Below are 54,680 nucleotides of genomic sequence, written 5' to 3'. Positions count from 1 at the left end.
CGGGCCGGCTGCCCGCGCTGCCCGGCGGCGCCCGGACGTTCGTGCCCGTGGTGACGGTGGACGAGTTCGCCCGGTTCATGGCCGCCGTGCCCGAGCACGACCCCGAACCCGGCGGACTGCACTGGGTGCTCGATCCCGCAACGCCCGAACTGCCCGACCTGATCCGGTTGCTCGCGGACCATCTCGGCGTCCGCGCGCCGCGGGTGCGCGTGCCGGTGGCCCTGATCCGCCGCCTGCCGTCCGCGCTGACCGGCGCCGACCCGGAGACGCTGGGCTTCCTGACCGAGGACCGGTACGACACGGGCTCGGCCGACCGAGTCGCCGCGTCCGCGGGCCTGCGGCGGCCTCCGGTGGCGGACGCGCTGCGCCGCTGGGCCGACCGGCTGGTCGCGGACCGGTTCGGCGCCGCCCCGGCCGTGCGTCCCGGCGGTTTCCACGACGTCGCCGGGTCACGCACCTACCTCGCGGGCGACCGCACGTCGCCGCGCCTGGTCCTGCTGCACGGACTGCCCCTGGACGGCGACTCCTGGCACAACCTGCTCGACGAACTGGACGCCGACTCCCGGCACCGCGTGCTCGACGAACCGGACGGCGACCCCCGGCACGACGTGCTCGACGAACCGGACGGCACCCCCGCCTCACGGCGCTTCGGGGCGCTCGTCGCGGATCTGCCCGGGTTGGGGCGTTCGTCTCCCGCGGCGGCCACGTCGCCGGAATGGCTGGCCGAGTTGCTGGGGCCGGTGCGCACCCGTCCCGTGATCGTCGCGCACTCGGCCGCCGCCGCGCCGGCGCTCCGGTACGCCGCCGCCCAGCCGGACCGGGTCGCGGCCCTGGTCCTGGTGTCCCCCTTCTTCCTCCAGCGCCGGCCGTCCGCGCTCACCCGGCTCCTCGCCGGCCCCCTGCTCGGGAGGGCGGGCGCCGACCGGCTCGCGGCCACCCTCCTGGGCGCTGCGCCGCCGCCGGAGAGCGCGCGGCGGGCGGTCGCGAGCGCCGCGGCCGGGCTCCGCCGTCCCGGGGCGGCCCGGCGCACCGCCAGCGCGCTGCGGGCCGCGCACTCCCCCGCCGAACGCGCCGCCCTCCGTACGCTGCTCGGCGGCCCCGTCCCCGTGCACCTCGTGGTCGGCGAGCTGGACCCGCTGACCGGCGACCCCGGCCCCGTTCCCGTCACCGTCGTCGCGGGGGCCGGGCACCACCCGCACCTCACCCACCCGGCCGCCGTCGCGGAGATCGTCCGGCGGGTCCTCCTCGGCCATGAGATCATGACCGGCCCACTCCCCAGCCCTTGAGGAAGCCATGAGCTCCGTCACCTACGTCGAGCCCGACGACGCCCAGCCCGAGATCCCGCTCGCCGGCGGCGACGTCACCGAAGGCGTCGTACGCGTCGGCGACACCGTACGCCGCCCGGTCGGCCCCAACGCCCCGCTGGTCCACGCGCTGCTGGAACACCTGGAGGAGGCGAAGTTCGCGGGCGCCCCGCGCTTCCTCGGCGTCGACGCCGCCGGGCGCGAGGTGCTGACCTTCGTGCCCGGAGAGGTCGCCGGACGCCCGAGGCCCGAATGGCTGGCCGACGAGGAACGGCTGGCCTCCGTGGGCCGGCTGATCCGCGCCTACCACGAGGCGGTGGTGGGGTTCGTGCCGCCCGAAGGCGTACGGGCCGACTTCGGGTTCACCGAGCCGCCGGGCATGCCGCCCGCGCCACCGTACCCGCCGGAGCTGGTCGGGCATCTGGACTACACGCCGGACAACATCGTGTTCCGCGACGGCGTCGCGGCCGGGCTGATCGACTTCGACATCGCCAGGCCGGCCACCCGGGTGGAGGAGCTGATGAGCGCGATGATGTACTGGGCGCCGCTGGGCGACCCGGCCGACGCCGACCCGCCCCTGCGCGACCTGGACGTGCCGCGCCGCTGCCGTCTGCTCGCCGACGCGTACGGGATGTCCGGCGTGGACCGGTCGCGCCTGGTCGAGGTGGCCGTGATGCGTACCCGGCGGTCGTGGTTCTCGATGCGGCAGATCGCCGAGGAGCAGGGCGGCGGCTGGGCCCGGATGTGGGAGGAGGGCGTCGGCGACCTGATCAAGCGGCGTGAGGCGTGGCTGGAGCTGCACGGCCCGGCGATCGAGGCCGCGCTGACCGCGCCCTGACCGGCGTGCCGGCCCTCCCCTGAGGGCGGGCCGCGCTACTTCCCCGGAGGCGGCAGGCGCAGGGCGAGCAGCGCGATGTCGTCGGTGCGCGGCGACGGCGCGAGCGCGAGCACCTCCTCGCAGAAGTCCTGGAGCGGGCGTCCGGCCAGCGTCGCGGCGTGGCGGCGCAGCCGGGCCAGGCTGGTGTCCAGGTTGACGCCGGGCACCTCGACCAGCCCGTCGGTGTAGAGCAGCAGCGTGCTGCCCGGCGGCAGCGGCACCAGGGCGTCGTGGCGGGTCACGTCGTCGAGATGCACGCCCAGCAACAACGACTGGCCCTCCTCCAGGTAGCGGGCCTGCCCGTGCGCGGTGACCAGCAGCGGCGGCAGGTGGCCGGCGCTGGTCCAGCGCAACATCCGCGCGCCCGGCTCGCCCTCCGGCTGCGGAGGCTCGATCCGGGCCAGGATCGCCGAGGCCGTGGGGGCGTCGCTGGCCACGGCCATGACCTTGTTGAGCCGGTCGAGGATGAGGCTGGGCGACTCCTTGTGGTCGCAGGCCAGGGCGCGCAGCATGTTGCGCAGCTGGGCCATCTGCCCGGCGGCCTCCAGGTCGTGGCCGGCGACGTCGCCGATGGCGATCGCGGTGACGCCGTCGGGGAGCACGAAGGCGTCGTACCAGTCGCCGCCCACCTGGGAGCCGGCCGGGGCCGCCAGGTAGCGGGCGGCGAGCTGCAGGTGATCGACCTGCGGCAGCGCGGTCAGCAGGTGGCGCTGCATGGTGTCGACGATGTCGCGTTGCTGGCCGAACAGGCAGGCGTTGTCGGCCGCCAGGGCCGCGGTGCGGGCGATGTCGGCCACCAGCTCCACGTCTGACTCCGTGTACGGCCGCGCCGGGTCCGTCCGCGCCACCGTCAGGGCCCCCAGCACGCGGCGCGGCGTACGCAGCGGCGCCACGATCGCCGACGAGCCGCCCAGCACGTTGAACAGGGCGTCGTGCGCGGCGGCCAGCGGCCCGTCCGGCGGGGCGGCGATCTGCTCGGGGCCGAGCAGCAGGGCCTGCTCCCCGCGCAGCACCCGGACCAGCGCCGACCGTGACGGGCCCTTCGGCAGGTACGGCAGCTCGGCGAACCAGGAGGGGTCGACCGGCGCCGCCCCGGCGGAGGCCATGGCCAGGCGGCGCAGCTCGCGCGGCCCGAGGAACAGGTCCACCGCCGCCCAGTCGGCCAGGCGCGGCACCAGCAGCCGGCCGAGCCGGGTCATCGCCTCGCGCACGTCCAGCGTCTGGGTGAGGACGGTGCTGATCTCGGTCAGCAGGCGGAACTGCTCGGTCAGCTTCTGGGCGCGGACGAGCTCTTCGGCCTGCCGGCCGGCCGCGTCGAGGCGTTCGACGACGTCGATGAAGACCACGACGGCCCCGGCGGGCTCGCCGTCGCGGTGGAGCGGCGAGGCCACCCAGGCCACCGGAAGCAGCCGGCCGCCGGCGGTGGCGAAGGTGGCGAACTCGCTGCGTACGGACCGGTCGTGCCGGCACACCGTCACCAGCTCGCAGCCGGAGCGGGGCGGGAGGCCGCCGTCGAGGCGGCGGTGCAGCTTCTGGTGCGCGTCGGCGCCGCGCAGCTCGTCGGCGGGGAAGCCCAGCAGGGCCACCGTCGCGGGGTTGACCCAGGTGATGCGGCCGTCGATGTCGGTGAGGTAGATGCCCATGCCCGTGCCGTCGAACGCCGCGCGCAGCAGCCACTCCTCCGGCTGCGCGCCGGAACCGGAGCCTTCCGGCCGGTGCCCGACGTCACCCCGATCAGCCATCATCACACTACGTTATCGGATGATTACTGACATGCCGACTTCGCGTACCCGGGATCGCGCAGGGCTCAGGACCAGGGCAAGGCGCCGCCGGCCATGGCGTCGCTGAGGCGGCGGTCGGCAGCACGCGGGGTTTCCGGAGGCACCAGCACGCGCAGCCGCAGCCGCGAGCCGGGGCCGGTCCGCTCCAGCGCGACCGAGTCGCACAACTGCCGGATCACCCACAGCCCGAAGCCGTGGGACGCGGTCGGGTCGACGCCGGCGGCGTCGAGGTGGTCGGGGGTCAGGCGGCCCGCGGTGTCCAGGATCTCCACGCAGACCCCGATCGGGTCACGGACGGCGGTGACCAGGCCGGCCGAGCCGCCATGGTCGAGGACGTTGGTGACGGCCTCGTTCACCGCGAGCACCAGGTCCTCCAGCCGCTCGCCGGACAACCCGCTGTGGTGGCCGTGGAGGCGCACCAGGTCGCGGATGAACGCCAGATCGGCGCTGATGGGACAGCGCAGCTCGAACTCCACACACATGATCGTCTCGTCTGTCGGACGTCGGGAAGGGATACGCCGGCTTCCGTGCAGCTTTCCCGTCGATCGATCGTCAAACGTGCCGGCCGCTCACAGGATGACGGCCTGGGCGAGGGCGATGCCGCACCAGGCCGCTCCGAGGCCGGCGGCGATGCTCGCCACGGCGTTGAGCGCGGCGTAGGTGCGGGCGCCGGTCTGCAGCAGCCGCAGCGTCTCGTAACCGAAGGTGGAGTACGTGGTCAGCGCCCCGCACAGGCCCGTGCCCAGGAGAGCCTGCGCGCCGCCGTCGGCGGGCAGCGCCAGCAGGAAGCCGAGCAGCGCCGACCCGGCCACGTTCACGGCGAAGGTGCCCCACGGGAACAGGCTGTCGTGCCGGGCCTGGACCGCGCGGTCGATCAGGTAGCGGGCGGGCGCGCCCACGGCGGCGCCGAGCACCACCAGCAACATCGTGGTCACTGACGCCTCCCGCCGTGCGGAGCGCGCGTGCCCTCGTCGCCGGGGGTGGCGAAGCGGCCGAACAGGCCGCGGCCGAGGGTCTGTCCCAGAAAGACCGCGACCAGCGCCGTGACGAGCGTGACCGCCAGGTAGGCGAGCGCCGTGCGCGGCGCGCCCGCGGCCAGGGCCCCTTGGGCGTCGGCGATGGAGGTGGAGAACGTGGTGAAACCGCCCAGCACCCCCACCCCCAGGAACGGCCGGGTCAGCGGGTGGACCTGCCAGATCTCGGTGATGGCCACCATCAGCAGCCCGATCAGCAGGCACCCGGAGACGTTGACGGCCAGCGTCGGCCAGGCGAAGCCGCCGGGCGGCACCGGGAAGGCGGTCAGGACGGCGTACCGGGCGAGCGCGCCGAGCACGCCGCCGGCCGCGATGACGGCCAGCGTGGCGATGGGGGCGCGGGCGAGCTCGCCGCGCTGGGCGGGCACATGCAGATCGACGTCGGGATCGACCGCGGCTCGCGGATCGACCCACGTGCCTTCGACGGCGGACGCGTCGCCGGCCTCCGCGCCCTCGGCGGCGTGCGCGCCGCCCGGGCCGGGCCTGGGGGGACGGGCTTGGGTCATGAGGCATCTCCTACCAGCACATGAGCGTGGCACATCTCTGGCAGGGACCGTTGGCGGCCGACACCGCGGTTACCCCCGTACGGGCGGGAGGCGGCGGGCCCCACCGCCGCGGCTCCCGGCGTGGGAAGCCGTGCCCATCATACTGACGCCCCCTCCCTGGAGCGGCCCACCATCCGGTGAGGGGCGTCCGCCCGTCAGCCGCCGAGCGACAGCCAGACGCGGTCGGGCAGGACGCGGGCCGCCTCGTCCAGGTCGATGTCCGGCGCGCCCGCCAGCCACCGCCGGCTCACCTCGGCCACCGGCCCGATCAGCAACATCTCCACCTGCGCCGCCGGCAGCCGCGCGACCGCCCCCTCCTCCATGCGCGCGCCGATCCAGGCGTTCAGCCTGGCCAGCCGGGACGCCTTGGCCTCGGCGATGCGCTCGGCGTACGGGCCGAGGTCCAGCGCGTACGGCGCCGCGTGGATGAAGCGGGCCCTGTCCGGGTGCCGCGCGGTGAACCCCAGGTAGGCCCGCACCACGCGGCGCACGCCGTCACGGGCGTCGGCGGCCTCCTTGGTGGCGGCGACCAGCGTGCCGAGCAGCTCGTCCATGCACCGGCTGTACAGCGCGGCGGCCAGCCCTTCGAGGCTGCCGAAGTGGTGGTAGACGCTGCCCATGCTGACGCCGCTGCGCGTGGTCACGGCCCGGAGGGTGAAGTCGGCGGGGTAGACCTCCAGGGCGGTGTCCAGGAGCCTGCGCACGGTCTCCTCGCTGCGCCGGTGCCGGGTCATCGCGCCGCGGCCAGCGCCTCGGCCTCGTCCCAGACGCGCCGGGCCAGGCCGGCGTCCAGCGCCGGGCCCTGCAAGGGAACCTGACGGTCCTGGTCGAAGTACCGGCCGGTGCCGGGCGCCCCGGCCAGGGAGACGACGTGCCGCGCGCCCTCCTCGGGCGCGGCCCAGGTGCGCTTGGCGGCCTTGAGCAGCAGGCCGAGCGGGCCGCGCCGATCCCCGAGCCCGGTGCGGACGACTCCTGGGGGCACGGCGTCGACGGTGATCCCGGCCGCCCGCCAGCGCTCGGCGACGCCGGCGTTGTGCACGAGCACGTCGATGCGCGGGCAGCGGTCCCGCAGCTCGCCGGCCAGCCGTTCGCAGACCGCGTAACCGATGCCCCGGCTGCCACCGGTCACCACCATGACGGACATGTCAGCGCATTTTTCTAGAGAAATGCTCTAAATTCAAGGAGCTCGCCGGTCCGGCTTGACCTGGAGTTCGCTCCAGGCCCCAGACTCCCGTTCCGGGGCCTCCACGCACAACGTGACGAATTGGGGAGACAGCATGAAGTACCGGACGATCGGCACGAACCCGGACACCCGCCGTGAGGTGAGCGTGCTCGCCCTCGGGGCGATGTTGTTCGGCTCGGTGACGGACGAGAAGACGTCGTTCGCCATCCTCGACCGCTATGCCGAGGCCGGGGGGACGTTCATCGACACGTCCGACAACTACGCCTTCTGGGTGGACGGCGGCCAGGGCGGGCAGAGCGAGGAGCTGCTCGGCCGCTGGCGGCGCGCCAACGGCGTCGGCGACGAGATCCTCATCGCCACCAAGCTGGGCGCGCGACCGCTCGCCCCCGGCACGAGCTACGTCGACAACGCCGAGGGACTGTCCGCCAGGACGATCAGGGAGTCGGCCGAGCGCAGCCGCGAACGCCTCGGCGTGGACCGCATCGACCTGCTGTACGCCCACATCGAGGACCGTTCGGTGGCGCTGTCCGAGACCGTCGAGGGCTTCGGCGCGCTGGTGGCCGAGGGCACGGTCGGTCTGCTCGGGGTGAGCAACCACCCGATCTGGCGGGTGGAACGGGCCCGCGCCCTGGCCGCCGCGGCGGGGGTCGCCGGGTACGAGGTCCTGCAGTACCAGCACAGCCTGCTGCGCCCGCGCTTCGACATGCCCGAGTCGATCTTCGAGGACGGCAGCCTCGGGCACGCCGGAGCCGAACTGCTGAGCTACCTGCGCGCCGAGCCCGGCCTGACCCTGGTGGCTTACTCGCCGCTGCTCGGCGGCGCCTACACCCGGCAGGACAAGCAGGTGCCGCCGGACTACGACCACCCCGGCACCCCGGCCCGCCTGTCCGTGCTGCGCGAGGTCGCGAAGGAGTGCGGGGCGAGCATGAACCAGGTGGTGCTGGCCTGGCAGATCGGCTCGGCGTTCCCGGTGATCCCGCTGGCCGGGGCGTCGTCGGTGGCCCAGTTGGAGGAGAACCTGGCCGCCGTGGACCTGGAGCTGACCGACGACCAGCGCGCCCGCCTCGACGCCGCCCACTGAGCCGCTGAGACACCCCCGCTGAGGACCCCGGCTGACGCCTCCGCCGAGAAGCGCCGAGACACCCGCGCCTGAGCTCGGACCGCCCGGGAAGGATGGGCCGCATGTTCATCAAAGCGTGTCTCAACGGAAGCCGGTCGGCGGGCGAGCATCCCCGGCTGCCCCTCACGCCCGCCGAGCTGGCCGCAGACGCCGTGGCCGTGCGGCTGGCGGGGGCGGGAGCGGTGCACGTCCATCCGCGTGACGCGACGGGACGGGAGTCGCTGGACGCCGCCGACGTCGGAGCGGCGACCACGGCCATCCGGGCGGCGGCCCCGGGGCTGCCCGTGGGCGTGTCCACCGGCCTGTGGATCGCGGGCGGGGACGCCTCCGCCCGCCTGGAGGCGGTGACGGCGTGGGCGGCGCTGCCCGCCGGAGCCCGTCCGGACTTCGCCTCGGTGAACCTGTCGGAGCCGGGGTTCGGCGAGCTGGCGCGGGTGCTGCTGGAGGCGGGGATCGGGGTCGAGGCCGGGGTGTGGACGCCGGCCGACGCCGCCACGCTGACCGCGTCGGGCCTGGCCGGGCGGATGACCCGCATCCTGGTCGAGGTGATCGACGCGCCGCATGAGGAGGCGGTCCCCCGGGCGACGGCCGTCCTCGACCGCCTGGGCGGGTCTCCCGCCCCCCGCCTCCTGCACGGCGAGGGGCCGGCGACCTGGCCGCTCGTGGCGGAGGCCGTACGGCTGGGCCTCGCCACCCGGATCGGCCTGGAGGACACCCTGCTGGACCCGGACGGCGGCCCGGCGGCGGACAACGCCGACCTCGTCCGCCGCGCCCTCTCCGCGCCCTCTCCATGAGCCTGCCGGTCCGGTAGCCGGTAGGGGCAGCCCCCGTATGAGGGTGGGTGGTGCCGTGACTGTGACAAAGCCTTCAATTCGCGAGAGTCGGGACATATCTTGATCCACCGCTAAAGGAGTCCCGATGCCTTCCTCCGCCTCCCGGCGCGCACTCGCCCTGCTCGTGATCGTCCCGATGGCGCTCGCGCCGGTGGCTCCGGCGTTCGCGGCCGACCGTGCGCCGTCGTTGCAGTCGCGACTGGACGCCCTCACCTCCTCCCCGGACGTGCCCGGCGCCGTGGCCTACGTCCGCCACCCGGACGGCAGGACCACGACGGTCGTCTCCGGCACCGCGCGGCGTGGCGCCGAGGAGCCCATGCCCGGCGCCGACGGCCGGTTCAGGATCGCCAGCGTGAGCAAGTCGATCATCGCCGCCACCGTGCTGAAGCTGGCCGACCAGGGCAAGGTGAACCTGGACGAACCGGTCGAGACGTACCTGCCCGGGGTGATCCGCGGCAAGGGCGTCGACGGGCGGGAGATCACCGTGAAGATGCTCCTCCAGCAGACCAGCGGCCTGGCGGACTTCACCCCCGCCGCCGACTGGTCGAAGGTCGGCAAGCAGGACCTGCTCAAGCTGGCGCTCACCCTCGAACCGACGCCCCGCGGCCGGTTCGCCTACTCCAACACCAACTACACGGTCCTCGGCCTGGTCGCCGAGGCGGTGACCGGGCGCGACTTCCGCCTGGTCAGCCGCGACCTGGTGCTGAAGCCGCTGGGCATGCGGGACACGTACTGGCCGGCCAAGGGCGAGACCGGCGTCCGCGGCCCGCACGCGCACACCTACGGCGTGAACCCGGTGCGCCCCAAGGACGGGATCGTCGACATCACCCGGCTGCCCGGCTACTACTTCGGCGCCAGCGGCGGGCTGGTCTCGACGCCGCGCGACCTCGACACGTTCTGGCGGGCGCAGTCCGTCAAGTCCGGTTCGTACGTCGCCGTCGGCCGGCCCGGCTGGCCCAAGGGCGCCCGCTACGGCTACGGCGTCGCGGAGATCCCGCTGAGCTGCGGCGGCAAGCTGTGGGGGCACGGCGGCGACCTCCCGGGCGTGTCCTCCTTCAGCGGCCGCGACCGCGCCGGCCGCACGGTCACCGTGTACGTCACCGGCTCCGCCGACGGCGGCAAGTCCCGCGACCTCCTGCTCGCCGCCTTCGACACCGCCCTCTGCACCCGCTGACCGGGCAGGCACCGCCCCCGCCCCTGTCGTGAGAGGCGGGGTCAGCGGTTCATGTCGCGGCGCAGCGCCGGGAGCCGAGGCTCCGCGTCGGTCCAGGCGGCCGTTCTGATCGCCTCGTACGAGCGGTCCTGGCCGATCGTCGACTCCAGCGCCAGCGGCCGGCCGGTGGCGGTGTCCACGACGAACCGGTACCGCTCACCCGGCCCGCCCGGCCGGCTGACCGCCTGTCCCATACGGCCGAGCGGGTCGGTGGCCTCGCTCTCCGCGCTCGCCCCCGGGAGCGCGGCCAACATCCGGTACGTCGCCGCCCGGACCTCCGGCGAGGTGGGGAAGTTCATGACGAGCCGCACGCCGGTCTCGAAGAGCTGGGCGTTCATGTCCACCCGCTCCTTGCCGTACCCCTTGGAGACGATGCGTTCCAGGGTGTGGCGCAGCCCGTCCGGGGTGGTCGGCAGGGCGTTCAGGGTGGCGGGGGTCATGGGCGTGCCCAGCAGGGTCAGCGTCTTGCCGCTGTCGTCACGTACGGCGTCGCGCTCGCCGGGGTCGGCCTGGAGCTTCACGGCGGGCGTCCCGCCGCTCAGGGTCCAGGTCCGGGGCGAGCCGGCGGCGCGCCAGGCCGTCTCGTCCTCGGGCGTGGCCGGGTGGGCACCGAGGTCCTGGCGGATCACCCAGGTGGGGCGGCCGGCCGCTTTGGGGAGCCAGAGCTCGACCGAGCGGCTGGTTTTGAGGGTGTAGTGGCCGCCGGGCGCGCGTTCGTACCGGCCGACGACGCCGTCGCGCATCCAGTACGCGCCGTCGCCCGTGGCGGGGGTGACCGAGTGGGCGGCGGCCAGCAGGATCTCACCGGCCGAGAGCCGGGCGGGCACCGCGGACGCCGAGGGCGCCGGCGGCGTCGAGGGTGCGGTGAGGAAGGTCGCGGCCACGGTGACGGCGGCCGCCCCGGCCAGGGTCGCCCCCACGAGCGGCCAGCGCCGCCGGCGCCCCCGGCTCCTCCCGCCGTCCGGCAGCGCCCGCGGTGCCGGACGCCGCATCCCCCCGCGGGTGCCGGCGGACGCCGGTGTCGCCTGGGCGTAGGCGTCGGCGAGGCGGGCGCGGCCGTCGGCCAGCACCTCAGGGGTGGGGGGCGGCGCCGTGTAAAGGTCGCGGATCAGGATCAGGTCATCCATGGGACTCTCCAAGCAAGGGGTTCGCGCCGCCCAGGGCGGCTCGCAGCTTCCGTCTGATGCGGTTCAGCCGGGAACCGACTGTTCCTGAGGGGATGTCGAGGGCCTGACCGATCTCCTGGTAGCTCAGGTCGGCCAGGGCGAGGAGCAGCAGGACGTCGCGGTCGGCGTCCGGCATCGCGCGCAGCGCCGCCACCAGGTCGTCCTTGACGCCCGCCGCCGCCAGCCGTCCGGCGACCAGGTCCTCGTGCCCGTCCTCGGCCTGTTCGCCGGTGAGTATCCCTTCCGGCGCCTGCTGCATGACCTGCAACCGGCGCAGTTCGCTCCTGCGGTGCTGGGCGACGACGTTGGTCGCGATCCCGTACAGCCAGCCGCGGACCACGCCGCGGCCGGAGTCGAAGCCGGCCCGGCCGTGGAAGGCGGCCAGGAAGATCTCCGCGGTGAGGTCGTCGGCGGCCTGGGTGCCGAGGCGACCGGCGACGTACCGGTGGATCTCGGGGAAGTAGCGGTCGTAGAGCACCCCGAACCTCTCGGGGAGGCGCAGGGACTCGCCGATCACCTGCTCGTCCTCGACGGTCATGGTTTGTGTCACACCCCTACTTGGCGGGAGCGTCCGTCCTTCTTCACGCCCTCTCAGCCCGTGAAGAAGGGGCGGGCATTCCGCCAAGAAGACATGTGATCCTCAGAACGACAGCGGTCTCGCTGACCATCGCGCTCCTCGGAGCCGTCCCTTCCGGCCTGCCGGCCCCGCCGGGCGGCCCCGCCCGTACCGTGACGCTGATCACGGGAGACCGGGTGAGTCTCATCGCCGACGGTGTGCGCGTCGCGCCGGGCAAGGGCCGTAAGGGCGTCGTCTTCAGCACGGAGAAGATCGGCGACCGGCTCCGCGTCGTCCCCGGCGACGCCGTCCCCCTGCTGGCCGCCGGCCGCCTCGACCCCCGCCTGTTCGACGTGACGACCCTGCTGGAGTACGCCCCCGGCGCCCTGCCCCTCATCGTCGCGGGCCCGGACGCCGCCCGCCGGCCGGGCCTGGCCGCCCATGGCATGGCGGTGACCCGCGACCTGCCCGCCGTGAACGGCGCCGCCGTACGCTTCGACGCCGCCGCCGGCTCCTGGCCGGACCTCAGGGCCTCGCTCTCCACCGGCACGGGGAAGATCTGGCTCGACGGCAGGGCGACCCTGTCGCTGGATGCCAGCGTCAAGCAGATCGGCGCCCCCGCCGCCTGGGAGAAGGGCCACACGGGCGCCGGGGTGAAGGTCGCCGTCCTGGACTCCGGCATCGACGACACCCACCCCGACCTGGCCGGCAAGGTCGCCGCCCGCCGGAACTTCACCGGCACGGACACCGCGGCCGACCTCACCGGGCACGGCACCCACGTGGCCTCGACCATCGCCGGGACCGGCGAGCGCTACCGCGGCGTCGCGCCGGGCGCCACCCTCCTCGACGCCAAGGTGTGCGCCGACCGCTGGTGCGCGGAGTCGGCGATCCTGGCCGGCATGCAGTGGGCCGCCGAGCAGGGGGCCAAAGTGGCCAACCTCAGCCTCGGCTCGCCGGACGCCCCCGGCCTGGACCCGCTGGAGGAGGCCGTCCAGACGCTGACCGAGCGGTACGGCGTGCTGTTCGTCGTGGCCGCCGGGAACTACGGCAAGCCGGGCACCGTCGCCTCGCCCTCCACCGCGGACGCGGCCCTGTCGGTCGGCGCGGTGGACCGTGCCGACCGCCTGGCCGTCTTCTCCAGCACCGGTCCCCGCGTGGGCGACTCGGCGTTGAAGCCCGACATCACCGCGCCCGGCGTCGCCATCCGCGCCGCGCACGGCAAGGACTCGCCGGGCGAGGGCCCGTACGTCGAGATGTCGGGCACCTCCATGGCGGCCCCGCACACGGCCGGATCGGCCGCGATCCTGGCCGGGCTGCGCCCGGACTGGACGCCCGAGCAGCTCAAGGCCGCCCTCATGGCCACCGCCCGGCCGCAGCCCGGCACCGGGATCTACGCCCAGGGCGCGGGCCGCCTCGACGTGGGCCGCGCGATCGGCCAGACGGTGACCACCTCCCCCGCGTCGGTCGGCTTCGGCGTGCTCGCCTGGCCGCACGACGACGACGAGCCGGTCACCAGGAAGCTCGCCTACCGCAACGACGGTCCGGAGCCGGTGACGCTGCGCCTGTCGGCGCGGGCCGCCGCGGACGTGTTCGAGGTGTCGCCCGGCACGCTGACCGTCCCCGCCGGCGGCCGGGCGGAGGCGACCGTCACCGCCGACACCCGCGGCGACGTGGCCGACGGGCCGCTCGGCGGCTACCTGGAGGCCACCGCCGAGAACGGCACGACCGTGAGCACGCCGCTCGCCGTGGTCAAGGAGGTCGAGAGCTACGACCTGACCCTCGACCGGCCGGGCGCCGCGGACGTCCTGACCACCCTCTACCGGACCGACGTCGACCGGAAGGACTGGAACCCGGTCACCGTCCAGCCGGGTGGCAGGGTCACGCTGCGGCTGGCCAAGGGCACCTACCTCGTCGACAGCCGGACCACCGACGGCGGAGGTCTGACCATGCTCGTCCATCCCGGCCTGCGCCTGGACCGGGATCAGTCCCTGCGGCTGGACCCGGCTCAGGCGCGGCCGGTGTCCATCACGCCGCCCGACCCGGCGGCCAGGCACCTGATGACCGAGGTGACCTACAGCGGCCGCACCCGCGACGGCTCCCCGTACTACCTGAGCGCGGAGGCCACCATGTTCGACGCCGCGCCGGGCATCCGCACCGCGCAGGTCGGGTCCGGCCGGTACGACCTGCTGACCAAGGTCGCCGGCCAGTGGGCGGTGCCGGGCCCGGATGGCGACCTGGCGGGCAGCGCGCAGGCGTACCGGCTGGCGTGGTTCGTCCAGGGCCAGGTGCCGACCGGCTTCAGCCGCCGGGTGGGGCGCGCGGACCTGGCCACGATCCGCAGGGACTACGGCGCGCCGGCGCCCGGCACGGCCGCGAGCGCCGCAGGCGCCGCCTGGCCCGCGGAGGGACGGTTCTTCAGCATCATGTTCGTGACCGACTTCCGGCCTCCCTTCACGCACACCGAGTACGTCAACACCGGCGGCGGCCTCCGCTGGCTGAACAGCTACACGGAGATGGGCCCGACCTGGGAAGGCGACCTGACCTCGACCGCCTTCAGGTACGAGGCGGGACGTGCCTACGACGAGACCTGGAACCGCGGCGTCTTCGGTCCCGCGCCGGTCACCTGGGAGGGCACTCCTCCCGTCTCCCGCGCGGGCGACGTGATCTCCGCGTTCCCGTCGCTGTACGCCGACGGGGCCGGTCATCTGGGGTTGTCGAGCGTGTCCGGGGCACGGACCGCCCTCTACCGCGACGGCGAGCTGGTGGCGGAGGAGCCCGGTCTGGGGGCGCGGTTCGGCGTGCCGGCCGGGGAGGCGGCGTACCGGCTGGAGGTGGAGGCCGAGCGCGGGCCGGAGATCGTCTCCACCCGTACGGCGGTCGCCTGGACGTTCCGCTCGGCCGGCGGCCGGGACGGTGCGCTGCCGCTGCCGGTCGTCGCCTTCTCACCCTCCCTGGACGCGGCGAGCGGCGCGCCCGCCGGCCGGGCGTTCGCGGTGCCGGTGTCCGTGCGCGGGCAGGCGGGGGCGGTGCGCGAGCTGTCCGTGGACGTCTCCTACGACGACGGCCGCACCTGGCGGGCGGTCAAGGTCGCGGGCGGCGCCGTACGGCTGCGCCATCCGGCCGCGGCGGGCTTCGTCTCCCTGCGCGCCCGAGCCGCCGACGCCGGGGGCAACACCGTGGAGCAGACCGTGATCCACGCGTACCGGATCAGATGACCCACGAGTGGCCGGAGTCAACGCTCTGAGGAAATTTCCGATTTTGCTCACATTCGTGCCCGCGACCGGCGATGATCAACGTCGGCCGAGTGCCCACGGGGGGCGCACCGACCGTTGATTGGAGTTGCATTTTGCGGACAAGACTCCCTCTGCTCGCCACCGCCTTCGTGGCGCTGGCGGCGTTGATGCCGGTCCCGGCGGCGAACGCCGCGGCGACCGCGACGACCAACACGAAACCTGCGACCAGGACCATCACCTGGGCTCCCTGCGAGGAGGAGCCCAGTGCCGAGTGCGGCAAGCTGGCCGTCCCCATCGACTGGTCCCGGCCGGGCGGGCCCTCGATCGACCTCGCCGTCGCCCGCCGCAAGGCCACCGACCCGGCCGCCAGGGTCGGCTCGCTGGTGATCAACCCCGGTGGTCCGGGCGGGTCCGGCGTGGAGGCCGTCTACGGCGCTCCCGGGTCCTACACCGAGGAACTGCAGCAGCGGTTCGACATCGTCGGCTTCGACCCGCGCGGCGTGGGCCGCAGCCACCCGGTGATCTGCTCGGCGTCGGTCTACAACAAGATGCCGCCGACGGTCATGCGCAGCCAGGCCGACTTCGACGCCTGGAACGCCTTCACCAAGAAGCTGCACCCGGACTGCCGGGCCCGTACCGGCCCGCTGTACGACCACGTGGACTCCGTCTCCGTGGCCCGTGACATGGACGCCCTCCGCGCCGCCCTCGGCGAGGAGAAGCTGACCTACTACGGCATCTCGTACGGCACCCTGATCGGCCAGATGTACGCCGAGCTGTTCCCCGGCCGCGTCCGGGCGCTCGCCCTCGACAGCAACATGGACCACAGCCTCGGCCTGAAGGGCTTCTTCGCCACCGAGGCCATGGCCGTCGAGGACGGGTTCGACCAGTTCGTCGGCTGGTGCGAGCAGGACACCAGTTGCGTCCTGAACGGCCGCGACATCCGCGCGATCTGGAAGAGCCTGCTGGACAAGGCCCGCCGCGGCGAGCTGGTCTACCCGAGCACCGGTCAGCGGGTGACCGAACTGCAGGTCATCTACAACGCCGCGCTGGGCAACGAAGGGCCCGACTGGCGCACGCTGAGCGAAGTGATCAACTGGCTGAACGGCGGCCCGGCCCCCGAATGGGTGCCCCCGCTGCCCGGCAGGGGCCCGGTGGAAGGCGACGTCGCCGAGCTGCCGACCAGGATCCTGTGCCAGGACTACAGCCTCAAGGTGAGCAGCTACGCCGAGTACGCCGCGCTCATGCGCACCGCGGGCGCTCTGGCCCCGGACACGAAGTACCACCCGTACCCGACCGACGACCTGCCCATCTGCCTCAACTCCAGCCCCGTCAACCCGCCGCACAAGCTGCGTTACACCGGCCAGGCGCCGCTGCTGCTCGGCAGCTCGATCCACGACCCGGCCACGCCGTGGATCTGGTCGGCCAACGCCGCCCGCCAGCTCGGCCGCAAGGCCGTGCTGCTCACGTACGAGGGCTGGGGTCACCGCATCTACGGCAAGGACAAGTGCCAGACCGACATCATCGACCAGTACCTCATCGCCCTGACCGTCCCGCCGCAGGGCACTCGCTGCGGCGTGGGCACGCCTGAGGAGACGCTCCGGAAGCAGACGAAGCGGGCGTGGCCGTCCGACTCGCTGCCCTGGGCCGGATAGTCCGTACGACATGGGTACGGCCCCACACGCTCATGGGGCCGTACCCATCCCCACAAAGGGATATTTGCCCCGGCAAACCCCCCGTTATGAACAATTCAGCGTAAGAAGGTAGCTGAAGAGGGGGGATGAGCCATGATCGAGGTCAAGAGCATCGACAAGCCCGACGAACGGCGCGACTTCCCGAAGGGCCATCTGGAGATCTGCGAGCTGAGCGGCCTGACGTTCGGGGTCGCCACGTTCGAGCCGGGATGGCACTGGACGGAGTCCGTGCAGCCGATCGCCGGCACACCGTCCTGCCAGGTGTACCACAACTGCTTCGTGGTCTCGGGCCGGATGCGCCTGCGCATGGACGACGGCACCGAGGCCGAGGCGGGACCGGGCGACGTCTTCGTGTGCCCGCCCGGACACGACGCCTGGGTGGTCGGGGACGAACAGGTCGTCCTGTACGACTTCGCGGGCGGCGCAGCCGAGTACGCCAAGGCGAAGAACGGCTGACGCCGCGCGCGGTTCAGGCGGGCGCGTGCGAGCGCCTGGGAATGATCTCTTCGAGGGCCTCGGCGACGGTGGCGCGTACGCCGAGGCGTCCTTCCAGACCGGTGATGCGCATCAGTCTGGCCGGTTGCGGGGTCGGCGCGGCGACCATCACCGTCCGTCCCGTGGCGGTGATACGTTTCCACGCGCCGATCAGCGCGCCGAGACCGGCCGAGTCCATGAAGCCGACATCGGACAGGTCGATCAAAGTGACGGCGGCCGGCGAGCCGTCGAGATAGCCGGTCGCCCAATCCTCGATGGCGCCGGCCGTGTGCAGGTCAAGGTCCCCGGCCGGGTGCAGCACGACCGTTTCTCCTGCGGAGTTCGCGAGGAGTCGGAAAGTGTCCACTTTCACTGCTATCACTTCCCTTCTTGGACCGCTCTCCCCTGGCCGGCAGCCGACAAACCCCGCAGCCTGACCGTACGGCGCAGCGTCGCTGCTCAATGCGGCTTTTTTCGGAGTGCAATTGGCGAAGCCCCGGACGGCCATTCCCGAGCCGAATACGCGACCATTCTTTCGACGCCCGGAGCATGCCCATACATAAGTAAAGAAATGCTGGGCAGCGGCAAGGAATCGTGATCGCCGACGTTCGAGGAGAGTGAGAACCATGGTCCTGCTCGGCCTGCTGCTCATGGTCGCCGGGTCGGCCGCCGTGGTGGTCCTGTTCACCCAGACGACCACCACCGCCGCCGCCGCGCTGACGCTGATGGGCGTCACCTTCCGGGTCGGTGACCTGGAGCTGTTCAGCGCCGGGGCCGCCACCGCCACCGCGTTCATCCTGGGCGCCTTCCTGATCGTGGCCGGTACGAGCCGCAAGCTGGCCCGCCGCCGCGAGCTGCGCCGCCTCCTGGCCGAGCGGACGGACGACCGCCCCGCCACGGCCCAGCCCGACCTCACGACCGCCCGGCACGACACCCGCACGACCGACCCGGCCGCCGACCGCCTCGTGGCCACCGACCGAACCGACCGGACCGACCGAACCGACCGGACCGACGGCCGGGACGCGTCCGTTCCGGGCGCGCGTCACCGGACGCCCGCCGATCGCCTGGTCGCCGGCCGCCGCCGTCCCGTCACCGGCTGACCCCGGTCACAAGCCGACCGGCCCGGCCCGCCCGGCTCAGGCGGGCAGGGCGTCGGCCGTGGGGACCACCAGGCCGAACAGGTCGCCGATCGTCGTCAGAGCGGCCTCGTGCAGCGCGTCGGCGGGCAACGGCGCGCCGCCGGGACCGGCGAGCGTACGGGTGGCGCAGGCGTCGGCGACGACCGTGGGACGGTAACCCAGCCGGAAGGCCCCCTGGGCGGTGAAGGTGACGCACATGTGGGTCATGAAGCCCGCCAGGACCAGGTCGGGCCCGGAGTCCAGGCCCGTCAGGACGTCCTGGAGACCGGTCTGGTGGAAGGCGTCGGGAAACGTCTTGACCACCACCGGTTCCCCGTCGCGCGGCGCGACCGGCGGGCTGATGGCCCCGATCTCGGCGCGGACGTCGTACGGGCTGCCGGGGCCGCCGTCGTTGACGACGTGCACGACCCGCGCCCCGGCGGCGCGGGCGCGCTCCAGCAGGCGGGCCCCGGCCGCGAGGGCCCGGTCCGCGCCGGGCAGGGCCATGACGCCGGTGCTGTAGGTGTTCTGGTAGTCGATCAGCACGAGGGTCGAGTCGGCCAGACGGGCCGGTTCGTCCGGCAGGCCGACGACCTGGCGGAGGGTGGGCGAGAGGGTGCTGCTCATGGCAGGGGTTTCCTTTCGGGCAGGCTCGCGCCGCCGCCCGGCGTGGGCGGCGTGTCGCGGGGAGAACGGGGTCAGGCCACCGTGGTCAGGCCACCGTGTGGAAACGGCGGCGGTAGGTGCCGGGGCCGGTGCCCAGGCGGCGGCGGAACGCGCGGTGCAGGGTCTCCACCGAGCCGAGCCCGCTGTCGGCGGCCACCCGGGGCAGCGGCAGGTCGGTGGTCTCCAGCAGCCGGCGCGCCACCTCCACACGCGCCGACTCGACGTACGCGGCCGGGGTGAAGCCGGTCTGCTGCCGGAACACCCGGCTGAACTGGCGCTGGCTCAGCCCCATCCGCGCCGCCAGTTCGACCGTGGTCAGCTCCTCGGCGAGGTGCTCGGCGATCCACAGGCGCAGGTCGTCGATGTCGCGACGGCCTGTCGTGGGCCGCGTCAACGGGACGCTGAACTGGCTCTGGCCGCCCTGGCGCTTGAGGTACACGACCAGCTCGCGGGCCACCGCGAGGGCCGTCTCCTCGCCGTGGTCCTCGGCCACCAGGGCCAGGGTCAGGTCGAGGCAGGCGCTGATGCCGGCGCCCGTCCAGATCTGGCCGCTGGACCGCAGGAAGATCGGGTCGGGATCGACGGTGACCCGGGGGTGGTCGGCGGCCAGTTGCGCGGCGGTGGACCAGTGGGTGGTGGCGGTCAGGCCGTCCAGCAGGCCGGCCTCGGCCAGGATGTGCGCGCCGACGCACACCGAGGCCACCCGGCGGGCGCCGGGAGCGGTCCGCCGTACCCAGGCGACCACCTCGGCGTCCGTCAGGGCGCGTGGCCCGTCGGGCGTGACGGTCACCGCGCCGGGCACCAGCAGGGTGTCCACCTGGTCGCCGACCTCGTCGAACGCCAGGTCCGCGACCAGCCGCACCCCGGCGGACGTGGTGACCTGGCCGCCCCGGGGACCGGCGAGCCGCACGTCGTACAGGGCGCCGCCGGCGACCCGGTTGGCCAGGGCGAACACCTCGGCCGGGCCGGTGACGTCGAGCAGGTCGACGTCCGGGAAGAGCGCGATGACGACGCGGTGTGCAGCGGGCATGCCCAGATTCTCACCGAACCGATGGAATGACCGCAACGACAGTTATCTGTCACATCTGGTCATCGAGCAGCACCTGGTCGAGCACGTGCGCGCCGATGGCGGCCATCGCGGGGTTGTCGGCCGAGTGGGCGGCCAGGGCCGTGCCGATGACGACGGCCCAGCCCCGCGCGCGTTCCCAGGTCGCCCGGTCGGCGTCCACGTGGGCGCGGAACACCGTGCGTCCGTCCTCGTCGAACACCAGCCAGGCGGCGGCCAGGTCGGTGGCCGGATCACCGCTGGTCACGTCGCCGAAGTCGAGGACGGCGGCCAGCTTCCCCCCGTCCAGCAGGAGGTTCGCCGGGTGCGGGTCGCCATGGAGCCAGAGCGGAGGGCCCGGCCAGGGCGGCAGCGCCACCAGCCGCTCCCAGAGCGGCAGCAGCTCGTCCCGCCGGGCGGCGAACGGCATCCGCTCCCGCACCGCCCGGTCGCGATGGGCCAGCGGGACGCCCCGCACGGGGTTGCGCGGCGCGCCGGACGGCGCCGGCCGGTGCAGGTCGTTCATGAAACCGGCCAGCGTCACGGCCACGACGGCCCGCTCGGACGGCGGCAGGTCGGCGGCCGTGCGCCCTTCGTACCAGGGGGCGATCGTCCACGGCCAGGGGTAGCCCTCGCCCGGCACGCCCACCCTCACCGGCACGGGCAGCGCGACCTGGACGTACCCGGCCAGCACCGGCAGCCAGCGCTGCTCGTTGACGACGAGGTCGACCGCGACACGCCGGCGCGGCAGGCGTACCGACAGGCCGTCGCCCAGCCGGTGGACGACGTTGTCCCAGCCGTTGGCGACGAGCGTGAGCGGGCCCGCCAGGTCGGGGTGCTGGGCGCGGATCAGCCGGTCGACGAGGGCGTCGTCGATGTCGATCTCCGCTTCGGGGGTGTTCATCCACGCCACGATAGTGCGGGGGTCGGGGCGCTCAGTCGGCGTGCAGGTCGGCCGGTTCGCCGAGGCGCAGGGCGAGCAGGGCGACGTCGTCGGTGAACCTGTCGCCACGGTTGGCCAGCAGCAGCTCGCACATCTCCTCGATGGGCAGGTCGCGCAGTTGGGAGGCGGTGCGGGCCAGGTTCTCCATGCCCCTGTCGACACCGTGCGCGCGGTCCTCGACGAGCCCGTCGGTGTAGAGCAGCAGGGTGGACCCGGCCGGGATGATCTGCTGGTGGTCCGGCCGGGGCAGGTCGGGGGTGACGCCGAGGGGGTGGCCGCCCTCGGCCCGCAGGTAGCGGGCGGGGCCGCCGGTGGGGAGCAGCAGCGGCGGCAGGTGGCCGGCGGTGGCCCAGCGCAGCCGCCACTCGGTGCCGCCGTACTCCTCCAGGCGGGCCAGCAGCACGGTCGCCATCGGGCCGCCGTGCAGGGCGTGCAGGATCTCGTCGAGGCGGCGCAGGATCTGGGAGGGCGGCTCGCAGTGCTCGTAGGCGAGCACCCGCAACATGTTGCTGATGTGGCTCATGACGGTGGCCGCGCGCAGGTCGTGGTCCATCACGTCGCCGACCACCAGGCAGGGCACGCCGTCGGGCAGGACGATCGCGTCGTACCAGTCGCCGCCGATGCGCGGGACCGAGCTGGAGGGCAGGTAGCGGGCGCAGGCCCACAGGCCGTTCAGCTCGGGCAGCGGCGGGAGCAGGCTGCGCTGGAACTCCTCGGTGTTGCGGCGGATGCGCTCGTAGAGGCGGGCGTTCTCGATCGCGACGCCGGCCGCGCTGGCCAGCGCCGCGACGATCCGCTCGTCGTCGCCGGTGAACGGCAGGCCCGACCGCTTGTCCGCGAAGTACAGGGTGCCGTACGCGACGCCGCGGACCAGGATCGGCGTGCCCAGCAGGGTGCGCATCACCGGATGGCCGGGTGGGTACTCGCGGAAGCTGGGATGGGCGAGCACGTCGTCCACGCGCAGCGGCCGGGGCTGGGCCATGAGCTCCTGGAGCAGGCCGTGGGTGGTGGGCAGGCGGCCGATGGCCTCGTACACCTCTTCGGAGACCCCGTAGGTGAACAGGTCGGCGAACTCGCCCTGCTCGTTGAGCACGCCGAGGGCACCGTATTGGGCGTCCACCAGGTCGGCCGAGACCTCCACGATCGTGCGAAGCGCGGCGTTCAGCTCCAGCTCGGAACTGATCGCGAGGACGGCGTCCAGCAGGCGCGCCATCCGGCCGTGCAGATCCTCGATCTGCACCAGGCTCGCCTGCAGCCGGCGGAGCTTCTCGGAGCCGAACGGCCCCAGGTCCCCGCCGTGCGCACCGCCCTCCGGCCACTGTCCGCCCACCGCACCCCCCGAGATGCCCTTGCCCAGGTCATGCCCCCGGTCACCGGCATGACACCTGTTCACAGGCACCGCGAGAGGCGGCTCAGAGCACCTTGGAGGAGGGAGCCGCCCAGGTGTTGCAGGAGCCCGGGTCCCCGGTGGCGAAGCCGCGCTTGATCCAGCCGCGGACGGTGGCGGTCCTGCCGGACAGGTCAGCCGCTCACGCTGGTGACCTTCAGGGCCGGGTCGGAGGCGATCTCGGCGTCGGTGAAGCGTTCCGTGACCCATCCGCCGCGGGAGAACAGGGCGGTCTGGTCGGCGTGGTGGGGCGAGCTCGGGTCGGCGGACAGGGAGTAGGTGAGGACGGTCCGGGTGCGGGGGCCGCCGGGGGTGAGCTCGACGGCCATCATGAAGCTGGAGCCGGTGTTCACGTCGGGGTAGCGCCCGTCCTTGCCGAGCGGGCCGGAGTTGCGGACGCGGTCGAAGCAGCCCTCACCCTCGGTGCAGCCGGGGATCGGGACCGACGCGTAGTGCTGGGCCTGGCCGGTGGTGAGCGTCAGGGGCAGCCCGTTGGCCCGGAAGAACAGCGCGGCGTCGGCCAGGGCCCGTAGCACGGCGGGGTCGTCCCGCTTGAGGCCGCGCGGCGTGGCGAGCGGACGGGCGGGATCGAACGGCACCCGCCACCAGCCCTGCGGCGGCTCCCCGGGCTTGACCGGGACCTGCAGCCCGTCGAAGAACCGCCGCCACAGGACGGCTCCCTCGCTGTCGAGCGTGGCGCGGCCGTCCCAGCGGGTCAGCGTCCGGCAGGCGGCCCGCACGTCGACCCGCTCCCCCGAGGTGGCCCGCAGCTCGCGGTGCTCACGGCACAACGCCACCAGGTCCGGGCGCATGAGCTCGAAGCCGTGATTGCGCTTGCTCCGGGCGGTGGCCTGGAGCGTCTCCAGGGTGAAGCCGGGGCCGCCGAGCCCGTCGGAGCCCTTGAGCCGCCGGTCGATCATGTCCAGGCTCACCCGGGGCCGCAGCTCCAGGTCGGTCCGCACGGTGCCCCAGACCCGGTCGTAGCCGGTCAGCGGCGCGGCCGGGTTCGCCATCCACGGGCTGTTGTTGGAGTTGGCGACGTAGTCGGCGCGGGTCAGGCCGGGCCGGCTGCCGGGGCCGAAGATGCCCGGCACGATCGCGTCGGCGTCCTTGCCCCACAGGCACGCCGAGGTCGAGCCGTCCAGGACGAGCGCGTCGATCGACGGGTCGGGTGAGGGCTTGGCGCAGCGGCGGGCCTGGGCGTCGGTGACGTGCGGGACGACGGAGGCGTCGGCGAAGGACGCGGTCCCGCCGACGTCGGTGGCCAGCGTGTAGACGAACGGCATGCCCTGGTGGGCGTCCTGGGCGGCGCGCAGCTCGCGTACGTCGCCGGCCTTGGCCATCGCCAGCCACTCGTCGGCCGCCCGCAGGTTGGCGGCGTTGACGTCGGCCAGCGCGTACGCGTACTCCTTGCCGTGCCCGGCGGCCAGCACCGGGCCGTAGCGGGAGGTGAGCAGGGTGCGTGAGACGAAGGTGCCGTCCTGGAGCGGCACCTCGACGTCCTGGCGGCCCATCGGCTCGGGCCGGCCGTCGACCAGGTAGGTGGTGGGGTCGCCCTGCGCCAGCCGGAGCCGGTAGAGGGTGAAGCGCTGGGCGTGGGAGACGGTGTGGGTCCAGGCGACGGTCGTGTTGTGGCCGATCTGCACGACGGGGGTGCCGTACAGGCTGCCGCCGGCGACGTCGAGCACGCCGGGGATGGTGAGCTGCACCTGGTAGAAGCGGCGGACGCCGTTCCACGGGAAGTGCGGGTCGGCCAGCAGCATGCCGTTGCCGTCGCGGGTGGCCTCGCGGCCCAGCGCCCAGCCGTTGCTGCCGGGGGCGCGCCGCGGGCCCTCTCCCCCGCCGTCCCCTCCTCCGACGATGGCCTCCTTGAGGGCGGAGCCGCCCGACATGCGGCTGAGGTCGAGGAGGTTGGCCCAGACGTCGTCGGCGGTGATCGGGCCGACCCAGGACTTGCCGCGGCAGGTGGGGTCGGGCAGGTTGGCCACGCCGGTGTCGTCGAGGTAGCGGTTGTACCCGGCCACGTACCCGTCCACCAGCTCGCGCAGTTCGGCGCTCGGGCCGACGGGGGCGGGCCGGGCCAGCAGCCGCCGGACGACGCCGGAGTCGGCGACGCTCCGGTGGTACAGGTCGCTGGTGAGGTTGGCGACCGGGCGCACCGGGTCGTCGGACTCGGCCTCCGGGCCGAAGTAGCGGGACCGGTCGCCGCGCAGCGTCACCACCCAGGAGGCCAGCACGCACAGGTTGTCCTGGGCGAAGGCGTACCCGTAGCCGAAGCCGAGGCCGCCGTGGTCCTTGGCGGACACGTGCGGGATGCCGTACTCGGTGCGCCGGATCTCGGCCGCGTGGCGACCGGCGGCGGCCGCGGACGGCGGGCCGGTGAGCAGGGCGGCGACCACGGCCAGCACCAACGCCGGAACGACCGCCACGGTCGATGTCCGCAGCTTCATGTGGCTCCTATTCGAAGCGCGCGTTGTCGGGCGCGGTCATGTGCCGCAGCAGCGGCAGAACGGTCAGGATCACCAGCAGGGACGCGGCCAGCCCGCCGCCGACGCCGGCGAAGTAGGCCGGCCCCGGCATCGCCAGGGAGGCCCCCTTCATGCCGAGCGCGTCGATGAACGGCGCCGCCACGGCGAACCCGGCCCCGGCCGCGACGACGGCCGCCAGGACGAGCGGCAGCGCCGACTCCAGCAGCACGACCGCGCCCAGGGTGCGGCCGGGCGTGCCCGCCAGCCGCAGCAGCGTGAACGGCTGCCGTCGCTCCATCAGCCCGCCGCCGACCGCCACCAGCAGGCTGCAGCCGCCGGCGAGCAGGGTCAGCGCGACCATGGCCAGCGCGATGTTCTCGGCCTGCGTGTAGAGCGTCGCCCGGACCTGGGCGACCTCGTCGAACGTCATCGGCGGGCCGGTGCTCTGCCCGGCCAGCAGGGTGCGGATCTGTTCCAGGGCCGCCGGGTCGGGCATGGCGACCAGCACGGAGGCCAGGTTGAGCCCGTCGGCGGAGACGGGTTCGCTGCCGGTGCCGGCCAGGGGGATCAGCTTGTCGATGGTGAGCGGGTTGTCGGCCTCCACCACGCGGTCGAACCGCCCGGCGACGGCCCGCGCGCCCGGCGGGCACTGCCCGAGCGCGGGGAAGCGGGCCAGGTCGGCGCACTCGACGACCGCCCGGGGCGGCGGCGGGCGTTCGGGGTCGATCACCCGGTTCTCCTCCTCCTTGGCGGCGTAGATCGGCAGCACGCCGACGCCCAGGTGGGCCCGCAGCCGGGCCACCAGGTCGGCCCCGGCCCGCGGCGACAGCCCGCCGCCGGCGACGTCGCCGAGCGGGGCGCGCAGCACGCCGGACAGCGTGCCGCCGGCCACCGCCCGCTGGCCGTCCAGCACGGCGGGGACGATCCCGGCGATCGCCGTCCCGATGAACACCGCCAGGACGAGGCCGCTCACCGACCGGAACGCGGCCTTCGGATCGGCGGCCAGCAGCCGGGCGGCCAGCAGCGTCGCCGCTCCCCCGGTCAGCCGGGCGGCCAGGCGCGCGGCCAGCATCGTCAGCCAGGGGCCGGCCAGGATCAGCCCGGCCATGGTCAGCGCCAGGCCCGCCGAGGCCAGGACGGCGTCCGGATCGCGGTTCTCGGTGCGGAACGCCGGACCCGCGAACAGGGCCGGCCCGGCCAGCAGCGGGATCACCCGCCAGGCCCGCGGCGGCCGTGGGGCGCCCTTCCTGAGCGCGCCCAGCGGCGAGATCCGTACGCGGCGCAGCGACCACAGCGCGCTCACCCCGGCCAGCAGCGGGACGCCGGCCAGCACGGCCGCGTACTGCCAGGCGGCCGGGGTCACCGTGTCGGGGAAGAACCGGGAGCCGGTGACGCGGACGGCGGCGACGGCCGGGCGTACCAGGAGGAAGAGCACGATCCCGGCGAGCGTGCCGGTCAGCGCGCCGAGCGCCGCGTCCACCGCGGCGAACAGGGTGACCTGCCGGGACGTGCCGCCCACCAGCCGGATCGCGGCGAAGCGCGCCTCGCGGCGGGCGGCGGCCAGCCGGGTGGCGGTGTTGACGAGCACGAGCAGCGGCACCATCAGCCCGACGGCCGCGACGGCGAACCCGAACCGGTAGATGTCGGCGTTGTCGTCGATGGCGGGCTCGTCGGCCGTCGTGTCCACCTGGCGGCTGCCGCGCAGGGCGGCGACCTGCTCGGGCGTGCGGCCGACCACGATGGTCAGGTCGTCGGGGCCGGACAGCGCGGCGCGGGCGACCGTCCCGGCCCTGACGCCGGGGAAGCGGTCGGCGAGCTGCGCGCGCGGCGCCGAGTCCAGCAGCCGGGCCAGCTCCGGGGAGACGTAGTACTGGCCGGGCGCGGGCATGCGGGACAGCCCGGGGAGGACGGGGGCCCGGGCGCCGAGCGCGGCGGCGTCGAGGCGTCTGATCACGCGGCCGGCGTAGTAGTCCTCGTGGTAGTTCCACAGGGCGCCGGTGGCGGTGGCGTCGAGGGCCCAGCCGCTGGGCGCGGTGCCGCGGGTGCACTCCCAGCAGGTGCGTTCGTTGGCCGTCTGGAAGGCGTTGAACAGGGAGAGCGTGGTCAGCAGCACCGCCACGCCGACCGCCACCCCGGCGACGATCAGCGCGAGCCGGGCGGCCGCCTCCCTGCCTCCGGCCAGCGACAGCCGCAGGCCGAGGGCGATCACCGTACGACCTGGCCGGCGTAGGGGTCGGTGAGCCTGCCGTCGCGGACGATGACCTCGCGGTCGGCGGAGGAGGCGACCCGGGCGTCGTGGGTCACCACGATCACGGTCGTGCCCTCCTCGCGCGCCAGGCCGACCAGCAGCTCCATGATGTGCTCGCCGGTCAGCGAGTCGAGCGAGCCGGTCGGCTCGTCGGCGAACAGCACCCGCGGCCCGGTCACCAGCGCCCTGGCGATCGCCACCCGCTGCGCCTGCCCGCCGGACAGCTCGCCGATGCGCCGGCCGCCCAGGTCGTCCAGCTCCAGCCGGCGCAGCCAGTCCGCCGCCCGCCGGTACGCCTCCTTGCGCCCGGTACGCGCGAGCAGCAACGGCAGGGCGACGTTGTCGGCCGCGGTCAGCTCCGGCACGAGCTGCCCGAACTGGAACACGAAGCCGAACGCGGTGCGCCGCAGCCGGGTGCGCCGGTCGTCGCTCATGGTGTCCAGGCGCTGCCCGTCGAACCACACCTCGCCGCTGTCGGGGGTGAAGATCCCGGCCAGGCAGTGCAGCAGCGTCGACTTGCCCGAGCCACTCGGGCCCATGACCGCCACGATCTCCCCGGCGGCCACCTCCACGCTGGCCTCGCGCAGCGCCGGGGTGCGGCCGTAGGAGCGGCTGATCTCGCGGGCTTGGAGGATCACGACGACGTCCGCACCAGCTCGGCCAGCGCGTCCAGCCGCGCCTGCGTGACGTCGATCCAGCGCAGGTCGGCCTCCAGGTGGAACATGCCGTGGTCGGCGAGCAGCGCGTCGGCCAGCGAGTCGCCTCGCTTGATCTGCGCGAACTCCCGCATGCGCCGCAGGTGCGTGGCGCGCTGGAGGTCGAGGTAGGCCGCCGCGTCGCGGCCCAGCATCAGCGCCAGCACGACCTTGGTGAACAGCACCGTCTGCAGGTACGGCTCGGCCGCGACCGGCTCGCTCAGCCACGCATCGACCTCCCGCGCGCCGAGCGGGGTGATCGCGTAGCGCTTGCGCTCGGGGCCGTCGCCCGGCTCGTTCTCCCCGGCGGTGACCTTGCCGTCCCTGGCCAGCCGGCCGAGGGTGGAGTACACCTGGCCGAAGGGCAGCGACTTGCCGCGGCCGAAGAAGGTGTCGTAGTCGCGCTTCAGGTCGTAGCCGTGGCTCGGCTCCCGCTCAAGGAGGCCGAGCAGCGCAAGAGGGACGCTCATGCCCGAACTATATACCGAGGGTATATACGGGGGGCATAATCGCCCTCTCGCGAACCGGGGACCGGTGATCGGTCAGGAGGTGGAGCTGGGTGACGGGGTGGGCCGCTGGTCGCCGTGCCGGTGGCCGTCCTTGCCGCCGTCCCTGTCGTCGCGGTGGTCGCCGCCGCCCGAGTGCGGTCCGCGGGCGGTCACGTCGTGGACGGTGACGGCGGTGGACGTGCCGCCGCTGACCTTGGCGCTGACCATGACCTTCTGACCGGCCTTGATCGCGTCGATGCCCTCGTCGCGGTTGACCCGGGTGCCGGCGTCGACGGCGTACTCCTTGGTGTAGCCGTCCGCGCTCTTGACCGTGACGGAGTCCTGGTCCACGGCGGTGACGTCGCCGTACTGGGTGGCCACCGTCACGTACGCGCCCTTCCCGTCGGGGACGACGAACTCGCCGTGGACGGGCGGGCCGCCGAACCCGCGCCCCCAGCCCCGCTCCTTGCCGGACGGCGATTCCGACGGGCCGGCCGCCGGCGAGTCCGTCGGACCGGCCGAAGGGGTCGCGGTGGGCGAGGGCGCCGGCGAGAGCGCCGAGGCGGCGGCGACGCCCGCGCCGGTGGCCAGCACGGCCACGGTGGTCGCCGCGACGAGAACCGAGCGGGGGAATCGGCGCCTGGGCGGCTTGCTCGTCAGAGTGTCCGCCGTGCCGAACCCGTCAGGCCCAGAGGTCATGATCTTTCCTCTCTATGGGATACAACACGACAACACTGCCCGAAACCGCCTAAAAGTGTCGTAAACGCCCATAGATGTGCGGCCCGCCTCCCCGCATGCGGGCCGCACCCGGCTCTATCACCCGGAGACGCGCACCACCGCGCGGTCGCCGTCACGCAGGACGGCGATCCGGGTGCCGGTGTCGGGCACCTTCACCCCGAGCTGGGGCAGGTCAGGGTGCCAGTAGACGCCGTTGCGGTCGTCGAACACCGGCACGCCCGGACGCGCCGGGAACACCGCGGGAACCCCCGCCGAGTGCAGCCGGAGCCGGTCCGTGCGCGCGTTGCCGAACGGCGCGTCGAACACCTGGAGCCGCGCCCCGGCCGCCGCCCCACTGGCCCAGCGCAGCGGCTCGGGCCGGGCGTCCACGGGCAGGATCATGCCCTCGCCGGGGTGGTCGCGGGTGGTGTTGTCGCCGTACCAGGCGTCCCAGAGCCAGATGAGCACCCCCTGCTGGTACGGGTAGTGCTCGACCCGCTGGCTGCCGGTCCACCCGAAGTTGTACGGCCCGGTCCGCAGATGGGCGTTGTAGCCGGTGTAACGCCGGTTCTCGGCGAGGTAGGCCCGGGAGAAGCGCTGCACGCCGACCTCGCCGCTGCGGGCGAAGCCCACCGCCGTCCACTCGCCCTCACCCTGCTCGACGTCGTCGGCGAACACGCCGGGCACCTGGACGTCGTCCACCCGGAAGCCGGACTCGGAGGTGTTGGAGTCGGTCGAGTAGCGGAAGCGGAACCAGATCTGGCCGCCCGCGTACGGGGTGAGGTCGTAGGTGATCTCACGCCAGTCCGAGCTCCCGGTGAGCGGCCGGCCGACCGGCGACCAGGCCGCGCCGTCGCGGGACACCTCGGCGTAGAGGTAGTCGTAGCCCTGCTCGATCGCGTACGCCGCGTGCGCCTTCAGCGTCGCCTCCGTGGCCCGGGAGAGGTCGATGCGCCGGGTGAGCGTCTGCTCAAGGTTGTCGCCCTTGCCGCTCCACCACTGCCACTCCCCCTGGTAGGGCCGGCCGAGCGGGGTGCTGATCTCGCGCGGCGGCAGGTCCACCACGAGCGCCTGCGGATCTCGGGTGTTGTAGGAGCCGACGCCCAGCGTGTGCGTGGAGGGAGTGGCCGCGCGGGCCCGGTCGTAGGCCAGCCAGCCGAGCTGGAGCTTGCTCCAGGCGTCCAGGTCGCCGGCGTACTCGCCGAGCGGCCCGGTCCGCGAGCTGAGGTAGGACCCGGACGACATCAGCGACCAGAAGTTGACGGAGTTGTCCCCGCCGCCCGCGTACAGGTCCGGCAGGCCGAGGTCGTGGCCGAACTCGTGGGCGGTCAGGCCGACGCCGCTGTTCTCCCCGACCGTCAGGTAGTCGCCGACCCAGATGCCGGTGTCGCCGATCTGGGTGCCGCCGTTGCGGTTGCCCTGGGGGCCCGCCTGGCCGCGCTCGGGCCAGTAGGCGAAGTAGCGGTGGGCCCAGACGGCGTCCGCGCCCTGCGCGCCGCCGCCCCAGGTCTCGTCCACGCCGGAGTGCACGACCTGGTAATGGTCCAGGTAGCCGTCGGGCTCGTCGAAGTCGCCGTCGTTGTCGTAGTCGTAGCGGTCCCAGACGTCGTACTTGGCGAGTTCGGCGCGGATCTGGTCCGAGGTCCTGCCCTTGGCCTTCTCCGCGTCGTACCAGGCGTTGGCGGAGTCGCGTACCAGGTCCCAGTTGTTCCAGCAGATGCCGCCCTCCTCGGGGGCGCACCGGTCACTGCCGTAGCGGGCCTCGTTGTACGGCACGCGCACCCAGTCGCTGACGTAGCCGTCGAGGTCGTAGCGGCCGGAGGACTGGAGGCGGTAGTAGTCGCGCAGCGAGTTGCCGCCGGTCGCGAAGTAGGACTTCGTGTAGGAGGCGCGGTCGAAGTCGGGACGCCAGAGGGTGTGGTTGTCGTCGGTGCGGCGCGGGTCGGGGATCGCGTTGTGGCGGGGGCCCGGCTGGCCGCCGTACTTGACCTGGCCGTCGATCTTCGTCTCGTTGTCCACCTTGTCGCCGAACTCGGCCAGGACGACGAAGACCTGATCCTTGCGTTCCTGGGCGAGCTCGACGTAGCGGTGGCCGACCTTGGCCGAGCGGCCGGTCCGGGCGTCGGCCGCCGCCGCGCCCGGGGATAAGACGCCTTCGACGGCCTGCCTGCGCAGTGCCGCCTGTTCGCGTTGTTGCGGGCTGAGCGGGGAGATCTCCCTGCTCATCTTCTTCGCGGGTGGCGGCGCGGGCTCCGCCGCCGCCGCGGAGACGGGTGGGGTGCCGAGCGCGGCGATCGCCATCAGGACGGCCGCCGCGGAGAGAGTGATTCGCATGGCATGTAACATGTCACACTCCAAGCCTCTCGTCTCTACCTCCGCACGATCTTCTCCCCGCTCACTCGACGATCAGGTTGACCGGCATGTTGCCGCGGGTGGCGTTGGAGTACGGGCAGACCTGATGGGTGGCCTCGACCAGCTCGCGGGCGGCCTCGGGCGAGATGTCGTCGGGCAGCTCGACGCGGAGCGTGGCGTCGAGCTGGAAGCCGCCCGCGCCGTTGGGCGACAGGCCGATCTCCGCCGTGACCGACGCGTCCGCGACGTCGAGCCGCCTCTGTCCGGCCACCAGCCGCATCGCCGAGGCGAAACAGGCGGCGTAACCGGCGGCGAAGAGCTGCTCGGGGTTGGTGCCCTCGCCGTCGCCGCCCAGCTCCTTCTGCAGGGCCAGCTTGACGTCCAGCCTGCCGTCGGAGGAGACCGCGCGCCCGTCGCGGCCCGCGGAGGTGGCGATGGCGGTGTACATGCTCATGTCTCGTTCGCCTTTCCTGTAGTAGACAGACCTGTCTGTCTGCCCTGCTGAGCCTGAGACTAGACAGGTCTGTCTGGTAGCGTCAAGGGGTGACCGCAGAGACGGCGAAGGACCCTCGCCCGAGCCCGGCCCGCGCCCGCGTCCTGGAGACCGCGGCGCGGCTGTTCTACGCCGAGGGCGTGCACTCGGTGGGCATCGACCGGATCATCGCCGAGGCGGGCGTCGCGAAGGCGACCTTCTACCACCACTTCCCGAGCAAGGACGAGCTGGTCCGGGCCTACATCGCCGAACAGGGCTCGACGCAGCGCGCGATGGTCGCCACCCTGCGCGCGGCCTCACCTCGGGAGACGCTGGAGGCCATCTTCGCGTTCATGTGCGAGTTCGGGTCCGGCGCCGATTATCGCGGCTGCCCCTTCGTCAACACGGCGGCGGAGTACCCGGACCCCGCGCATCCCGTACGGCGGGCCATCGCCGAGCACCGGCGCTGGTCGCGCGACCTGTACCGCGACCTCCTGGCGGCCGACGGCCACCCCGACGCCGAGCGCACCGCCGACATCCTGCTCCTGGTCAGGGACGGCCTGGTGGTCGGCTTCGACCTGGACGACCCGCCCACGGTCCGCGCCACGGTCCAGGAAACCCTGACCCGCGTCCTCACTCCCTAGACCCGCCCCCGGACGCAACCCGCCGTCCCTGGCCAGGCACAACCTCAGCCCCGCCCGTAGCCCGCCTTCAGGGCGCCCCTCGCAACCCTCGCCCTCTGCAACCCGCCGTCCGGCGCGCCCTCGGCGGGCCGGACGGCCGGGAGAAGTGGGGGGTTTTGTGCTCTATGGGTGGTTTGTCTGGTATTACTGGGCAGCGCCATTCCTCCCCTCCCCACCGCTTACGAGGCAGTCATGTCGTTGTCCGGAAATATCAGGAGAATCGTGGCTGCGGCGGTGACCATCGTCCTCGCCCTGCTCGCCGCCTCCCCCGCGACCGCCGCCCCCACGGCGGCCCCGGCCCCCACCCGCCCGAACATCATCTTCTTCCTGGTCGACGACCTGTCAGCCGACCTGCTGCCCTACATGGACACGGTCCGCAGCCTCGCCGACGGCGGCACCACGTTCACGAACTACTACGTGTCCGACTCGCTCTGCTGCCCCTCCCGGGCCACGATGTTCACCGGCCAGTTCCCCCACAACACCGGCGTACGGACCAACCAGGGCTACGACCGTGGCGGCTACCAGGCGTTCGCCCCGCACGAGAGCCGCACCTACGCCGTCCCCCTCCACCAGGCCGGCTACCGCACGGGCTACCTGGGCAAGTACATCAACGAGTACCCCGCCCGCCCCGGCTACCAGGTGCCGCCCGGCTGGGACGAGTGGCACGTCTCGGCGGGCGGCGGCTACAACGAGTTCAGGTACCAGCTCACCCGCTACATCAGGGAGGAGTCGGGCGGCAGGCGTGCGATCGCCCCCTCCAAGGGCACGTACCTGGTCGACGAGCTGGCCCGGCGCGCGACCGGCTTCATCGAGCGCTCCCGCGAGCACGCCCCCGGCCGGCCGTTCTTCCTCCAGGTCGCGCCCTTCTCCCCGCACAACCGGGTGGACGTCAAGCCCGGCGACACCGAGCCGCGCTTCCCGCCCGCGCCGCGCGACCGTCCGAAGGACCGTTTCCCGGCCGGCGAGTTCCCGCACGGCGACTGCGGCGGCCCCGACTGCGACGGCATCGACGTCACCGCCCTGCCCTCCTTCGACGAGGACACCGCCGACAAGCCCTCCTGGGTCCGCAGGGCCCCGATCGGGGCCAAGCGCACCGAGGAGCTGCGCGAGGACTTCCGCGACCGGATCCGCATGGTCCAGTCGGTCGACGACATGGTCGGACGGGTGCTGTCCACGCTGACCGAGCAGGAGCGCCGCGACACCTACGTCGTGTTCGCCAGCGACAACGGCTTCCACCTCGGCCAGCACCGCCTGGTACGCGGCAAGTCCACCGCCTACGACCACGACGTACGGGTCCCGCTGCTGATCAGGCGGCCGGTCACCGGACAGGGCGACCGGCTGGTGACCGACGCCATCGCCCAGAACGTGGATCTGTTCCCGACCTTCCTCGACATGGCCGGCGTCGCCCCCGCGGTCCGCGACAGCCGGGACGGCCGCAGCCTGCTGCCGCTCGTCCAGGGCCGGCAGGTCACGGACTGGCGGCAGGCGGCGCTGGTCGAGCACGTCAAACCGGACCCGCGGACGCCGGGCAGGCCCGACCCCGACGCCGACCGGCTGAAGAAGGGCAACGCGCAGCCGCCCACGTACAACGCGGTGCGAACCGCCGGAGAGCTGTACGTCGAGTACGAGGGCGACCCGAAGCCCGAGTACTACGACACCGTCACCGACCCCCGCCAGGAGTCGAACGACCCCGGCAACGCCAGGACCGCCTACCTGGCCGGGGTGCTCCGCGGGCTGACGACCTGCGGCAGGCCCGGCGCGCCCGACTGCTGGACGGCCGCCCACCTGCGCTGAGGAGTACGGCAGAAGTTGACCCCCTTCGGACCGGCGGTTGACGCGCGGGCCGCCGGTCCCCCCGTAGGTTGGGGCGGTCGGGAGTCCGAACCGAAGGAGAGCCATGCGGTTCATGTCCACCCTGGCCGGATTACTACTGTTCGCAGGCACGATGGTGGCGCTGGGGGCGCCCGCGGAGGCCGCCGGGTGCGCGACCGTGCTCCCCCACGCCGACGGCTACGGCATCACCTGCGCCGACGTGCAGCGTCACCCGCAGAGCGACGGCTCCGAACTGCGGGACGTCACGATGACCTCGACGGCGATCTTCCAGGCGTCCGGCGGCACCCCGGTCATCAGCCCGCTGTCGCGCCCGATCACCGTCCGCGTCTACCTGCCCAAGGGGTACGACCCCCAGCGCGCCACCCGCTACCGCGCGCTCTACCTGATCAACGGCGGCGGCGACAACTACGACTCGTGGACCACCAAAGCCGACCTCGTCTCGTTGGTCCGGACGGCGGGCTCCTTTGACGGGATCGTGGTGATGCCGACCGGCGGGATGACCGGCTGGTACGCGAACTGGGCCGGCCGTACGGATGGATATTTCGCCCCGAAGTGGGAGACGTACCACATCAACCAGCTCATCCCGTGGATCGACGCCAACTTCAACACCGTCGCCGACCGGTCCGGGCGCGGCCTGGCGGGCCTGTCCATGGGCGGCTACGGCACCCTGCGGTACGCGGCCGCGCACCCCGGCGTCTTCTCCGTGATCGGCGCCTTCTCGCCCGGCATCGACCTGCGCGCCAAGCCCGCCCAGCGCACGATCTCCGACTCCATGTGGCAGTCGGGCGCGGCGATCAACCTGACCGACCTGGGCGAGTTCCGCGTCAACAAGTACGAGAACGGCAGCCCGCTGCCCGTCCTCGACCAGGAGGTGCAGCGCCGCTACCGCCTGGACACGCTGTTCGGCCCGCACACCACCACGGTCTTCCACGGCCGCACGGTCGACGACTGGCCCGCCGCCAACCCCGCCGACCTGGTCACCCAGGGCAAGTACGCCCCCTACTCGGGACGGCTGGCCCTCTACGCCGGCGGCTGCGCGAGCCTCCCGCACGTCCCGAACGGCACCGAGCCCGCCCCCGCCGCCTGCGGCTACGACACCGGGGCGAGCGACGACGCCACAGGCGTCAGCGAGCCGATCCTCGGGGCGTACGCGAGCGAGTTCGACACGACGCTGACCACCCTCGGCGTCGGCCACCGCTACTGCTACACCAAGGGCGGCCACGACTGGAACGCCTGGCCGGCCTACCTGGTCGACTTCCTCCGGTACGCCTACGGCACCGCCCCGGCCCTTTGCCCCTCGCCCTGATCCCTCATCCCGCTTCCAAGTCGGCCACAAGTGCCGGCCGGTAGTTCTGGACCGGTGACGAACCATCTTCCGACCCGCGTCCTGGCCGCCCTGGGCGCCGCCGTCCTCACGCTCGCCGCGATGGGCACGGCGGCCGCCGCCGATCCCACGAGCTGGAGGTGGGGCGCCCTGCACTCGACCGACGGCCTGGCGACCGCCCGGGGCAAGGTCGTGGCCGGGCAGTCGGGGCTCGCCGTGACCGGACATCTCGACGACGACCGCGGCAAGGGCTGCTCATGGGCCCTGATCAGGTACCAGAGCGGGAGCAACGGCCGCTGGCACACGCATGGCGTCTACAACTGCATGAGGAGCACGGGCACCTTCCGCAAGAACGTCGGCGGGGCGCTGCAGATCAGGGTGCAGGTGTGCCGCGGCACCGCCAAGCGGCCCGTCGGCCGGTGCTCGCGCTGGAGGACCGTCTACACGCAGGGCGGCTGACCCCCGCCGCCCTGCCGTCCGCCGGGGGTGTCAACCGGCGCGTTTCTTGCTGGCGATGATGTAGAGCACCAGCTCGCCGCAGGCGCGGCAGACGGTCATGTCACCGTCGGCGCCCAGATGGGCGGGCACGGCCCGCGCGCCGCAGAAAGCGCACGGCCGTTCCGCCGGCTCCCGGTCGCCGCCCGTGGTCCCCGCCGTCGCCAGCAGCGCGCATCCCAGGCAGACCGAGACGGCCTTGCCGACGACGAGATCGGCCGGATCGGGCACCGAGCCGCAGAAGCCGCACTGGAACACCGCCGTCACCCCGATCCAGTCGCTCGCCCGCGTGTGCTCGCCCGACAACACCAGCCGCAGGACACGCAGGCAGCGTCCGGCGTCCTCGTCCGTGACGCCCGCCCGCGCGAGTTCCGCCCTGAGCGCGGCCCGCGCGCCGGGGTCCTCGGACGGCAGCGCCTTCAGCAGGTCGAGCAGCGCCTCGTCGAGCGCCCGCAGGGCGTCGGCGGCGGCCGCGACGAGGTCACGCATGCCGTCCCGCCGTCCTCGCCACGCCCTGCGGGGCTCTCTCCTCGCCGGCGGCGAGCGGCGGGCGCGGAATGTCACGCCCTTCCTCGTACGCGCGCCCGATCCTTTTCCGCTCGCGCCTTGTACGGAATGTCGCTTGCCGTACTCGTCGCGCGTTTTCACCGGCGGTGTCAGAAACGCTTCTCCGCGCTGACCGTTCTAGAATTCCGCACCACCGGGAGTCAATGGCCGGGACGCCGGGCCGGACGGGCATGAATTCATGTGCCCCGAAATCGGCGGCCAACTCGGCACGGCGGGCGCGAAGGAGTTCCGTATCGCCGGGCGCGGACGTCATCTGCTCAGCCCCCGCCACCGCCCGCCGGAAAACCGCAGCTCACGGCCGTGTCACGGCACTGTCCGGGCGCACCGGGGCGTCGGGCATTCGCTCGCACAAGCAGGGTCACGCATTTCCTCATTTCCGGCGGAGGCACGGACGTCCCTTTCGCGGCCATCATCACCCGGGCCCAAAAAAGCGTCAACGGGAGACGGCCCTACATTTTCCCTATATTGCGGCGTGGCGCCGTCTTGCGCGCCCCGGCTTGTCCCGGCACGCTGGCAACGTGGCGGATACCCGTACTGGAAAGAGCCGCGCGCGAGCGGCGCGCAGATGGTCGGCCGCGCCGCGCAGCGAAATGTTCAGCCTGCCGGAAATCCTCGCCAAGCTCGCCGACCCCGACCGCGAGTCGCCCGGCGATCCGGAGCTGCGCGACTTGTTCGAGCGCGACCAGCACGACCGTCGCGACGGCGGGCCCGAGGACGGCGGCGACCAGCGCGCCCTGGCCCGGCGGGCGCGCTGCATGGAGAAGTTCGCCGCCGGGGAGGTCCGCTCGCCGGGCGACTACTTCCACCTGGCCGCGGTGATGCGGCACGGCGGGCTGGCCGAGCACTACCACCTGGCCTTCGAGCTGGCGCGGCGGGCGGCCGACGCCGGTTTCCGCCCCGCGCGCAGGCTGGCGGCGTCGGCCCTCGACCGGTGGCTGCTGCACATGGGCCTGCCCCAGCGCTACGGCACCCAGTACGTCGACATCGGCGGCCGCTGGTCCCTCTACCGCGTCGACCCCGTCACCACGGACGCCGAACGCACGGTCTGGGACGTGCCGCCCCTGGCCGAGGCCCTGGCACGGGCCGAGGAGATGAACCGCGCCGACGAACCGGGATGACCCGCTCCCCCGCCCACCTGCGGTTTCCCGTCGGAAATCGGACACGACCTTTGCCAGTGGTTTTCCTGTATCTCCCGGCTCTCACCGGACCGGCGGGCGAATCTGACCATGACATGTTCCCGCCCCGGTCGAGACAGGCAGGTTCCCATGGTCAGACGGGCTCTCAAGACGCCGGTCCCGCTCGCGCTCTCTCTGGTCGCCGTCCTCGCGACCGCGCCGCCCGCCCAGGCGGTGACGCTGGAGGAGAAGCTCGCCACGCTGGCGGAGTTCACGCAGCCCACCGAGTCCAGCGCCGCGGCGTGGCGGGACGCCTGGTCGGACCGCAGGTCGTGGGCCGACTTCGACTTCGACTGGTCCACCGACGGCTGCACCAACAGCCCCGACCAGCCGCTCGGCTTCGACTTCAGCATCGCGTGCCGGCGGCACGACTTCGGCTACCGGAACTACCAGGCGGTCGGCGACTTCCGGGCGAACAAGGAGCACGTCGACAAGGCGTTCCTGTTCGACCTCAGGCAGGTGTGCGCCGGGTACACGATCTTCCGTCAGCCGAGCTGCAACGCGCTGGCCAAGCTGTACTACCAGGCGGTCCGCCAGTTCGGCGCCCCTCGCGGCACCGGCGGGCAGCTCGGGCGCGTGCCCGACCGGGACGCTCTAGGGCAGCAGGGCGCCGCTGAGTCCGCAGACGGCCGTGACGAGATGTTCTCCCAGAGCCCGCCAGGATTCTTCGACTGAACCGGCGGCGGCACGGCCGGCGGCCAGGTCGGTCTCCAGCTCGGCGCTCATGTGCACGACGAGCAGCCGGACCATCGCCGCCTGCCGCTCGGACAGCTCGCGCTCCCGGTCGCGCATCGCCGGCGGACGCAGCAGCTCAAGCCGGCGGAACGACGGCGTGCTCAACGTCGCCTGCGCCGCGTAGTCGCGCAGGGACGGCTCCACGACGGCCTGGGCGAGGAAGCGCCCGTACCAGGACGGCGTGCCGAGCTCGATGTGGTGCTCGATGCTCGGCGCGATCACGCACGTGATCCAGTCGCGCAGCGACACCTCGCCCGACGCCTCGAGCGCGGCCACCATCGGCAGGCGGTGCCGGTCGATGGCGGCCGCGTGACGGGACAGGATCGCGTGGATCAGCTCGTCACGGGTGCTGAAGTGGTATTGGACGGCGGACTTGTTCCGCTGGCCCGCCGCCTCGCGGATCATCCTGATCGACACGTGCGCGAAGCCGTGCTCGGCGTAGAGCCGCTCCGCGGTCTGCATGATCTTGTCCTTGGCGCGGATCGAGCGGGGAGACGGCGCGGCGACCGCCGTACTGACGTCCATGACCGGTCCTCGATCTCGTTTCCACCACCGTCCCCGAACGTTATCCCATGTCGCCGGTGGAGGTCAGCGGGTCACCAGGTGACCCACACGTCCTGGAGGCCGCCGGACAGGCCGCCCGTGCGCAGCCGCAGCTCGTCCGGGTTGTCGCGGAGCCGCAGGTCGGGCAGCCGTCGCGTCAGCAGGTCCAGGACGACCTGAAGCTCCAGCCTGGCCAGCGGCTGGCCGAGGCAGTAGTGGCGTCCGGCGCCGAAGGTGAGGTGCTGGCTGCTGTTCTCCCGGCGCGGGTCGAACCGGCCGGGGTCGGCGAACTTGGCCGGGTCGCGGTTGGCCGCCGGGATGTGCGGGATCACCGTGCTGCCGGCGGGCACGGCGACCTCGCTCAGCTCGACGTCCTCGGTGATGAACCGGGGCACGCCGCCGATGGCCGACAACGTGCTGTCCAGCCGCAGGACCTCCTCCACGGTGCCCGGAATCAGGTCGGGGTCGTCGATCACTGCCTCGTAGCGACGCCGGTCGGAGAGCAGCATCGCCGTCATGATGGCGATCATGTTGGACGTGGTCTCGTGGCCGGCCAGCAGCAGCCCGCGCACGGTGGCGACGAGCTCGCCCTGACTGAGCCTGCCGTCCTCGGCGTCGGTGATCTGGGTCAGCTCGCTGAGCAGGTCGTCGCCGGGGTTCGCGCGGTTGCGGTCGACCAGGTCCGACACGTACGCGTTGAAGTCCCGGTAGGCCGCGTCGACCTCCTCCTGGGTGTTGCGCGTCAGGGTCAGCATCGTGCTCGACCAGTGGGCGAACTTGTCCTGGTCCGAGCTCGGCGCGCCGACCAGCGCGCAGATGACCCGTACCGGCAGGGGCAGGGCCAGGCCGGACGACAGGTTGCCCGGGGAGCCCTTGGCCAGCATGGAGTCGAGCAGGTCGTCGGCCATGGCCTGGACCCGGGGGCGCCACACCTCCATCTTCCGTGCCGTGAACCAGCGGCTCAGCAGCCGCCGCCACCGCATGTGGCCCTCGCCCTCGCCGATGTCGCCGGCGCCGTCCTTGCGCCGGTTGAACAGGCCGCCGTCCTCGGTGGTGGACAGCCGGGCGGCGCCCTCGCGGGCGAGGTTGCGGCTGAAGCGGGGGTCGGCCAGCACGGCTCTGGCGTCGTCGTACCTGGTCACGAGCGCCGCGACGTCGCCGCTGGGCAGGCGTACGTGGGCCACGGGGCATTTGTCCCGCAGGTCGTCGAGCTGCGGGGGCGGTTCCAGCGCCGTGGGGCGGTCGAAGGGGAAATCGGGGATCGCGTCAGCGGTCATGCGTCCTCCAGCTTGATAGCCCGACACTTCGGAATATAAGGCGATCGCCTTATTCAAGGCAATCGTCTTGACTGGATGGATTACTCCGGGTCCGGAGAATCTTCTGAGGCGTTGCCGTCCGTTGCCCTCGGCCGGGCACGCATCGAATTACCCCGATACGTCGATGAGTGCCTAGGATCGCCTCCATGGCGGAAGCTGCACTCATGACCGATTCCGAGCTGTCGGACGCGTTGCGGGCCCTGGCGAACCCGACCCGGCTGCACCTGCTGTCGTGGTTGCGGGAGCCGGAGCGCCACTTCTCCCTGGAGGGGGCGATCGCCGACCCGGTGGAGGTCGGGGTGTGCGTGACCCACATCCAGGCCAAGGTGGGGCTGGCCCAGTCGACGGTGTCGGCGTACATGAGCGAGTTGCAGCGCGCCGGGCTCGTACGCGCCACCCGCGTGGGCAAGTGGACGCACTACAAGCGCGACGAGCAGCGCATCGCCCAGCTCGTCGCCACGCTCGGGCACACGCTGTAGAGACCCGCGCCGCCCCTCGAAGCGCCTCCGACTTGTGTCATATCGACATTTTACGATATGTCTATCCTTGAAGTGATCGGCAGATGATCGAGGGGGATGTCCCATGAGCGCCATCGACGGCCTGGATCTCGGCACGTTCGGGATCTACACGTTCGACTTCGAGCACCAGCCGGCCGCGCGGATGCGCGAGTCGATCCAGGAGCTGGAGGAGCAGGGGTGGCGCGCGTTCTGGATGCCGGAGCTCCTCGGGCGCGAGGCGCTCACGCACGCCGGGTTCCTGCTCGCCTGCACGCGGCGCCTGCACATCGTGAACGGCATCGCCCAGATCTGGGCCCGCGAGGCCAGGTGGACGTACGGCGCCGCCCTGCTGCTCGCCGACGCCTATCCCGACCGGCATCTTCTGGGCCTGGGCTTCGGCGGCGAGCCGCGCCCGGGGACGACCCCACTGAAGGCCATGCGCACCTACCTGGACGAGATGGACGAGCTGGAGACCGTCAACCCGGTCCCGAAGGCGGGCGTACGCCGCATCCTGGCTGCGTACGGGCCCAAGATGCTCGAACTGGCCCGCGACCGCGCGGCGGGCGCCCAGACCTACCACGTCAACGTCGCGCACACCGCCGAGTCGCGGGACCTGCTCGGCCCTGACGCGTTCCTGGCCGTCGAGCACCCGGTGCTGTTCGAGACCGACCCCGCCAAGGCCCGCGCCGCGGCCCGCGAGCACCTGCGTCCCTACCTGAGCACGCCGTACAACGTGGCGAAGTTCCAGCGGCTCGGGTACGCCGAGGACGAGCTCGCCGGCGGCGGCAGCGACCGCCTGGTCGACGACTTCGTCTTCTGGGGCGACCTGGACACCGTCGTCGGCAAGCTCTGCGGCCACGTGGAGGCGGGGGCCGACCATGTCGCCGTGCAGGTGATCGGCATCGAGCCCGGCCGCACGGCGATGCCCCACTGGCGCGCGCTCGCCGACGCCCTCGCGCCCGGTGACGCCTGACCCTCCAGATATACAACCGATCGGTCGTTAATATAGTTTGGCGGCATGACATCCGAGATCGCCGCCGGACCGGACGCCGCATGCTGACGTCACGCTGGATCCCCGGCCCCGAGAGCCACAGCCGGGGGCCGATGGTGGCCGCCCTGACGGACTTCCGCATGCGACGGCTCCTCGACCTGCCCGGCATCGCCCGGCGCGGCCGGTCCCTGAGCCGGCATTGGCCCGAGCTGCCGGGCGCGGTGGGCATGTGGCTCTGGGTGGACCTCGCCGGCCGCCGGGTCGGCTCGTTGTCGGTGTGGCGGACCGAGGAGGATCTGCGCGGGTTCGTCCGGCTGCGCGAGCACGTCGCGATCATGCGCGCCTACCGCGATCGGGGCACCCTGCGCTCCCGTACGTGGCCGATCGACGTCCTCGACCGGGACGCCCTGCTGCGGTCGCTGCGCTGACCCGCGCGGTCCTGCACCGGCGCGCGTGGCGGACCGTTCCGCAGGCACGCTAGGGTCGGGCGGGACGGCAGCCGGAAGGCGGGGACTGATGGCGTGGGCAGCCCGGGTGGTCGCCGTCGTCATGGCCGTGGTCTCGCCGGTGCTCGTGCTCGCCGCGATCCTCATGTACGCGGCGCTTCCGTCCGAGTGGCGGCTGCCGCAGATCTTCACGCCGCTGGCGGCGGCGGGGGTCACGTTCCCGGCGTTCAGCGCGTTCCTCATCATGCACCGGCCGCGGCTCAGGCTGGCGTGGCTGATGTGCGCGGGCGGTCTGGGCGGCGCGGTCAACACGTTCTGCCAGTCGGCGATGCTGGCCGCCGCGGCGGGCGGGGAGCTCGCGCTGGCGGGATGGGTGCGATTACCGGCCCATGTCGGCTGGGCGGTGTCCGGGCTGCTGCTGGAGATGTTGCTGCCGCTGTACTCCCCCGACAGCAGGCTGCCGTCGCGGCGCTGGCGCCTGGTGGTGCTGCTCGGCGCGGTGTCGACCGCGGTGGAGCTGGCCCACATGTTCGTACGCCCCGACCCGCCGGCCGAGGGCTACCCGCTGCCCGCGGTCATCCCGAACCCGTTGCAGGTCCCGGAGCTGGCGCCGATCTGGCCGGTGGTCACGGTGGTGGCCTGGACCGGAATCCTCTCGACGCTGCCGCTGGCGGCCTGGTCGATGTTGCTGCGCTTCCGCCGGGCCGACCCGACGGTACGGCGGCAGATCGGCTGGCCGCTGTTCTCCTTCGCCGGGTACATCGTCTTCATGCTCGTCGCCATCGTCGTGCCCGGGCTGGAGTGGCTGTCGATCGCGTGGGCGACGGTCATCCCCGTGTCGATGGTGATCTCGGTGACCCGCTACCGGCTCTACGGCATCGACACCGTCATCAGCCGGACGTTCGTCGCCGCCGGGCTGCTGGCCGTGATCGGCGGGGTCTACTTCGGGGTGGCCACGCTGTCGAGCCTGATGGTGTCGGGGTACCACCAGGTCGCCGGGCTCGCCTCCGCGCTGCTCACGGGCGCGTTCTTCCAGCCGTTGCGGCGGGCGCTGCAACGCGTGGTCGACCGCCTGCTCTACGGGCCGGTGGGCGATCCGCGCGTGCTGGCCGAGCGGCTGGCCCAGGAGGTGCGCCGGGGCGATCCGGCGCAGGCGCTGGCGGCGGTGCTCGGCGTGCTGCGCGAGGGCCTGGCGGTGCAGGGCGCCGCGATCGAGGTGACCGGCGGCGAGCCCGGCCACCCGGCCGGCAGGGCGAGCATAGACAGCGGGCAGCTCGGCGACTCCCCGCGCGAGGTGCCCCTGATCTGGCACGGCGAGTGGGTGGGGCGGCTCCTGGTCGGCCCACCCGCCGCGCGACGCTTCCCGGCCGCGCACGACGAGCGCGTCCTGGACACGCTGGTCCCGTACGCGGCCGACGTGGCCCACGCGGTCCGGCTGGCCGCCGACCTGCAACGTTCCCGCGAACGCATGCTGGCCGCCCGCGAGGAGGAGCGCCGGCGGCTGCGCCGCGACCTGCACGACGGCCTCGGCCAGACCCTCAGCGGGCTGGCCATGACCGTCAACATGGCCCGTCTGAGCCTGAAGACCTCCCCGGAGGCGGCCGACGGGCTGCTGCGCGAGCTGCGTACCGGCATGGACGCCGTCACGGGCGACCTGCGGCAGCTCGTCTACGGCCTGCGCCCACCCGCCCTGGACGACCTGGGCCTGGCCGCCGCCGTACGGGCACTGGCCGGGCCGGACGGTCCCGCCGCGCAGGTGATCACCGAGGGTGACCTGACCGGCCTGCCCGCCGCCGTCGAGGTGGCCGTCTACCGGATCACGCAGGAGGCGCTGACGAACGTGCGGCGGCACGCGCGGGCCACCAGCGTCCGGGTCGAGCTGCGCCGCGAGCCCGGGGCGCTGCGCCTGCTGGTCGCCGACGACGGCGCCGGCCTGCCGCCGGAGCACCGCTCGGGCGTCGGCCTGACCTCGATGCGCGAGCGCACGGCCGAGCTGGGCGGGATCTGCCTGGTCACCGGCGCTCCGGGCGGGGGCACCACGGTGGAGGTCATGCTTCCCGTCCAGCCCGCCTGACCGTGCGCCTTACCGAACTTCGCCCCCTCGATCACGTAGGGTGCCAGTCAGTCACTTTCAGTAACTCTCACGGAGGTGTCCATGAAGCTCATGGGCCGTATCGCCTGCACCCTCGCCGGTGGCGCGCTGCTGACCACCGCCCTCACCACCCCGGCGTCCGCCGACTCGCTGGCGGCCGGCGGGCCCGTCGGCGCGCTGGTGCAGCCACTGCTGGACATGCTCAACCTCGTCAACGACACGACCACCCTCGGCGTCCTGCTGCCCAACGGCATCATCGCCGCCCGCTGACGATCGCCCCTTCCCCCCGGGGCGGCCGCTCAGGGTCGGTATGCACGCAGCACACACCGACCCCCAGCGAAGAAGCACCGAACGGACGGCGCCGCCAACGCCGAAGACTATCCGGTAAGCCCGCCTTCCCGACAGAACCCGAGCTCCACGCGCACCGGCCCTGCGGCAGGCTGGGCGTCATGGTGGAGATCGACTTCCTGACCGGGTCCGACCGCGCCCCCTGGGAGGCGCCGGCCCGCGGCAAAGACGCGTACTTCGAGGTCGAACGCGGCGACGACGCCTACGAACGAACCTGGCGACGCCTGCTCGACGACGACCGGACACACGGGATCGCCGCCCGCCTGAACGGCGACCTGGTCGGCATCGCGCACTACGTGTTCCACGCCGGCGTCTGGCACGCCGGGAGATGCCATCTGGCGGACCTGTTCGTGGACGCCGACGTCCGGCGGCGGGGCGGGGGGCGTGAAGTAGGGCGATCCCGGCAGGTGCGGCGTACCGTGGGCGGATGATGGTCGCGGGTGAGGGCATCCGGGGTGGGAGCCGTCCACTGTCGTCAGTGACGAGCTGGTCGATCCGTCGCCGGTCGCCGCGCTCGCGGCCCTGTTCGACGACGGTGTGCCCGTCCCCGGGCGGGGGGCGGAGTTGCCGCCGTTGTGGCATTGGGCGGCGTTGGCGCGGTGGCCCGTCTCGTCCGTGATCGGGGGCGACGGGCATCCGGTGCGCGGCTCGTTCCTGCCGCCCGTCGACCTGCCGCGACGCCCACTACGACTGGCCGTACGCCACCCGGGTGGAGGGGTATCCCGGCCTGGTGGTGCACGGGCCGCTCATGACGCTCGCCCTGGCCGAGACGCTCCGGCTGGAGGGACGTGCCGAGCGGGTGACGCGGGTGGGACACCGGAACGACAGGCCGCTGTTCTGCGGTCGGCCGGCGCGGCTGCGGGGCCGCCGGACCGCGGACGGGTTCACGCTCGACCTGCACGGCCCCGAGGCCGCCACCCCGTGCACCACCCTGACCGTGGCGGCCCGGTAGCCGGTCTCCGTGCCCGCTCGGAGTTCGTCAGGGGGTGATGACGTGTTCGGCGAGTTCGCGGGCGGCGGCGGCCGGGGAGGTGCCGGGGCGGGTCGCGCCGACGGCGAGGAGGCCGTCGATGAGGATGAGGAGCTGGTCGGCGCCGTGGTCGGGGCGCGGGTGGCCGAGCGCGGTCAGCTCGCGCGCCAGCAGCTCGTGCACCTGCCGCCGGTAGTCGCGGGTGACCTCGTGCGCGGGGTGCGCGGGATCGGCCAGGCCGAGGTCGGCGGCCAGGTAGCGGCAGCCGTGGAACCCGGGCATGCCGACGATCTCGCCGAGCCGGTCGAAGACGGCCAGCAGGCGCTCGCGCGGGTCGTGGCCGGCGGCGTCCATGGTGTGGCGGTAGTCGGCGGCGTCGGCGGCGGCGGCTGACCGGAGCACCTCGACGATCAGGCCGTCCTTGCCGCCGAAGTGCTCGTACAACGACCGGCGGGCGACGTTGGCCGCCTTGAGCAGGGCGTCGACGCCGATGTTCACGCCGTGGCTGTAGATCAGGCGGTCGGCGGCCTCCAGCAGGCGCTCCCGTGGGCCGGGTCCCGTACGAACTGTCATGGAACCCAGGTTGCCACGGGTTGACGAGTAGATCAACCGGTCGATATACATAGATAGACCGATCGATCTACCGGCTTCCACTTGGAGGAACCGTGTCCTTCCCTTCCACCGCCGACGTCATCGAGCGCTTCAACCGCGCCTTCGTCGAGCGTGACCGCGGCCTGCTCGACGACCTGGTCGCCGAGGACTGCGTGATGGAGTCCGTCCAGCCGGCCCCCACCGGCGAACGCGTCACCGGCCGCGAGGCGTGCCTTGAGTGGTGGGGCGCGCTCGTGGACGACCTCACCAGCAGGTTCGAGCCGCAGGAGGTGATCATCGCCGGCGACCGGGCCACCATCCACTGGCACTACCGCTACGGCACCGGCCCCTCCGACTGGGTCAGCGGCGTGAACCTCATGCGCATCCGCGACGGACGGATCGTCGAGGCCCTCGGCTTCAGCAAGACCGCCGGCGAAGTCCCCCTGGCCAGCGCCTGATGGACGTCATGCGCAGCTACCACGTCGACAGCGGAGCCGGCGTCGACGGCCTGTCGATCAAGGAACACCCCGTCCCCTCCCCCGGCCCCGGGCAGGTGGTGGTCGCGGTGCGCGCCACCTCCCTCAGCTTCCGCGAGCTGATGATCCTGCGCGGCGACTACGTGCTCCCCGTCAAGCCGGACGTGGTGCCGGTCTCCGACGGCGCCGGCGAGGTCGTCGCGACCGGCCCCGGCGTCGAGTCCGTCGCCGTCGGCGACCGGGTCACCGCCACCCTGTTCCCGAGCTGGCAGGACGGCCCGTTCGCCCTCCGGCACCTGCCGCAGCTCGGCGGCTCGCTGGACGGCATGCTCACCGAGTACGCGCTGCTCGACGAGCACGCGCTCGTGCCGATCCCGGCCCACCTGTCCTACGAGGAGGCCGCGACTCTCCCCTGCGCCGCGGTCACCGCCTGGAACGCCCTGACCGGCGACGGCACCGGCCCGCTGCCCGGCCAGACCGTCGTCACCCAGGGCACCGGCGGGGTGTCGCTGTTCGCGCTGCAGTTCGCCAAGGCGCTGGGCGCCCGCGTGATCGCCACGACCAGCAGCCCGGCCAAGGCCGAACGCCTGTACGAGCTGGGCGCCGACGACGTCGTCGACTACCGGGCCACCCCCGACTGGCCCGCCCGCGTCCGCGAGCTGACCTCCGGGCGGGGCGCGGAGTACATCGTCGACGTCGCCGGCGACCTGGGGCTGTCGCTCACGGCGGCCTCGATCGCGGGGCAGGTCGCCAGCGTCGGGTTCGTCGTCGGCGACCCGCCGCCCCTCGACCCGCGGGCGGTCTTCAACGCGGGGGCCACGCTGCGGGGCATCGCCGTCGGCAGCCGGGCGCAGTTCCTGGCCATGAACCGGCTCGTCGAGGCCCACCGGCTGCGCCCGGTCATCGACCGCGTCTTCCCCTTCGACCAGGCTCCCGACGCCTACCGCCACTACGCGTCGGGCCGGGCGTTCGGGAAGATCGTGATCACCGTGTGAGGGCGGTCGGTGCCGGGCGATCGGGCGCAGCGGCGGGGTGCGCCTGCGGAACACCCCGCCGGTGCAGCCGGGCCCGCCGGGGAACGCGCGACCGGCAGCGCGTCGTCCCCTTCGCCGATCCCGCTAGCAGGGGGTCTCGTAGAACTCCGGGTACGAGCCGCGGGTGCCCACCCACGTCTCGTCGCCCACGCAGTTCTCGTACTTGACGCCGACCAGCGTGGTGCGGGAGGAGTCGCTGTAGTAGTACGTCTCGCAGTGGTAGTCGATCTGGCAGGCGCGGGCGTGGGCGGGCGAGCCGATGATGGTGAGGGTGCCGAGGGCGAGCAGGACGGCCAGCGATGCGCGGCGAATCATGGAGATCCTCTCTGACACGAGGAAGCGCTACTGACCTCGATGATCGATCGCCAGAGCGAACAGTTCAATACGCTCTATGCCGGGTAACCCATGGCGAAGGCGAAATGATCGCACTTCTCTCCGACATAGGATCATTTCATCTGGTAGTTGGCCGATCATCGAAAGGCTTCCATGATCCACCCCCTCAGCCGCCGGTCCGCCCTGCTGGGGGCCGCGGCCGTGGCCGGAATCGCCCTGTGGGAAAGGCCGGCCGAGGCGGCCGGCGCCGCGGCGTTCGACGCGGCCCGGGAGCGATGGGTGAGCCTGCTGGCCGGTGCGACGTACGACCCCGCCTACCTGGAGAAGACGCGAGCGGTCGAGGGCTCGGCCAACGCGGTGCTGCGCAAGATGAACCCCACCCCCGGCCGTCCGAGCCTGTGGCCCGACCTGCCGCTCGACGACCCCCGTACGGGCAACTTCAACCGCGCCTACAACCGCATGCGCACGCTGGCGCTCGGCTGGGCCACGCCGGGCACCGACATGCACCGGGACCAGCGGGTCGCCGAGACCGCGGCCGACGCGCTGGACTTCCTGTACGAGCACGCCTACCGCGAGGGCCTCGACCGCCGGGGCAGCAACTGGTACTGGTGGGAGATCGGCGTCCCCCGGGCGCTGACCGACACCTGCGCCCTGCTCTACGACGGCCTGCCCAGGAAGAGCCTGCACCGCTGGCTGCGCCCGCTGCGCCACTGGTGCCCCGACCCCGAGCGGCGCGTCAGCCACCCCGGCGTGGTCGAGACCGGCGCCAACCGGGCGAGCAAGGCCATGGCGGTGGCGATGCGCGGGCTGCTCACCCACGACGCCCGCCTGATCAAGCGGGCCGGGAACGCCGTCTCCGACCTGCTGCGCCGCACCGGGGGGCCGGGCGACGGCTTCTACCGGGACGGGTCGTTCATCCAGCACGACGTGTACCCCTACAACGGCAGCTACGGCGTGGACTACCTGGAGAGCGTGGCCAAGCTGATCGCCATGCTCGCCAGGTCGCCGTGGGAGATCGACGGCATCGGCAAGGTCTACGACATCGTGGACCGCTCGTTCACGCCGTTCATCTTCGACGGGCTGATGATGGACTGCGTGCGCGGCCGGCAGATCTCGGTGCAGGGCCATCGCGACCACCACTCGGGGCAGAAGGCGGTCGAGGCCATCCTGACGCTGCTGGAGACGGCGCCCGAACGCCACGCCCGGCGCTGGCGTCCGCTGGTGAAGGGCTGGCTCACCCGCAACCAGGCCGTCCCGTACGCCACGGTCGCCCCGCTGGCGAGCGTCGCGCGGGCCGAGGCCCTGCTGGCGGACGCGTCGGTCCCGGTCGGCCCCCGCACGACCGGCACCTTCGTCTTCGCCGACATGGACCGGGTCGTGCACCGGCGTCCCACCTGGGCGTACGCGATCGCGATGAGCTCGGAGCGCATCGGCGCGGCCGAGGGCATGAACCAGGAGAACCTGCACGGCTGGTACACCGGCGACGGCATGACGTACCTCTACACGGCCGACCTCACCCACTGGAACGACGACCTGTGGCCGACGATCGACCCGTACCGGCTGCCGGGCACCACGGTCGACACCCGCAGGCGCGCCGACCTCCCGCACGGCGCGCGCCGCCTGCCGCCCACCCCGTGGGCGGGCGGCGTGGCGCTCGACGGCGAGTACGGCGTGGCGGCCATGAAGCTGATCGCCGACGGCTCCTCGCTGCGGGCCAGGAAGGCGTGGTTCCTGCTCGACGACGGGGTGATCGCCCTCGGCTCGGGCATCACCGCCTCCGACGGCCGCCGCGTCGAGACCGTCGTGGAGAACCGCAACACCCACGGCGCCCATCCCCCGCTGACCCGCGGCGACGGCTGGGTCCACCTGTCCGGAGTGGCCGGGTACGCGCTGCTCGACGGCGCCGAGGCGAAGGTGATCCGCGAGAAGCGCACCGGCCGCTGGCGCGACATCGACACCGGCGCCACCACCGGCGGCGACCGCACCCCCGTCTCCAGGCACTACACGACCATCGTCGTCGATCACGGCGTCGATCCGCGCAGGGCCCGCTACGCCTACGCCGTGCTGCCCGACGCCACCGCCGAGCAGACCGCGGCCTACCGCCGCCGGGTCGAGGTCCTGGCCAACTCCAGGACGGTCCAGGCCGTGGCCAGGGGCGACCTGCTCGCCGCCGTGTTCTGGCGCGCGGGGGCCGTCGAGACGCCGCACGGGCCGCTCGCCGCCGACGGCCCGTGCGCCCTGCTGCTGCGCCGCGACCGCCACCGGGTACGGCTGGCCGTCTCCGACCCGTCCAGGACCGCCGACGAGGTGCGGATCAAGCTGCCGTGGCCGGTCAAGTCGGTCAAGGAGGGCGACCGGGGCGTGCGCCGGTCCAAGCGGGCGGTCAAGATCGAGGTCGGCGGCAGCCGCGGGCATGCCCGGACGGCGGTCGTCCGCGTCTGAGGCCGGGCCGCCGCCGTTCAGGAGGCATCGGCGGGGGCGTACGGCAGGAGGTCCGCCACGGGGACGCCCGGGTCGGCGAGCCGCCGCGGATCGGCGGTGTGCCCGGCGGCGACCAGGGCCCGGAGGTGACCGGCGGCGCCCTGGCCGTCCATGGTCATGGCCGCCACGGGGACGCCGCGGTCGAGCCAGAAGGCGGTGAACCCGGGCTCGCCGGGCTCGCCCCTGGTGACGACGCGGTCCGAGGTGGTGGGGAGACCGACGTATTCGAGGGTGGACCCGTACTGGGTGGAGAAGAAGTACGGGACGTGGTCGACGGTCGCCGGCTCGCCCACCAGCGTGGCCGCGGCGGCCGTCCCGTGGACGACGGCGTTGTCCCAGTGCTCGATCCGCACCGGTTTCAGGTAGCGGGGGTGCCGGTGGCGGGCCACGTCGCCGGCGGCCAGCGCGGCCGGGTGCGAGGTGCGCAGACGTCCGTCGGTGACGATGCCGCCGTCGACCCGCAGCCCCGCCGCCTCGGCCAGCTCGGTGTTGGGGACGGCGCCCACGGCGACGACGACGAGGTCGGCCGGGACGCGCCGCCCGGCGACGGTGCGCACGGCCTCGACCGAGCGCGTGCCGAGCACCGCCTCGACACCGTCGCCGGTCAGCAGCTCGACGCCGTGGTCGAGATGCCGCCGGGCGACGACGCCGCCGAGCCGGTCGCCGAGCACGTGGTAGAGCGGCGTGGGCAGCGGGTCGACCACGGTCGTGCGGACGCCGAGCGTCCGGGCGGCGGCGGCGACCTCGCAGCCCAGCCAGCCGGCGCCCACGACGACGACGTCGGAGGCCGCGCGCAGGGCGTCGCGGAGGCGTTCGCTGTCCTGGCGGTCGCGCAGGTAGTGCACGCCGTCGAGGTCGGCGCCCGGCACCCGGAGGCGGCGCGGGCGGGCGCCCGTGGCGATCAGTACCTGGCTGAACGGCAGCTCCACGTTGCGGCCCAGCTTCACCCGCCGGCCGTCCAGGTCGAGCAGGGTGGCGGGGGCGCCGAGGGCGAGCGCGACGTCCTGGGCGGCGTAGAAGCGCGGCTCCAGGACGTCCAGCTCGGCGGCCTCGGTGGTGCCCAGCAGGTAGCCCTTGGACAGTGCGGGACGGTGGTAGGGCAGGGGGTGCTCGTCGCCGACGAGCGTGATCGGCCGGTCGTAGCCGTGGTCGAGCCGCAGGGCCCGGGCGGCCTGGGCGGCGGCGAGGCCGGCGCCGATGATGACGATGCCGGGATCGGCGGGCATGGGAAATCTCCTTGTGAACGGGACCGAGGAGGGTCAGACGACCTGGAGGTTGGCCATCATCGCCATGTCCTCGTGCTCGGCGTTGTGGCAGTGGAAGAGGTAGCGGCCGCGGTAGCCGTCGAACCGGGTGATGATCTCCACCGCCTCGCCCGGACGCAGGGAGACGGTGTCCTTGAGCCCCGCGTCGTGCGGCAACGGCGGCCGGCCGCTGCGCGAGAGCACCCGGAAGCCGACCAGGTGCAGGTGGACGGGGTGGTGGACGTCGGCGACCATGCGCCACACCTCGACGTCGCCGAGGCCCACGGTGACGTCGGACCGGGCGGGGTCGAACGGCAGCCCGCCGATCAGCCAGCCGTGGCCGTCGTCCATGCGGCCCGCGCGGAAGGAGAACTCGCGCACCCGTACGGCGTCCGCCCGCCGCCACTCGGGCAGGTCGGTGGACAGGACGCGCGGGACCCTGCTGTCGTCGGCCGCGGCCCGCGCGACCCGGAAGGCCATCACGTCCCGGGTACGGCCGGAGCCGAGCCGGTTGACGATCCGGACGCGCCCGCCGACCGGGACACTGGCGAAGTCCACCACCACGTCGTACCGCTCGGCCGGCGCGATCGGCAGGAACCGGTGGGTGACCGGGGACGCGAGCAGCCCCTGGTCGGCGCCGATCTGGACGAGGTCGAGCCGCCGCCCGTCGTCGAGCACGGCTTCGAGCTCGTAGTGGCGGGCGTTGGAGGCGTTCAGCAGGCGCAGCCGGTAGCGGGCCGCGTCCACCTCGTGCACGGGCCAGGGGGCGCCGTTGACCAGGATCACGTCGCCGAGCACCCCGGCGAGGTACGGTTCGAGCACGCCCGGCCGCTCCCGCAGGGTGGGGTCGAGGGCGGGGTAGGCCAGCTCGCCCTCGGCGGTGAACGCCCGATCGGCGATCATGAGCGGCAGCTCGCGCGGCCCCGAGGGCAGGCCGAGGGCCTTCTCGGCGTCGTCGCGGACGATCTGCAGCCCGGCCAGGCCGCGCCAGATCGCGGGGGCGGTGAAGTCCATCCGGTGGTCGTGGTACCACAGCAGCGTCGCCCGCTGGTCCAGCGGGAAGGTGTAGTCCCTCGTCCGCCTGCTCAGCACGGCCCGGGGGTCGCGCATGTTCCCCATCCCGGAGCCGTGCGCCGTGTGCATGCCGGGGTGCATGGTGGGCTCCGTCCAGCCCTCGGGCAGCACGAGGTCGGTGGGGTAGCCGTCGGAGGCCGCCGGGGTGCGTCCGCCGTGCAGGTGGACGACGGTCGGCACGGGCAGGTCGTTGCGGTGCGTCACGGTGATCGGCCGGCCTCGGTGCGCCTCGATCGTCGGCCCCGGGAAGGTGCCCCCGTACGTCCAGGCCCGGGTCCGCACGCCGGGCAGGATCTCCAGCGTCGTCTCACGCTGGACGATCTCGTACCGGTCGGCGCCGCCCGAGGTGCCGGACGGCGCCAGCACGGCCGGGATCGGCAGCGGCACCTGGAACGGCGGCGGCAGCGGCAGGTCGCTGCGCAGCTCGGCGCCGGTGGTCGCGGGCCGGCGGGCCATCGCGGCCGAGGTGCCGAGCCCGGTGGCCGCCATCAGCCCGAGCGCGCCGCCGATGCCGAGCGCCTGCCGCCTGGTCACGCCCATGATCCGCCTGTCCTGTTCAGGCATCGGGGGTCTCCCGTCGCGGGAAGGGGCGGCGCCAGACGTCGATGAACTGCACCGTGAGCGCGGCGACCGTCATCACCCCCAGGGGGATGTGCAGCCACAGGGCGCCGTCGAGCCCGGCGAAGTACTGCACCGTCTCGGCCGCCACCACCGCCGCCGTGGCCAGGAAGGGCCCGGACCTGCGCAGCCGCACCCACACCACGATCGCCACGATCAGCTGGAGGTAGCCGACGGAGGTGACCACGTCCGCGCCGATCGAGTGCCAGCGCAGGCTGTCGTAGTCGCCGGTCAGGTAGACGCCGGCGAACACCGGCTGCCCGGCGATCGCCGCCATGTGCGCGCTGACCAGCGCTCGCAACGTCCAGGCCACGGGTGCCGTACGCCGCCGGGCGTCGGCTCCCGGCCCGTCGACCACGGTGAGCATCGGGGGTCCTCCTCGTCTCGTCCTCGTGAAACGCTCCGACGCTATGGCCTCCCGGTTATCTTGTCCAAGATCTGTATTGCTATGGTGTTATGCGTTGGGAGGCATGATGGATCTGAACGCGCTCCGGCAGTTCCTGGTGGTGGCCCGGCTCGAACACCTCAGCGCCGCCGCCGAGGAGCTGCGCGTCGCGCAGCCGTCGCTGAGCCGTACGATCGCGCGGCTGGAGAACGAGCTGGGCACGCCGCTGTTCGACCGCGGCGGCCGGCTCCGGCTGAACGGCGCGGGCAGCCTGTTCCTCGGTTTCGTCGAACGGGCCCTCGGCGAGCTCGACGCCGGACGGCGAGCCGTCGCCGAGGCCGCCGGCGAGGGGTTCGGCACCGTACGGCTGGCGTCGGAGACCTTCCTGACCCTCACCGGGCCGCTCGCGGCCTACAAGCGCGCCCATCCCTCGGTCGAGGTCGAGCTGCACTGGGCGCCCGCCGACGACATGAGCCGCCGCCTGCGCGCCCAGGAGTTCGACCTGTGCGTCGCCTCGCAGCCCATCCACGCCGACGGCCTGGAGGCGGTCGAGCTGCTCGACGAGCCGGTGGGGCTGGCCACCTCGCTCGACCACCCGCTCGCCGGCCGTGCGTCGGTGACCATCGACGAGCTCGCCGGCCAGCCCTTCGTCACCGCCCGCAAGGGACACTGGCAGCGCCGGCTGCTCGACCGCCTCTTCGCCGCCAGGGGCCGCACGCCGAGGGTCGTCTGCGAGGGCGACGAGCCCAGCGCCATCGCCGACCTGATCGGCGCGGGGCTCGGCATCGGCCTCGTCCCGTCCCTCGCCCGCCGTTCCACC

Annotated in this window: 54 protein-coding genes (2 of these 54 running past the window's edge); 26 read left to right on the top strand and 28 right to left on the bottom strand. The window is 73.3% G+C overall.

Annotated features, from left to right (window positions below):
• Both ACIA8R_RS26800 and ACIA8R_RS26795 read left to right on the top strand, forming a co-directional pair.
• Window positions 1-1,286, top strand: partial view of an alpha/beta fold hydrolase gene (locus ACIA8R_RS26800; RefSeq protein ID WP_397041020.1) — the 3' portion only. 619 nt of this gene lie to the left of the window's left edge; the window shows 1,286 of its 1,905 coding nt (coding positions 620-1,905); its start codon lies off the left edge, out of view; the stop codon is at window positions 1,284-1,286.
• 7 nt (window positions 1,287-1,293) lie between these two features.
• On the top strand, window positions 1,294-2,142 hold the full coding sequence (locus ACIA8R_RS26795; protein WP_397041019.1) for a phosphotransferase: 849 nt from the start codon (window positions 1,294-1,296) through the stop codon (window positions 2,140-2,142).
• Window positions 2,143-2,177: 35 nt separating this feature from the next.
• On the opposite strand, the gene ACIA8R_RS26790 is transcribed toward ACIA8R_RS26795, so the two are convergent.
• The 6 genes from ACIA8R_RS26790 to ACIA8R_RS26765 all read right to left on the bottom strand — a co-directional run bounded on the left by ACIA8R_RS26790 (window position 2,178) and on the right by ACIA8R_RS26765 (window position 6,685).
• Window positions 2,178-3,926: a SpoIIE family protein phosphatase gene (locus ACIA8R_RS26790; protein WP_397041017.1), complete on the bottom strand. Its 1,749-nt coding sequence runs from the start codon at window positions 3,924-3,926 to the stop codon at window positions 2,178-2,180.
• A gap of 62 nt (window positions 3,927-3,988) precedes the next feature.
• A complete protein-coding gene (locus tag ACIA8R_RS26785; RefSeq protein WP_397041016.1) occupies window positions 3,989-4,444 on the bottom strand; it encodes an ATP-binding protein in 456 nt (151 codons plus the stop codon).
• Between the two features lie 87 nt (window positions 4,445-4,531).
• A complete protein-coding gene (gene crcB / locus ACIA8R_RS26780) occupies window positions 4,532-4,888 on the bottom strand; it encodes a fluoride efflux transporter CrcB (RefSeq protein ID WP_357710517.1) in 357 nt (118 codons plus the stop codon).
• A gap of 5 nt (window positions 4,889-4,893) precedes the next feature.
• Entirely contained in the window at window positions 4,894-5,502 is a 609-nt protein-coding gene (locus tag ACIA8R_RS26775; protein ID WP_397041014.1) for a fluoride efflux transporter FluC, read from the bottom strand.
• A gap of 194 nt (window positions 5,503-5,696) precedes the next feature.
• Window positions 5,697-6,275, bottom strand: coding sequence for a TetR/AcrR family transcriptional regulator (locus tag ACIA8R_RS26770; RefSeq protein WP_397041013.1), 579 nt, complete (start codon window positions 6,273-6,275; stop codon window positions 5,697-5,699).
• A complete protein-coding gene (locus ACIA8R_RS26765) occupies window positions 6,272-6,685 on the bottom strand; it encodes a hypothetical protein (protein ID WP_397041011.1) in 414 nt (137 codons plus the stop codon). The genes ACIA8R_RS26770 and ACIA8R_RS26765 overlap by 4 nt, the downstream gene beginning before the upstream one ends.
• A 133-nt stretch (window positions 6,686-6,818) precedes the next feature.
• On the opposite strand from ACIA8R_RS26765, the gene ACIA8R_RS26760 reads away from it, so the two are divergent.
• The 3 genes from ACIA8R_RS26760 to ACIA8R_RS26750 all read left to right on the top strand — a co-directional run bounded on the left by ACIA8R_RS26760 (window position 6,819) and on the right by ACIA8R_RS26750 (window position 9,851).
• Window positions 6,819-7,805, top strand: coding sequence for an aldo/keto reductase (locus ACIA8R_RS26760; RefSeq protein WP_357710461.1), 987 nt, complete (start codon window positions 6,819-6,821; stop codon window positions 7,803-7,805).
• A 101-nt stretch (window positions 7,806-7,906) separates the two neighbouring features.
• Window positions 7,907-8,638, top strand: a complete 732-nt coding sequence (locus tag ACIA8R_RS26755) for a 3-keto-5-aminohexanoate cleavage protein (RefSeq protein ID WP_397041010.1) — start codon at window positions 7,907-7,909, stop codon at window positions 8,636-8,638.
• Between the two features lie 124 nt (window positions 8,639-8,762).
• Window positions 8,763-9,851: a serine hydrolase domain-containing protein gene (locus ACIA8R_RS26750; RefSeq protein ID WP_397041008.1), complete on the top strand. Its 1,089-nt coding sequence runs from the start codon at window positions 8,763-8,765 to the stop codon at window positions 9,849-9,851.
• A gap of 41 nt (window positions 9,852-9,892) precedes the next feature.
• Here ACIA8R_RS26750 and ACIA8R_RS26745 read toward each other — a convergent pair whose 3' ends face one another.
• Entirely contained in the window at window positions 9,893-11,017 is a 1,125-nt protein-coding gene (locus tag ACIA8R_RS26745; protein WP_397041006.1) for a CU044_5270 family protein, read from the bottom strand.
• Window positions 11,010-11,594, bottom strand: a complete 585-nt coding sequence (locus ACIA8R_RS26740) for an RNA polymerase sigma factor (protein ID WP_397041005.1) — start codon at window positions 11,592-11,594, stop codon at window positions 11,010-11,012. The genes ACIA8R_RS26745 and ACIA8R_RS26740 overlap by 8 nt, the downstream gene beginning before the upstream one ends.
• A 95-nt stretch (window positions 11,595-11,689) precedes the next feature.
• Here ACIA8R_RS26740 and ACIA8R_RS26735 point away from each other — a divergent pair, with 95 nt between their 5' ends.
• From ACIA8R_RS26735 to ACIA8R_RS26725, 3 genes are all read left to right on the top strand, one after another.
• Window positions 11,690-14,827 (top strand): S8 family serine peptidase, encoded by a 3,138-nt coding sequence (locus ACIA8R_RS26735; protein ID WP_397041003.1) that lies wholly within the window; start codon window positions 11,690-11,692, stop codon window positions 14,825-14,827.
• Between the two features lie 131 nt (window positions 14,828-14,958).
• Complete coding sequence (locus tag ACIA8R_RS26730; protein ID WP_397041002.1) at window positions 14,959-16,497, top strand: alpha/beta fold hydrolase; 1,539 nt, start codon at window positions 14,959-14,961, stop codon at window positions 16,495-16,497.
• Between the two features lie 132 nt (window positions 16,498-16,629).
• Window positions 16,630-16,992, top strand: coding sequence for a cupin domain-containing protein (locus ACIA8R_RS26725; RefSeq protein WP_357707465.1), 363 nt, complete (start codon window positions 16,630-16,632; stop codon window positions 16,990-16,992).
• 13 nt (window positions 16,993-17,005) lie between these two features.
• Here ACIA8R_RS26725 and ACIA8R_RS26720 read toward each other — a convergent pair whose 3' ends face one another.
• A complete protein-coding gene (locus ACIA8R_RS26720) occupies window positions 17,006-17,518 on the bottom strand; it encodes an STAS domain-containing protein (RefSeq protein WP_397041000.1) in 513 nt (170 codons plus the stop codon).
• Window positions 17,519-17,627: 109 nt separating this feature from the next.
• On the opposite strand from ACIA8R_RS26720, the gene ACIA8R_RS26715 reads away from it, so the two are divergent.
• A complete protein-coding gene (locus tag ACIA8R_RS26715) occupies window positions 17,628-18,110 on the top strand; it encodes a hypothetical protein (RefSeq protein WP_397040998.1) in 483 nt (160 codons plus the stop codon).
• A gap of 36 nt (window positions 18,111-18,146) precedes the next feature.
• Here the strand turns inward: ACIA8R_RS26715 and ACIA8R_RS26710 are convergent, their stop codons facing one another.
• From ACIA8R_RS26710 to ACIA8R_RS26660, 11 genes are all read right to left on the bottom strand, one after another.
• Window positions 18,147-18,755 carry a cysteine hydrolase family protein gene (locus ACIA8R_RS26710; RefSeq protein WP_397040997.1) on the bottom strand — a complete coding sequence of 203 codons (609 nt, stop codon included), beginning with the start codon at window positions 18,753-18,755 and terminating at the stop codon, window positions 18,147-18,149.
• A gap of 85 nt (window positions 18,756-18,840) precedes the next feature.
• Window positions 18,841-19,824 carry a GlxA family transcriptional regulator gene (locus ACIA8R_RS26705; protein ID WP_397040995.1) on the bottom strand — a complete coding sequence of 328 codons (984 nt, stop codon included), beginning with the start codon at window positions 19,822-19,824 and terminating at the stop codon, window positions 18,841-18,843.
• A gap of 49 nt (window positions 19,825-19,873) precedes the next feature.
• Window positions 19,874-20,743, bottom strand: a complete 870-nt coding sequence (locus ACIA8R_RS26700; RefSeq protein ID WP_364092109.1) for an aminoglycoside phosphotransferase family protein — start codon at window positions 20,741-20,743, stop codon at window positions 19,874-19,876.
• A gap of 31 nt (window positions 20,744-20,774) precedes the next feature.
• Window positions 20,775-22,175, bottom strand: a complete 1,401-nt coding sequence (locus ACIA8R_RS26695) for a PP2C family protein-serine/threonine phosphatase (RefSeq protein ID WP_397040994.1) — start codon at window positions 22,173-22,175, stop codon at window positions 20,775-20,777.
• Window positions 22,176-22,303: 128 nt separating this feature from the next.
• The gene (locus ACIA8R_RS26690) at window positions 22,304-24,619 is read right to left on the bottom strand and encodes a penicillin acylase family protein (protein WP_397040992.1); all 2,316 of its coding nucleotides are present in this window, start codon (window positions 24,617-24,619) and stop codon (window positions 22,304-22,306) included.
• 7 nt (window positions 24,620-24,626) lie between these two features.
• Window positions 24,627-26,846 (bottom strand): FtsX-like permease family protein, encoded by a 2,220-nt coding sequence (locus ACIA8R_RS26685; RefSeq protein ID WP_397040990.1) that lies wholly within the window; start codon window positions 26,844-26,846, stop codon window positions 24,627-24,629.
• The gene (locus ACIA8R_RS26680) at window positions 26,843-27,523 is read right to left on the bottom strand and encodes an ABC transporter ATP-binding protein (protein WP_397040988.1); all 681 of its coding nucleotides are present in this window, start codon (window positions 27,521-27,523) and stop codon (window positions 26,843-26,845) included. Before ACIA8R_RS26680 ends, ACIA8R_RS26685 begins: the two co-directional genes overlap by 4 nt.
• Window positions 27,520-28,050, bottom strand: coding sequence for a PadR family transcriptional regulator (locus ACIA8R_RS26675; protein ID WP_397040987.1), 531 nt, complete (start codon window positions 28,048-28,050; stop codon window positions 27,520-27,522). Before ACIA8R_RS26675 ends, ACIA8R_RS26680 begins: the two co-directional genes overlap by 4 nt.
• Window positions 28,051-28,122: 72 nt before the next feature.
• Complete coding sequence (locus ACIA8R_RS26670) at window positions 28,123-28,767, bottom strand: hypothetical protein (protein WP_397040985.1); 645 nt, start codon at window positions 28,765-28,767, stop codon at window positions 28,123-28,125.
• Window positions 28,768-28,884: 117 nt separating this feature from the next.
• Window positions 28,885-31,119, bottom strand: coding sequence for an immune inhibitor A domain-containing protein (locus ACIA8R_RS26665; protein WP_397040984.1), 2,235 nt, complete (start codon window positions 31,117-31,119; stop codon window positions 28,885-28,887).
• 61 nt (window positions 31,120-31,180) lie between these two features.
• Window positions 31,181-31,591 (bottom strand): organic hydroperoxide resistance protein, encoded by a 411-nt coding sequence (locus ACIA8R_RS26660; protein WP_357707441.1) that lies wholly within the window; start codon window positions 31,589-31,591, stop codon window positions 31,181-31,183.
• A gap of 89 nt (window positions 31,592-31,680) precedes the next feature.
• Here ACIA8R_RS26660 and ACIA8R_RS26655 point away from each other — a divergent pair, with 89 nt between their 5' ends.
• The 4 genes from ACIA8R_RS26655 (at window position 31,681) to ACIA8R_RS26640 (ending at window position 35,908) form a co-directional block, all read left to right on the top strand.
• Window positions 31,681-32,253 carry a TetR/AcrR family transcriptional regulator gene (locus ACIA8R_RS26655; RefSeq protein WP_397040982.1) on the top strand — a complete coding sequence of 191 codons (573 nt, stop codon included), beginning with the start codon at window positions 31,681-31,683 and terminating at the stop codon, window positions 32,251-32,253.
• Between the two features lie 261 nt (window positions 32,254-32,514).
• Window positions 32,515-34,086, top strand: a complete 1,572-nt coding sequence (locus ACIA8R_RS26650) for a sulfatase (protein WP_397040980.1) — start codon at window positions 32,515-32,517, stop codon at window positions 34,084-34,086.
• 103 nt (window positions 34,087-34,189) lie between these two features.
• Window positions 34,190-35,431 carry an alpha/beta hydrolase gene (locus ACIA8R_RS26645; protein WP_397040979.1) on the top strand — a complete coding sequence of 414 codons (1,242 nt, stop codon included), beginning with the start codon at window positions 34,190-34,192 and terminating at the stop codon, window positions 35,429-35,431.
• Between the two features lie 54 nt (window positions 35,432-35,485).
• Window positions 35,486-35,908, top strand: coding sequence for a hypothetical protein (locus tag ACIA8R_RS26640; RefSeq protein WP_397040977.1), 423 nt, complete (start codon window positions 35,486-35,488; stop codon window positions 35,906-35,908).
• A gap of 30 nt (window positions 35,909-35,938) precedes the next feature.
• Here ACIA8R_RS26640 and ACIA8R_RS26635 read toward each other — a convergent pair whose 3' ends face one another.
• Window positions 35,939-36,433, bottom strand: coding sequence for a hypothetical protein (locus ACIA8R_RS26635; protein ID WP_357707432.1), 495 nt, complete (start codon window positions 36,431-36,433; stop codon window positions 35,939-35,941).
• Between the two features lie 668 nt (window positions 36,434-37,101).
• Here ACIA8R_RS26635 and ACIA8R_RS26630 point away from each other — a divergent pair.
• Window positions 37,102-37,629 (top strand): hypothetical protein, encoded by a 528-nt coding sequence (locus ACIA8R_RS26630; RefSeq protein ID WP_357707431.1) that lies wholly within the window; start codon window positions 37,102-37,104, stop codon window positions 37,627-37,629.
• A 147-nt stretch (window positions 37,630-37,776) separates the two neighbouring features.
• Window positions 37,777-38,361, top strand: coding sequence for a phospholipase (locus tag ACIA8R_RS26625; protein WP_357707429.1), 585 nt, complete (start codon window positions 37,777-37,779; stop codon window positions 38,359-38,361).
• Here ACIA8R_RS26625 and ACIA8R_RS26620 read toward each other — a convergent pair.
• Entirely contained in the window at window positions 38,281-38,946 is a 666-nt protein-coding gene (locus tag ACIA8R_RS26620; protein WP_364092085.1) for a helix-turn-helix domain-containing protein, read from the bottom strand. The genes ACIA8R_RS26625 and ACIA8R_RS26620 overlap by 81 nt on opposite strands.
• Window positions 38,947-39,017: 71 nt before the next feature.
• Entirely contained in the window at window positions 39,018-40,241 is a 1,224-nt protein-coding gene (locus ACIA8R_RS26615) for a cytochrome P450 (protein WP_397040975.1), read from the bottom strand.
• A gap of 203 nt (window positions 40,242-40,444) precedes the next feature.
• Here ACIA8R_RS26615 and ACIA8R_RS26610 point away from each other — a divergent pair, with 203 nt between their 5' ends.
• The 7 genes from ACIA8R_RS26610 to ACIA8R_RS26580 all read left to right on the top strand — a co-directional run bounded on the left by ACIA8R_RS26610 (window position 40,445) and on the right by ACIA8R_RS26580 (window position 45,606).
• The gene (locus ACIA8R_RS26610) at window positions 40,445-40,759 is read left to right on the top strand and encodes a metalloregulator ArsR/SmtB family transcription factor (protein ID WP_357707424.1); all 315 of its coding nucleotides are present in this window, start codon (window positions 40,445-40,447) and stop codon (window positions 40,757-40,759) included.
• 103 nt (window positions 40,760-40,862) lie between these two features.
• Window positions 40,863-41,750: a TIGR03620 family F420-dependent LLM class oxidoreductase gene (locus ACIA8R_RS26605; protein ID WP_397040973.1), complete on the top strand. Its 888-nt coding sequence runs from the start codon at window positions 40,863-40,865 to the stop codon at window positions 41,748-41,750.
• Window positions 41,751-41,830: 80 nt separating this feature from the next.
• The gene (locus tag ACIA8R_RS26600; RefSeq protein WP_357707420.1) at window positions 41,831-42,196 is read left to right on the top strand and encodes a hypothetical protein; all 366 of its coding nucleotides are present in this window, start codon (window positions 41,831-41,833) and stop codon (window positions 42,194-42,196) included.
• 88 nt (window positions 42,197-42,284) lie between these two features.
• Entirely contained in the window at window positions 42,285-44,288 is a 2,004-nt protein-coding gene (locus ACIA8R_RS26595) for a sensor histidine kinase (RefSeq protein ID WP_397040971.1), read from the top strand.
• An 81-nt stretch (window positions 44,289-44,369) separates the two neighbouring features.
• Window positions 44,370-44,576, top strand: a complete 207-nt coding sequence (locus ACIA8R_RS26590; protein WP_357707417.1) for a hypothetical protein — start codon at window positions 44,370-44,372, stop codon at window positions 44,574-44,576.
• Between the two features lie 179 nt (window positions 44,577-44,755).
• Window positions 44,756-45,085 carry a GNAT family N-acetyltransferase gene (locus ACIA8R_RS26585; protein ID WP_397040970.1) on the top strand — a complete coding sequence of 110 codons (330 nt, stop codon included), beginning with the start codon at window positions 44,756-44,758 and terminating at the stop codon, window positions 45,083-45,085.
• 278 nt (window positions 45,086-45,363) lie between these two features.
• Window positions 45,364-45,606 (top strand): hypothetical protein, encoded by a 243-nt coding sequence (locus ACIA8R_RS26580; RefSeq protein ID WP_397040969.1) that lies wholly within the window; start codon window positions 45,364-45,366, stop codon window positions 45,604-45,606.
• A 27-nt stretch (window positions 45,607-45,633) separates the two neighbouring features.
• Here the strand turns inward: ACIA8R_RS26580 and ACIA8R_RS26575 are convergent, their stop codons facing one another.
• Window positions 45,634-46,197, bottom strand: a complete 564-nt coding sequence (locus ACIA8R_RS26575) for a TetR/AcrR family transcriptional regulator (RefSeq protein WP_364092072.1) — start codon at window positions 46,195-46,197, stop codon at window positions 45,634-45,636.
• 92 nt (window positions 46,198-46,289) lie between these two features.
• On the opposite strand from ACIA8R_RS26575, the gene ACIA8R_RS26570 reads away from it, so the two are divergent.
• Together ACIA8R_RS26570 and ACIA8R_RS26565 are read left to right on the top strand one after the other, a co-directional pair.
• Window positions 46,290-46,673: a nuclear transport factor 2 family protein gene (locus tag ACIA8R_RS26570; RefSeq protein WP_364092070.1), complete on the top strand. Its 384-nt coding sequence runs from the start codon at window positions 46,290-46,292 to the stop codon at window positions 46,671-46,673.
• Window positions 46,674-46,681: 8 nt separating this feature from the next.
• A complete protein-coding gene (locus ACIA8R_RS26565; RefSeq protein ID WP_397040967.1) occupies window positions 46,682-47,686 on the top strand; it encodes an NAD(P)-dependent alcohol dehydrogenase in 1,005 nt (334 codons plus the stop codon).
• A 123-nt stretch (window positions 47,687-47,809) separates the two neighbouring features.
• Here ACIA8R_RS26565 and ACIA8R_RS26560 read toward each other — a convergent pair whose 3' ends face one another.
• Window positions 47,810-48,040 (bottom strand): DUF6289 family protein, encoded by a 231-nt coding sequence (locus ACIA8R_RS26560; RefSeq protein WP_364092066.1) that lies wholly within the window; start codon window positions 48,038-48,040, stop codon window positions 47,810-47,812.
• A gap of 171 nt (window positions 48,041-48,211) precedes the next feature.
• Between ACIA8R_RS26560 and ACIA8R_RS26555 the strand changes: the two genes are divergently transcribed.
• Window positions 48,212-50,500, top strand: coding sequence for a polysaccharide lyase 8 family protein (locus tag ACIA8R_RS26555; protein WP_397040965.1), 2,289 nt, complete (start codon window positions 48,212-48,214; stop codon window positions 50,498-50,500).
• Between the two features lie 17 nt (window positions 50,501-50,517).
• Here the strand turns inward: ACIA8R_RS26555 and ACIA8R_RS26550 are convergent, their stop codons facing one another.
• Genes ACIA8R_RS26550 through ACIA8R_RS26540 form a run of 3 tightly spaced genes read right to left on the bottom strand, consistent with a single transcriptional unit; the run spans window position 50,518 to window position 53,842 of the window.
• Entirely contained in the window at window positions 50,518-51,765 is a 1,248-nt protein-coding gene (locus tag ACIA8R_RS26550) for an NAD(P)/FAD-dependent oxidoreductase (protein ID WP_397040964.1), read from the bottom strand.
• A 33-nt stretch (window positions 51,766-51,798) separates the two neighbouring features.
• A complete protein-coding gene (locus ACIA8R_RS26545; protein WP_397040962.1) occupies window positions 51,799-53,421 on the bottom strand; it encodes a multicopper oxidase family protein in 1,623 nt (540 codons plus the stop codon).
• The gene (locus tag ACIA8R_RS26540; protein ID WP_397040961.1) at window positions 53,414-53,842 is read right to left on the bottom strand and encodes a hypothetical protein; all 429 of its coding nucleotides are present in this window, start codon (window positions 53,840-53,842) and stop codon (window positions 53,414-53,416) included. Before ACIA8R_RS26540 ends, ACIA8R_RS26545 begins: the two co-directional genes overlap by 8 nt.
• A 103-nt stretch (window positions 53,843-53,945) precedes the next feature.
• Here ACIA8R_RS26540 and ACIA8R_RS26535 point away from each other — a divergent pair, with 103 nt between their 5' ends.
• Window positions 53,946-54,680, top strand: the 5' portion of a protein-coding gene (locus ACIA8R_RS26535) for a LysR family transcriptional regulator (RefSeq protein WP_364092056.1). The gene runs 168 nt beyond the window's last position; only the first 735 of its 903 coding nucleotides appear in the window; the start codon lies at window positions 53,946-53,948; its stop codon lies beyond the right edge, outside the window.

This window comes from Nonomuraea sp. NPDC051191, assembly GCF_044455665.1.
Lineage (GTDB): Bacteria > Actinomycetota > Actinomycetes > Streptosporangiales > Streptosporangiaceae > Nonomuraea.
Note: the sequence above shows the minus strand (reverse complement) of the source record. Positions and strands in the feature narration are given on the sequence as shown.

Coding starts and splice junctions, on each gene's coding strand:
- ACIA8R_RS26795 (WP_397041019.1), top strand. CDS start 1,294: ATGAGCTCCGTCACCTACGTCGAGCCCGACGACGCCCAGCCCGAGATC.
- ACIA8R_RS26790 (WP_397041017.1), bottom strand. CDS start 3,926: ATGATGGCTGATCGGGGTGACGTCGGGCACCGGCCGGAAGGCTCCGGT.
- ACIA8R_RS26785 (WP_397041016.1), bottom strand. CDS start 4,444: ATGTGTGTGGAGTTCGAGCTGCGCTGTCCCATCAGCGCCGATCTGGCG.
- crcB (WP_357710517.1), bottom strand. CDS start 4,888: ATGTTGCTGGTGGTGCTCGGCGCCGCCGTGGGCGCGCCCGCCCGCTAC.
- ACIA8R_RS26775 (WP_397041014.1), bottom strand. CDS start 5,502: ATGACCCAAGCCCGTCCCCCCAGGCCCGGCCCGGGCGGCGCGCACGCC.
- ACIA8R_RS26770 (WP_397041013.1), bottom strand. CDS start 6,275: ATGACCCGGCACCGGCGCAGCGAGGAGACCGTGCGCAGGCTCCTGGAC.
- ACIA8R_RS26765 (WP_397041011.1), bottom strand. CDS start 6,685: ATGTCCGTCATGGTGGTGACCGGTGGCAGCCGGGGCATCGGTTACGCG.
- ACIA8R_RS26760 (WP_357710461.1), top strand. CDS start 6,819: ATGAAGTACCGGACGATCGGCACGAACCCGGACACCCGCCGTGAGGTG.
- ACIA8R_RS26755 (WP_397041010.1), top strand. CDS start 7,907: ATGTTCATCAAAGCGTGTCTCAACGGAAGCCGGTCGGCGGGCGAGCAT.
- ACIA8R_RS26750 (WP_397041008.1), top strand. CDS start 8,763: ATGCCTTCCTCCGCCTCCCGGCGCGCACTCGCCCTGCTCGTGATCGTC.
- ACIA8R_RS26745 (WP_397041006.1), bottom strand. CDS start 11,017: ATGGATGACCTGATCCTGATCCGCGACCTTTACACGGCGCCGCCCCCC.
- ACIA8R_RS26740 (WP_397041005.1), bottom strand. CDS start 11,594: ATGACCGTCGAGGACGAGCAGGTGATCGGCGAGTCCCTGCGCCTCCCC.
- ACIA8R_RS26725 (WP_357707465.1), top strand. CDS start 16,630: ATGATCGAGGTCAAGAGCATCGACAAGCCCGACGAACGGCGCGACTTC.
- ACIA8R_RS26720 (WP_397041000.1), bottom strand. CDS start 17,518: ATGGCCGTCCGGGGCTTCGCCAATTGCACTCCGAAAAAAGCCGCATTG.
- ACIA8R_RS26710 (WP_397040997.1), bottom strand. CDS start 18,755: ATGAGCAGCACCCTCTCGCCCACCCTCCGCCAGGTCGTCGGCCTGCCG.
- ACIA8R_RS26705 (WP_397040995.1), bottom strand. CDS start 19,824: ATGCCCGCTGCACACCGCGTCGTCATCGCGCTCTTCCCGGACGTCGAC.
- ACIA8R_RS26700 (WP_364092109.1), bottom strand. CDS start 20,743: ATGAACACCCCCGAAGCGGAGATCGACATCGACGACGCCCTCGTCGAC.
- ACIA8R_RS26690 (WP_397040992.1), bottom strand. CDS start 24,619: ATGAAGCTGCGGACATCGACCGTGGCGGTCGTTCCGGCGTTGGTGCTG.
- ACIA8R_RS26675 (WP_397040987.1), bottom strand. CDS start 28,050: ATGAGCGTCCCTCTTGCGCTGCTCGGCCTCCTTGAGCGGGAGCCGAGC.
- ACIA8R_RS26670 (WP_397040985.1), bottom strand. CDS start 28,767: ATGACCTCTGGGCCTGACGGGTTCGGCACGGCGGACACTCTGACGAGC.
- ACIA8R_RS26665 (WP_397040984.1), bottom strand. CDS start 31,119: ATGCGAATCACTCTCTCCGCGGCGGCCGTCCTGATGGCGATCGCCGCG.
- ACIA8R_RS26660 (WP_357707441.1), bottom strand. CDS start 31,591: ATGAGCATGTACACCGCCATCGCCACCTCCGCGGGCCGCGACGGGCGC.
- ACIA8R_RS26645 (WP_397040979.1), top strand. CDS start 34,190: ATGCGGTTCATGTCCACCCTGGCCGGATTACTACTGTTCGCAGGCACG.
- ACIA8R_RS26635 (WP_357707432.1), bottom strand. CDS start 36,433: ATGCGTGACCTCGTCGCGGCCGCCGCCGACGCCCTGCGGGCGCTCGAC.
- ACIA8R_RS26630 (WP_357707431.1), top strand. CDS start 37,102: ATGTTCAGCCTGCCGGAAATCCTCGCCAAGCTCGCCGACCCCGACCGC.
- ACIA8R_RS26625 (WP_357707429.1), top strand. CDS start 37,777: ATGGTCAGACGGGCTCTCAAGACGCCGGTCCCGCTCGCGCTCTCTCTG.
- ACIA8R_RS26620 (WP_364092085.1), bottom strand. CDS start 38,946: ATGGACGTCAGTACGGCGGTCGCCGCGCCGTCTCCCCGCTCGATCCGC.
- ACIA8R_RS26615 (WP_397040975.1), bottom strand. CDS start 40,241: ATGACCGCTGACGCGATCCCCGATTTCCCCTTCGACCGCCCCACGGCG.
- ACIA8R_RS26610 (WP_357707424.1), top strand. CDS start 40,445: ATGACCGATTCCGAGCTGTCGGACGCGTTGCGGGCCCTGGCGAACCCG.
- ACIA8R_RS26605 (WP_397040973.1), top strand. CDS start 40,863: ATGAGCGCCATCGACGGCCTGGATCTCGGCACGTTCGGGATCTACACG.
- ACIA8R_RS26600 (WP_357707420.1), top strand. CDS start 41,831: ATGCTGACGTCACGCTGGATCCCCGGCCCCGAGAGCCACAGCCGGGGG.
- ACIA8R_RS26595 (WP_397040971.1), top strand. CDS start 42,285: ATGGCGTGGGCAGCCCGGGTGGTCGCCGTCGTCATGGCCGTGGTCTCG.
- ACIA8R_RS26590 (WP_357707417.1), top strand. CDS start 44,370: ATGAAGCTCATGGGCCGTATCGCCTGCACCCTCGCCGGTGGCGCGCTG.
- ACIA8R_RS26585 (WP_397040970.1), top strand. CDS start 44,756: ATGGTGGAGATCGACTTCCTGACCGGGTCCGACCGCGCCCCCTGGGAG.
- ACIA8R_RS26575 (WP_364092072.1), bottom strand. CDS start 46,197: ATGACAGTTCGTACGGGACCCGGCCCACGGGAGCGCCTGCTGGAGGCC.
- ACIA8R_RS26565 (WP_397040967.1), top strand. CDS start 46,682: ATGCGCAGCTACCACGTCGACAGCGGAGCCGGCGTCGACGGCCTGTCG.
- ACIA8R_RS26560 (WP_364092066.1), bottom strand. CDS start 48,040: ATGATTCGCCGCGCATCGCTGGCCGTCCTGCTCGCCCTCGGCACCCTC.
- ACIA8R_RS26555 (WP_397040965.1), top strand. CDS start 48,212: ATGATCCACCCCCTCAGCCGCCGGTCCGCCCTGCTGGGGGCCGCGGCC.
- ACIA8R_RS26550 (WP_397040964.1), bottom strand. CDS start 51,765: ATGCCCGCCGATCCCGGCATCGTCATCATCGGCGCCGGCCTCGCCGCC.
- ACIA8R_RS26545 (WP_397040962.1), bottom strand. CDS start 53,421: ATGCCTGAACAGGACAGGCGGATCATGGGCGTGACCAGGCGGCAGGCG.
- ACIA8R_RS26540 (WP_397040961.1), bottom strand. CDS start 53,842: ATGCTCACCGTGGTCGACGGGCCGGGAGCCGACGCCCGGCGGCGTACG.